The 49346-nt window shown below is 60.6% G+C and carries 48 protein-coding genes and 1 pseudogene; 27 read left to right on the top strand and 22 right to left on the bottom strand.

What is annotated here, in order from left to right; all coding sequences use genetic code 11:
• The coding region (locus tag K8U03_06430) for an amino acid transporter (GenBank protein MCE9604527.1) at nt 1-770 on the top strand (770 nt) is incomplete at its 5' end.
• Between the two features lie 299 nt (nt 771-1069).
• On the opposite strand, the gene K8U03_06425 is transcribed toward K8U03_06430, so the two are convergent.
• The 5 genes from K8U03_06425 to K8U03_06405 form a co-directional block, all read right to left on the bottom strand.
• The gene (locus K8U03_06425; protein MCE9604526.1) at nt 1070-1489 is read right to left on the bottom strand and encodes a hypothetical protein; all 420 of its coding nucleotides are present in this window, start codon (nt 1487-1489) and stop codon (nt 1070-1072) included.
• Nucleotides 1490-1764: 275 nt separating this feature from the next.
• On the bottom strand, nt 1765-1992 hold the full coding sequence (locus K8U03_06420) for a type II toxin-antitoxin system HicA family toxin (protein ID MCE9604525.1): 228 nt from the start codon (nt 1990-1992) through the stop codon (nt 1765-1767).
• Nucleotides 1993-2000: 8 nt separating this feature from the next.
• Nucleotides 2001-2210 carry a type II toxin-antitoxin system HicB family antitoxin gene (locus K8U03_06415; protein MCE9604524.1) on the bottom strand — a complete coding sequence of 70 codons (210 nt, stop codon included), beginning with the start codon at nt 2208-2210 and terminating at the stop codon, nt 2001-2003.
• A 95-nt stretch (nt 2211-2305) separates the two neighbouring features.
• Nucleotides 2306-4087 (bottom strand): DEAD/DEAH box helicase, encoded by a 1782-nt coding sequence (locus K8U03_06410; GenBank protein ID MCE9604523.1) that lies wholly within the window; start codon nt 4085-4087, stop codon nt 2306-2308.
• The gene (locus K8U03_06405) at nt 4084-4641 is read right to left on the bottom strand and encodes a hypothetical protein (GenBank protein ID MCE9604522.1); all 558 of its coding nucleotides are present in this window, start codon (nt 4639-4641) and stop codon (nt 4084-4086) included. Before K8U03_06405 ends, K8U03_06410 begins: the two co-directional genes overlap by 4 nt.
• Before the next feature lie 415 nt (nt 4642-5056).
• Here K8U03_06405 and K8U03_06400 point away from each other — a divergent pair, with 415 nt between their 5' ends.
• Both K8U03_06400 and K8U03_06395 read left to right on the top strand, forming a co-directional pair.
• Complete coding sequence (locus K8U03_06400) at nt 5057-5521, top strand: hypothetical protein (GenBank protein MCE9604521.1); 465 nt, start codon at nt 5057-5059, stop codon at nt 5519-5521.
• A complete protein-coding gene (locus tag K8U03_06395) occupies nt 5521-6420 on the top strand; it encodes an alpha/beta fold hydrolase (protein MCE9604520.1) in 900 nt (299 codons plus the stop codon). The genes K8U03_06400 and K8U03_06395 overlap by 1 nt, the downstream gene beginning before the upstream one ends.
• Here K8U03_06395 and K8U03_06390 read toward each other — a convergent pair.
• Nucleotides 6417-6800, bottom strand: a complete 384-nt coding sequence (locus K8U03_06390) for a type II toxin-antitoxin system HicB family antitoxin (GenBank protein ID MCE9604519.1) — start codon at nt 6798-6800, stop codon at nt 6417-6419. The genes K8U03_06395 and K8U03_06390 overlap by 4 nt on opposite strands.
• Nucleotides 6781-6984 (bottom strand): type II toxin-antitoxin system HicA family toxin, encoded by a 204-nt coding sequence (locus K8U03_06385; GenBank protein ID MCE9604518.1) that lies wholly within the window; start codon nt 6982-6984, stop codon nt 6781-6783. Before K8U03_06385 ends, K8U03_06390 begins: the two co-directional genes overlap by 20 nt.
• A gap of 447 nt (nt 6985-7431) precedes the next feature.
• Between K8U03_06385 and K8U03_06380 the strand changes: the two genes are divergently transcribed.
• From K8U03_06380 to K8U03_06340, 9 genes and pseudogenes are all read left to right on the top strand, one after another.
• Entirely contained in the window at nt 7432-8538 is a 1107-nt protein-coding gene (locus K8U03_06380; protein ID MCE9604517.1) for a hypothetical protein, read from the top strand.
• 2 nt (nt 8539-8540) lie between these two features.
• Nucleotides 8541-8735, top strand: a pseudogene (locus K8U03_06375) (type II toxin-antitoxin system HicA family toxin).
• 23 nt (nt 8736-8758) lie between these two features.
• Nucleotides 8759-9013: a type II toxin-antitoxin system HicB family antitoxin gene (locus K8U03_06370; protein ID MCE9604516.1), complete on the top strand. Its 255-nt coding sequence runs from the start codon at nt 8759-8761 to the stop codon at nt 9011-9013.
• Between the two features lie 50 nt (nt 9014-9063).
• Complete coding sequence (locus K8U03_06365; protein MCE9604515.1) at nt 9064-10512, top strand: aldehyde dehydrogenase family protein; 1449 nt, start codon at nt 9064-9066, stop codon at nt 10510-10512.
• 136 nt (nt 10513-10648) lie between these two features.
• Complete coding sequence (locus K8U03_06360; GenBank protein ID MCE9604514.1) at nt 10649-11800, top strand: iron-containing alcohol dehydrogenase; 1152 nt, start codon at nt 10649-10651, stop codon at nt 11798-11800.
• A 203-nt stretch (nt 11801-12003) separates the two neighbouring features.
• Nucleotides 12004-13113 (top strand): PQQ-binding-like beta-propeller repeat protein, encoded by a 1110-nt coding sequence (locus K8U03_06355; protein MCE9604513.1) that lies wholly within the window; start codon nt 12004-12006, stop codon nt 13111-13113.
• Nucleotides 13114-13132: 19 nt separating this feature from the next.
• Nucleotides 13133-14452 carry a coproporphyrinogen III oxidase family protein gene (locus K8U03_06350; protein ID MCE9604512.1) on the top strand — a complete coding sequence of 440 codons (1320 nt, stop codon included), beginning with the start codon at nt 13133-13135 and terminating at the stop codon, nt 14450-14452.
• Nucleotides 14449-14937, top strand: a complete 489-nt coding sequence (locus K8U03_06345) for a glycine cleavage system protein H (GenBank protein ID MCE9604511.1) — start codon at nt 14449-14451, stop codon at nt 14935-14937. Before K8U03_06350 ends, K8U03_06345 begins: the two co-directional genes overlap by 4 nt.
• 129 nt (nt 14938-15066) lie before the next feature.
• Nucleotides 15067-16131: a ferredoxin family protein gene (locus K8U03_06340; protein ID MCE9604510.1), complete on the top strand. Its 1065-nt coding sequence runs from the start codon at nt 15067-15069 to the stop codon at nt 16129-16131.
• A gap of 26 nt (nt 16132-16157) precedes the next feature.
• Here K8U03_06340 and K8U03_06335 read toward each other — a convergent pair whose 3' ends face one another.
• Together K8U03_06335 and K8U03_06330 are read right to left on the bottom strand one after the other, a co-directional pair.
• Nucleotides 16158-16913 (bottom strand): class I SAM-dependent methyltransferase, encoded by a 756-nt coding sequence (locus K8U03_06335; GenBank protein ID MCE9604509.1) that lies wholly within the window; start codon nt 16911-16913, stop codon nt 16158-16160.
• Nucleotides 16903-18549, bottom strand: a complete 1647-nt coding sequence (locus tag K8U03_06330) for a glycosyltransferase family 39 protein (protein MCE9604508.1) — start codon at nt 18547-18549, stop codon at nt 16903-16905. The genes K8U03_06335 and K8U03_06330 overlap by 11 nt, the downstream gene beginning before the upstream one ends.
• 319 nt (nt 18550-18868) lie before the next feature.
• Between K8U03_06330 and K8U03_06325 the strand changes: the two genes are divergently transcribed.
• The 5 genes from K8U03_06325 to K8U03_06305 all read left to right on the top strand — a co-directional run bounded on the left by K8U03_06325 (nt 18869) and on the right by K8U03_06305 (nt 24477).
• A complete protein-coding gene (locus tag K8U03_06325) occupies nt 18869-20173 on the top strand; it encodes a hypothetical protein (GenBank protein MCE9604507.1) in 1305 nt (434 codons plus the stop codon).
• Nucleotides 20174-20394: 221 nt separating this feature from the next.
• Entirely contained in the window at nt 20395-21954 is a 1560-nt protein-coding gene (gene gltX, locus K8U03_06320; protein ID MCE9604506.1) for a glutamate--tRNA ligase, read from the top strand.
• 79 nt (nt 21955-22033) lie between these two features.
• The gene (locus K8U03_06315; GenBank protein MCE9604505.1) at nt 22034-22282 is read left to right on the top strand and encodes a hypothetical protein; all 249 of its coding nucleotides are present in this window, start codon (nt 22034-22036) and stop codon (nt 22280-22282) included.
• The gene (locus tag K8U03_06310; GenBank protein MCE9604504.1) at nt 22283-22690 is read left to right on the top strand and encodes an HNH endonuclease; all 408 of its coding nucleotides are present in this window, start codon (nt 22283-22285) and stop codon (nt 22688-22690) included.
• 95 nt (nt 22691-22785) lie between these two features.
• Nucleotides 22786-24477 (top strand): glutamine--tRNA ligase/YqeY domain fusion protein, encoded by a 1692-nt coding sequence (locus tag K8U03_06305; GenBank protein ID MCE9604503.1) that lies wholly within the window; start codon nt 22786-22788, stop codon nt 24475-24477.
• 211 nt (nt 24478-24688) lie between these two features.
• On the opposite strand, the gene K8U03_06300 is transcribed toward K8U03_06305, so the two are convergent.
• The 6 genes from K8U03_06300 to K8U03_06275 form a co-directional block, all read right to left on the bottom strand.
• A complete protein-coding gene (locus K8U03_06300; protein ID MCE9604502.1) occupies nt 24689-25390 on the bottom strand; it encodes an NAD(P)H-hydrate epimerase in 702 nt (233 codons plus the stop codon).
• Between the two features lie 195 nt (nt 25391-25585).
• Nucleotides 25586-26617 (bottom strand): hypothetical protein, encoded by a 1032-nt coding sequence (locus K8U03_06295; protein MCE9604501.1) that lies wholly within the window; start codon nt 26615-26617, stop codon nt 25586-25588.
• 13 nt (nt 26618-26630) lie between these two features.
• Nucleotides 26631-28112 carry an IMP dehydrogenase gene (gene guaB / locus K8U03_06290; GenBank protein ID MCE9604500.1) on the bottom strand — a complete coding sequence of 494 codons (1482 nt, stop codon included), beginning with the start codon at nt 28110-28112 and terminating at the stop codon, nt 26631-26633.
• A gap of 347 nt (nt 28113-28459) precedes the next feature.
• On the bottom strand, nt 28460-28777 hold the full coding sequence (gene sugE, locus K8U03_06285; GenBank protein MCE9604499.1) for a quaternary ammonium compound efflux SMR transporter SugE: 318 nt from the start codon (nt 28775-28777) through the stop codon (nt 28460-28462).
• Nucleotides 28778-28885: 108 nt separating this feature from the next.
• On the bottom strand, nt 28886-30121 hold the full coding sequence (gene glgC / locus K8U03_06280; protein MCE9604498.1) for a glucose-1-phosphate adenylyltransferase: 1236 nt from the start codon (nt 30119-30121) through the stop codon (nt 28886-28888).
• A 171-nt stretch (nt 30122-30292) separates the two neighbouring features.
• Nucleotides 30293-31204 (bottom strand): DUF58 domain-containing protein, encoded by a 912-nt coding sequence (locus K8U03_06275; GenBank protein ID MCE9604497.1) that lies wholly within the window; start codon nt 31202-31204, stop codon nt 30293-30295.
• 347 nt (nt 31205-31551) lie between these two features.
• Here K8U03_06275 and K8U03_06270 point away from each other — a divergent pair, with 347 nt between their 5' ends.
• From K8U03_06270 to K8U03_06255, 4 genes are all read left to right on the top strand, one after another.
• Entirely contained in the window at nt 31552-32673 is a 1122-nt protein-coding gene (locus K8U03_06270) for a DNA cytosine methyltransferase (GenBank protein ID MCE9604496.1), read from the top strand.
• 39 nt (nt 32674-32712) lie between these two features.
• Nucleotides 32713-33417: an ABC transporter ATP-binding protein gene (locus K8U03_06265; protein MCE9604495.1), complete on the top strand. Its 705-nt coding sequence runs from the start codon at nt 32713-32715 to the stop codon at nt 33415-33417.
• A 161-nt stretch (nt 33418-33578) separates the two neighbouring features.
• Nucleotides 33579-34826: an ABC transporter permease gene (locus K8U03_06260; GenBank protein MCE9604494.1), complete on the top strand. Its 1248-nt coding sequence runs from the start codon at nt 33579-33581 to the stop codon at nt 34824-34826.
• Between the two features lie 48 nt (nt 34827-34874).
• On the top strand, nt 34875-36215 hold the full coding sequence (locus K8U03_06255) for an ABC transporter permease (protein MCE9604493.1): 1341 nt from the start codon (nt 34875-34877) through the stop codon (nt 36213-36215).
• Between the two features lie 76 nt (nt 36216-36291).
• Here the strand turns inward: K8U03_06255 and K8U03_06250 are convergent, their stop codons facing one another.
• Nucleotides 36292-38358, bottom strand: a complete 2067-nt coding sequence (locus K8U03_06250) for a UvrD-helicase domain-containing protein (GenBank protein ID MCE9604492.1) — start codon at nt 38356-38358, stop codon at nt 36292-36294.
• Nucleotides 38359-38683: 325 nt separating this feature from the next.
• Between K8U03_06250 and K8U03_06245 the strand changes: the two genes are divergently transcribed.
• The 3 genes from K8U03_06245 to K8U03_06235 all read left to right on the top strand — a co-directional run bounded on the left by K8U03_06245 (nt 38684) and on the right by K8U03_06235 (nt 41525).
• On the top strand, nt 38684-39538 hold the full coding sequence (locus K8U03_06245) for a hypothetical protein (GenBank protein ID MCE9604491.1): 855 nt from the start codon (nt 38684-38686) through the stop codon (nt 39536-39538).
• 56 nt (nt 39539-39594) lie between these two features.
• A complete protein-coding gene (locus tag K8U03_06240) occupies nt 39595-40587 on the top strand; it encodes an RluA family pseudouridine synthase (protein MCE9604490.1) in 993 nt (330 codons plus the stop codon).
• Between the two features lie 74 nt (nt 40588-40661).
• Nucleotides 40662-41525, top strand: a complete 864-nt coding sequence (locus tag K8U03_06235) for a fumarylacetoacetate hydrolase family protein (protein MCE9604489.1) — start codon at nt 40662-40664, stop codon at nt 41523-41525.
• Between the two features lie 55 nt (nt 41526-41580).
• Here K8U03_06235 and K8U03_06230 read toward each other — a convergent pair whose 3' ends face one another.
• The 3 genes from K8U03_06230 to epmB form a co-directional block, all read right to left on the bottom strand.
• On the bottom strand, nt 41581-42189 hold the full coding sequence (locus K8U03_06230) for a methionine biosynthesis protein MetW (protein MCE9604488.1): 609 nt from the start codon (nt 42187-42189) through the stop codon (nt 41581-41583).
• A 63-nt stretch (nt 42190-42252) separates the two neighbouring features.
• Entirely contained in the window at nt 42253-43164 is a 912-nt protein-coding gene (locus K8U03_06225; GenBank protein ID MCE9604487.1) for a universal stress protein, read from the bottom strand.
• A gap of 96 nt (nt 43165-43260) precedes the next feature.
• Nucleotides 43261-44373: an EF-P beta-lysylation protein EpmB gene (epmB, locus tag K8U03_06220; protein ID MCE9604486.1), complete on the bottom strand. Its 1113-nt coding sequence runs from the start codon at nt 44371-44373 to the stop codon at nt 43261-43263.
• A 118-nt stretch (nt 44374-44491) separates the two neighbouring features.
• Here epmB and efp point away from each other — a divergent pair, with 118 nt between their 5' ends.
• Nucleotides 44492-45061 (top strand): elongation factor P, encoded by a 570-nt coding sequence (gene efp, locus K8U03_06215; GenBank protein ID MCE9604485.1) that lies wholly within the window; start codon nt 44492-44494, stop codon nt 45059-45061.
• A gap of 215 nt (nt 45062-45276) precedes the next feature.
• Here efp and K8U03_06210 read toward each other — a convergent pair whose 3' ends face one another.
• The gene (locus K8U03_06210) at nt 45277-46770 is read right to left on the bottom strand and encodes a recombinase family protein (protein ID MCE9604484.1); all 1494 of its coding nucleotides are present in this window, start codon (nt 46768-46770) and stop codon (nt 45277-45279) included.
• Nucleotides 46733-46981 carry a hypothetical protein gene (locus tag K8U03_06205; protein ID MCE9604483.1) on the bottom strand — a complete coding sequence of 83 codons (249 nt, stop codon included), beginning with the start codon at nt 46979-46981 and terminating at the stop codon, nt 46733-46735. The genes K8U03_06210 and K8U03_06205 overlap by 38 nt, the downstream gene beginning before the upstream one ends.
• A gap of 559 nt (nt 46982-47540) precedes the next feature.
• Here K8U03_06205 and K8U03_06200 point away from each other — a divergent pair.
• Both K8U03_06200 and K8U03_06195 read left to right on the top strand, forming a co-directional pair.
• Nucleotides 47541-47867, top strand: coding sequence for a hypothetical protein (locus K8U03_06200; GenBank protein ID MCE9604482.1), 327 nt, complete (start codon nt 47541-47543; stop codon nt 47865-47867).
• A gap of 168 nt (nt 47868-48035) precedes the next feature.
• Nucleotides 48036-49181, top strand: coding sequence for a hypothetical protein (locus tag K8U03_06195; protein ID MCE9604481.1), 1146 nt, complete (start codon nt 48036-48038; stop codon nt 49179-49181).
• Between the two features lie 14 nt (nt 49182-49195).
• On the opposite strand, the gene K8U03_06190 is transcribed toward K8U03_06195, so the two are convergent.
• A partial coding sequence (locus K8U03_06190; GenBank protein MCE9604480.1) for a transposase occupies nt 49196-49346 on the bottom strand: 151 nt, incomplete at its 5' end.

Raw genomic sequence — 49346 nt, 5'->3', positions numbered from 1 at the left:
ACGCCGACGTCAGCGCGCAAGGTGGCGCCTACGCGACGGGCGTGCTCGTGTTGATGAGCAGTGCGTGCGTGGCGACGGTGATCGATGTGTACCGCAGCCGCGCAGGCAAATTCATCTTGTTCCGCATTCCGTGGAAGTATTTGGCGATCGGTGTCGTGTTCGTGTACACGACCGGGGCCAACATGCTCGAACGGCCCGACGGCATCAAGATCGCCGCGTGCTTCATCGTGGCGGTGTTGATCTTGTCGTTCGCGTCGCGCCTTTCGCGCAGCACCGAGATGCGCTTCGACGGCTTCGCCTTCGCCGATGCAACTTCGAAGTTCCTCTGGGACAGTCTCAAGCATCTGGAGTTCCCGGTGCTCGTGCCGCATCGGCCGGGCCGGCGCGGACTCGAAGAGAAAGAACAAGCGATTCGCATTCTGCATCGCCTGCCGCCGGAAGTGCCGGTCGTGTTCGTCGAGGCGGAGTTGGGCGACCCGAGCGAGTTCGGACACATTCCTCTGTTGGAAGTGATCGAGACCGAAGGGAAGTTCATTATCCGGATCACGCGCTGCGTCTCGATCGCCCACGCCGTGGCTGCCGCGGCGCTGGAACTCTCGGTGTTCGGCAAGCCGCCGGAGATTCACTTCGGCTGGTCCGACGAAAGCCCGCTGGCCGCAAGCTTCAGCTTCCTACTGTTCGGCGAAGGGAACGTGCCGTGGATGGTGCGGGCCTTGATCAACAAAGCCCAAAACGACCCGGAACGACAACCTCGCGTGGTGATCGGGTAGGGGGCGGAGAGGGGTCAGGGGTCGGAGATCAGGGGTCAGACGAGAAAGCGCGTAGCGAAGTCAATCGCGCGCTATTCTCCGTTCAATAGCCCGGGGTGGATACCCCGGGGAAATCAACAACGAAGCGCGCTGCTTGATTGCCACGCAGCGTAAAGCAGGCTCACGAATGATATGAGCAGGGGCGAAGCGCGGCGCCCCGGGGTATGCACCCCGGGCTATTGAAGGAAGTCGAGAGGAAGATCGAGGCGCAAGCTGGCTTCTTCATTTGAGCCCTGATCACCGACCCCTGATCCCTGCTCTTACTTTTTCCCCGTCTTCTTCAACGTGAAGGTGCCGTGTTCGGTGCCGACACCGAACGATTCGACGACGAAGATTCCTTCGAGGGCGTCGTCGGTCGTGAGGTTGCCGCGGAGGACGACGTCGTCTTGGCCGTCGCCGAAGCGGAAGGTGAGCGTCGAGAGCGGCATCTGGCCGGTGAAGTGAACTTGAGGATCGTCGGTCAGCTTCAACAAGACTTTGCCCCGTTGAATAACGACTTCGACTTCCTCTTCTTCATGGTGCGACGACTCGTCGTCGAACAGGCGGATGCTGAGCACGTAATCGCCGGGAGAAAGCATGCAACTCGGCGGCACCGGCGGAGCCGTGGTTGCACCCCATGCGAGAGATCCCTGCATGGCGAGACCGATGGCCGCAATCCCTGCGGCGATATGTTTGAGCATACCGAACGTTCTCCTCCGAAGAATTACTCCGCGGGCCGAGCCCAGAGATCCGTGCCTAGCCGGGAGCCGGAACTAAGACACCCTTGACAGTACAAGGGATCGATCAGTTACGCAAATTTTCCGAAAAGCCTCCCCTTGCGGTCAATGCCGAAATGCAAATCGCCCAATTGGCGAGCCACGACGGAAAACCCTATCGCGCGTAGGATCGGCTCGATGGTCAAGCGGATAACTTTAACAAAGTTTCCAGCTTGGGCGGCTACGCGAGAGCCGGCGCTCTACTTGCCGGCGCGCAGCAAGTCCTCGACGTTCAGCCCGACATCGCGAGCGATCTTGCGTAAGAGAATCGGAGAAATATCGCGGCCACGATGATAAGGGACCGTAGTGCCTCGGCCGTCGGCGTGTCGGAACTGTTTATGCGAACCCTTTTGCCGCACCTCGATAAAACCCAACGCCGTCAGCAGCGCGACGACTTCGTGAGGCTTTAAGACCGGCACCGGGGGCATCGCAACACCTAGCGAACGCTGACGGTTTGCGTACCGATAAACTCTGCTTCGAGTTTCGGTTCCCCGTCTTCGATGAGCATCGAAATCACTTCCGTCAGGTTTTCGCGCAGTTCTTCCAGGCTTTCGCCTTGCGAATGCGCACCCGGAAAGCCGGGAACGTAGCCGACGTAGAGGCCCGTCTGTCCGCACTTTTCGATGACGGCGGTGTAAGTATGCATCGGAAGAACTCGGAAAGCTGAGAATGTCGCCTACAAGTGATTATATCACGGCGCGTATCGTAAGCGCATCGATTTCGGCCCCGAGCGACCGGAAATCAAGCCGCGAACTTGATCGGGCCTTGAGGGCTGCGGAGCTTGAAGAGGCCGAAGATTTCGTCGTGCGTCAGGCCGGCGTTCACGGCGGTCGGTTCGGCGTCGGAGAAGATCGTGTCGAACAGCTCGCGCTTGTCGCGGAGTAGTTGGTCGATCCGTTGCTCGATCGTATCGGCGGCGATGAAGCGTGTGACGGTCACAGGGCCCGCCGCGCCGATCCGATGGGCCCGATTGATCGCCTGGTCTTCGATCGCCGGATTCCACCAGCGGTCATACAGAAACACGTATTGCGAGAATTGCAGGTTCAGACCGACGCTTCCCGCACCGTAGCTCATCAGCAGGACGTGGCGATCTTTGCTTTGCTTAAACTCCTGAATGACGCCATCGCGCTTCTTGTGCGGAATTTTTCCGTGGTAGTAGAGGGGGTTGAGATGCGCGAGCCGCTCTCCGAGGCGCTCGAGCGTGTCGACCCATTGGCTGAAAATCAGCGCTTTGCGACCGTTGGCGACGACCTCTTCCAGATCCGCTTCGAGCCGTTCGAGCTTGGCACTTTCACCGGTGAAGGAGTCGAAATTGCAGATTTGCTTGAGCCGCATGACGAGCTCGAAGACGTTCTGAATCGTCGCGCCGGGCCCCATGTCGGTGAGCCGAACCGTCCCTTCTTCTTCGGCGATGCGATAGGTCTCGCGTTGATGCGTCGTGAGTTCGATCTCGACGTCGCGAAACATCTTCGGCGGCAGCTCGGTGAGGACTTTGTCTTTCGTACGGCGGATGATGTAGTCGGCGGCGAGTTTTCCCATCGCTCGGGGTTTCATGCCCGGCGTGAGATAGCCCGGCTGCAGAAACTCGAAGATGCCGACTAAGTCGTCCGCGCAGTTTTCGACCGGCGTTCCGGTGAGCGCCCAACTGCGCGTCCGGTGGATCGAGCAGACGACTTCGGCCGTCGTGCCGTTGCGGTTTTTAATCCGTTGCGACTCATCAAGCACGCACAAATCGAACTTCAATTCAGGGTCTTCGATCATCTCGCGATCGCGCACGACGACTTCATAGTTGGCGATCTTGATCGGCGACTCGGTTTGGCTCCATTGCCAGCGCCGCTTCGCCTGGTCTCCTTCGATGATCGTGATCGGGAGCTCCGGTGCCCATGTGGCGAATTCGCGCTGCCAGTTCGTCACCAGCGGCTTCGGGCAGACCATCAACACGCTGCGCACTTCGCCGGCATGCAGCAACAAGCGAATCGTCGTAATCGCCTGCATCGTCTTACCGAGGCCCATCTCGTCGGCCAAGATCGCGGCGAAGCGCGGATAGAGAAACGCGATCCCCTCGAACTGGTACGGGAACGGCGTAAACGGAAAGTCGAGCGTGCCGCCGGTGAAGACCGATTCGAGCGGCGGTTGTAAGACGTAATACAGTCGGTCTTCGAGCTTCACGATATCTTTCGGCGGCGCAATATGCGTCGACGATTTCGGCATTGCGCTCGCGATTTTCTTCGCAGCTTCGGCAGCCGAGGCCTCAGCGCTCGGTTTCCCTTGCAACCCGCCTTGCGCGGCTGCCTGCGCGGCGAGGAACTTCTCGCGCCAGTTACCGCTCTGCGGAAAGTAGAAGCTGCGAACCTTGAGCTTGTCTGCCCGAATCGGCAAAGAGGCGACGCCGATCTTCGGCACGCAGCAAGCAAGCGTCGTTACGGTAGGGACGAGCAGCAGCGACATGCCCGACGAGTCGTTCGACGGCTCGAAGGTCGTCGACCGAACGGCCGGCGTGAGATCCAATCTAGGCTCGCTCATCGGCCTCCTCGCTGCGCTTCTTCGATAGCGCCGCGAATCCGCACGAAGGGTTCCTCGAGATCGAAGTTCTCGGCTAGTTTCGGGAACCGCTCGGTCAGGGTCGCGGCGTCGTCGGCATAGCGGCGAGCGACGGCGGCTGAATGGGGCCCGATATCGAAATGGTATAACCCACGCTCATGCGCGGCATCGACCCGATAGAGCGGCAACGACGTGTCGGCCGTTTGTCCGCGGCGCGAAATCAGCGCGACCGGCGCTTCGCAAAACTCCCGCACGGCCAAAGCCGCCGGCGTTTCGACGCACAAAAAGTCGATCGGACACGAAGCTTTCGACAGGAGCGTGCTCCCGATCGCCTCGCCGTAGAGATACGATTCGAGCGAGGTGCCGTACAGGATTTCCTGGGCCCGATTGGGGCGGATCGGGGCGGTGCAGTGGAATTCGAGGGGGCGACCGGTACGGTTCAGCAGCAGGAAGCCGCCGAACAGCCCATGCTGCTCGTGCGAGACAACCGTGTAGAAACCGATGGCTGAAGCTGCCTTCTTGTCACCCGAACTCATGCGCTGCCCCCCTCCCTTGCGCTAACCACTCGATAGCTGCCGGCATTGCTCGCGATCCTTCGCGAACGGCCTTCGCTGCGGTAGGTATCGGGTCGCGGGTCGAAGGACTTGAAACGACAAACCGCACCGGGCGCAGCGGTGCCGGCAAAGTTTTCCGGCAACCTGCGGTACTCCACGCATTCCGTCTCCTTCCGGAGCCACGAATGCAGATCTCTGGAGAGCCCTCGCCCGATAGGACCTCCGAAGAAAGCCTTAACTTGGGCAAATTGTCAGGATCGTTCCGGCAGATCAAAACAAATACGGCGTAAATGTCGGCCCGATTTTCCTTAGGGCCGTTACAAACTGCTCGACATGTCGCGCGGCCGACGCCTATACTGGCACCCTTAGAGAATAGGATCCGCCAGGGGCAAGCTCGATGTCGCACGAAAGCCATTCCCGTCCGCCGATTTACACGCAGTTGGAAGTTTCGGCGGCGCTCCCCCAACACTTGGGCGAGGCCCAGGCACCGGAAGCTCCGGAGCCGACCTCGCAAGTTCTCAAAGACATTCGCGACTCGCTCGACAAGCAAACCGAGCTCATGGAAGAGTTGGTGAGCCACCTCTGCCACAACCAACGTCAGCGCAACCAAGAACTAGCTCAATGGAAGGCCGCGAACCCGGGCCTAGTTCGTAGCTGCCGCCGCGCCGCCGAGACCCTCTCGCGCGTGCAGACGGAATTCCTGAAGACGATGACCCGCGAAGTGAACACCAACGCCGAGGCCCTGACCGACGGCGACTTCATGCTCAACGAGTTCGTCGACCGCTTCGGCCCGCGCATGGCCCACTTAAACGGCGTGCTGCAAGTCCTGGCGACGTTGAGCAGTAACCCGTCGAACGGCTAGTGGGCCAAGAACTCGTCGACGCCACGGCCGGCGACGGACTTCGCCTCGACGGCGCATTACATCTTCCGCAATCGGAACAAGCTACCGACGGTTCCGGCTTCGGTCTCTCAGGCTTCGATGCCGCGCTCATCATCCACGGCACCGGTAGCAACTTCTACGGCTCCCGGTTCCTTACCTATATCGCGCAGCGGTTCACCGCGCGCGGCCTCGCGGCGCTCGTCGTTAATACGCGCGGCCACGATCAAATCTGCTCGGCCCTGGTTCGCAATCCCGACGGCTCGACCGGCAGCCGGACGATCGGCTCGGCCTACGAGCGCGTCGACGAATGTCGGCTCGATCTCGCGGCTTGGTGCCAACTCTTAGCCGAGCGCGGCTACCGACGTATCGCACTCGTCGGGCACAGCCTGGGAGCGGTGAAGTGCGTGTATGCCGCCGTGCATGGCCCGCTGCCGGGCATTGCAGCCGTGGTCGTCGTGTCGCCGCCGCGGTTGTCGTATTCCCACTTCGCCGCAAGCGTCCGCGCACCGGGCTTCTTGGAAGAACTCGCCACGGCCGAGCGCCACATCGCCGCCGGAGAGCCCGACGCCCTGATGCAGATCCGCTTCCCACTCCCCTACGTCATCACGGCCTCGGGCTACCTCGAAAAATACGGCCCGAGCGAGCAATACAACCTGCTCCGCTACCTCGACCGCCTCGCGCTGCCGACCCTATTCACGTTCGGCTCGCAGGAAGTGATGCAAGGAATCGCCTTTCGTGGATTCCCCGAAGCGCTGCAAGAAGCGAAAGACCAAGGAGCCAAGCTCCACATCGCCGTAATCGCCGGTGGCGACCACCATTACACAGGCGTGCAAGGGGCGCTCCTCGACTCGATCGAGCGGTGGCTCGGCAAGCTCAGCTAAGTCGTCGTCGCCTCGATGGCGGCTGCGCGCACGAACTCGCTGAGACCGCTGAATCCTTTCCGCTTCGCCGAGGCTTCGAGCAAGACTTTCTCCTCGGCCGTGAGGCGAACGTTCACTTGCTCGGTTCGTTGGCCGGTCGTTGCCGCTGCCGGAGGTCGTTGGCCTTGTTCGAGCAAAAACGCGACGGCCCCCTCCAGCGCCTCGCGCGTATTCTCCACGCAAGCCTCGGGCGTCTTGCCGTCGCCGAATACCTGCGGCAACTCCAAGCCGCGACCGTACCATTCGCCGTCTTCAAATTGCAGGATGATTTGATACGAGTCGGCGTAGCGTTTGGCCTCGGCCCGCAAACTTTTCGCGGCCTCAGCCCGGCTCCGGTCCACGTTCCGTGAGTTTCGCGACTTGGCGCACATAAAACGGTTTAACCTTGCCGTGATGAACGGGAATCGAGAACAGCGGTGCCGCGGGCTTCGTGAAAATGTGGTGAGAGCCGTGGATCCGATCGAGTTGATAACCCGCCGCCTCCAGCATGGCCCGCACTTCGCTGAATCTGCGCTCGCCCGCCATTGAGTATATCCCAGGCTATACATTTTCAAACGATTTCTTTAGCCGACTTCATGCATAATTTCAGCTCAAAATCGCTGACGTAATCCACCCGAACGAAGGGCGAATTCTAGTGTGCGAAGAAATCAACTCGCAACGCTCTTAATTTGGCCCGAATGTGCCCGTTTGGATGGGTTATATCGGGCGGTTGCGAGCGGTCGGCGGCTGGGGTAACGTAAAGGCTCCTGGTTTCGGCCCTTCCGCAGTGCTGTACACAGCGGGCGGCCGACCCCCGCCCCTCCGCAATCATCCCACCATCAGCCGATCGTTCGTCGGGCCTTTCCCTCGCGGCATGCGCCGCCGAGCAGGCCGTGAGTCGTCGGTCGTTGAATTCCGCTTGCGCCGGCACCGAACACCGTTTGGTCACCCAATAGAAACTCCGCTCGTCATAGCACCGTCTGAGGAAAACACATGAGCCAGTCGCTTACTCCCGAGATCCAGTCGAAAGCCGATGCCGCTAAGAAACGGCTCGATGCCCACACGCATAAGATCGTGCAGTGGCATTTTCACGAATCGACCGGTTGCCCGTTCTGGCTGGAGTATGCAAAGTCGCTCAAGTTCGACCCGCTCAAGGAAGTGAAGGTCTACGACGACCTGAAGAAGTTCCCGGAGTTTCAAGACGAGTGGCTCCGCGGCGGTCCGGTACGGCGTTGGGTGCCGAAGCAACTGCAAGACAAGCCCCTCTACGTGTTCGAAACCGGCGGCACGACCGGCATTCCTAAGAGCCGCGTCTCGCACGACGACTGGCGCACCGACTACTCGAACTTCAGCGAAACGCTGTCGGACGAATACTTCCCGCGCGGAGCAAACTGGCTGATGCTCGGCCCGAGCGGCCCGCGACGCTTAAGGCTCGCCGTCGAACATCTCGCGCAAGTGCGCGGCGGGATCAGCTTCTGCGTCGACTTAGACCCTCGCTGGGTCATCAAGCTCATCAAGAAGGGGTGGATGGAACACCTCGAAGAATACAAAAAGCACTGCATCGACCAAGCCCTGACGATCCTCAGCGCCGATCACAACGTGCAGTGCATGTTCACGACGCCGAAGCTCTTGGAAAGCCTCTGCCAAGCGCTCGAGAAGCAAGGCAAGACCTTAAAGAGCGTCGGCATTAAGGGCATCTTCTCCGGCGGCACCGAGTTCACGCCGCAGTGGACCCGCTTCGTCACCGAAGAATATCTCGACGGCGTCTACATGACCCCGACCTACGGCAACACGCTGATGGGCCTCGCCTGCTCGAAGCCGGTCACGGCGGCCGACGGATACAAGATTTCCTACTACGCCCCGCAGCCTCGAGCCTGCACGGAAGTCGTCGAGTTCAACGACTACAACACCACGGTCGGCTACGGCAAGACGGGCCGCGTAAAGCTCACGACGCTCACCAAGGAACTCTTCGTGCCGGGCTTCATGGAGCGCGACGAAGGAGAGCGCGAAATGCCGTTCGAGAAGTACCCTTGGGACGGCGTAAGCGGCGTTCGCCCGTTCCACGAATTGGCCGAAGCGACAACCGTGGGTGTGTACTAACGATGCCTGCGAAGGTTCGCGAAATCCTCCGTTTGTTGCATGACGACGGATGATTTTTCGTGCGACAAACCGGCAGTCATCGTCATTATCACCATCCGACGAAAAAAGGGACGGTGACGGTAGCCGGTCGACCAGGCGAAGATATGCATCCACGAACCGTCGCAACTATTCTGAAGCAAGCGGGATTAAAGCCATGAGCCATACTCTCCGTTACGCAGTGATGATTCGTCGGACTCGCACGGGCTTCAGCGTCGATGTGCCGGACGTTCCGGGGTGCGTAGCGACTGCGACAACGATCGATCATGCACGGGAAATGATTTCGCAAGCGCTTGAGGGGCATCTTGAAATTATGGCCGCCGGAGGCGAAGCGATTCCCACGCCGTCGCATCACATCGAGTTTTCGTTCGACGATCAGTCCGATGAAGAATTTTGCACTTGGGTTGAGGTTGAGCTGAATCAATCGGTTGCGTCGTAGCTAAAGTGCTTGTTGCTCTCTTTGACACGTAAATAAGGTAGTTTCCGCCAGTGCTCAACATCCCCGTGCTCCGTTGGGGCAAGCCGTATGAATCGCTCGAAGTCAGCGAAGTCAAGCACTTCCTCACCGGCGAGACGATCGCCAAGGTAAGCCAAGCCAACGGTGGGTTGCTGCAGCGCGATATGCGATTCGCACAGCGCGCACGCGATGTGTTGCGCGAAATTCCTCCTGCCGAGTTGCTGCAGCGCATTAAGAAAGCCGCCGATCTCTATCTCACCGGCACGCTGCCGATGGGCGACGGCGTGCAAACGCCCGACGACTTTGCGAAGCAACAGTCGGCCAGCACCGGCCTGCCCGTCGCGATGGCGAAGGCCAACATGACGAAGAACCATTTCGTTCTCACGAATATGGACAAGATGATCGACGCTCTCACGCGGGGGCTCGATCCCAACATCTTGAGCCGTGGCTTCGGCATGGAGAGCCGCAATGTGATCGTCAGCTACCAAGCGCAATCGCCGGTCGTCGGGCTCGTGCTCCCCTCGAATTCGCCGGGCGTCCACACGCTGTGGCTTCCGATGATTCCGCTCCAGATCGGCTTGGTGCTCAAGCCCGGCGCGCAAGAGCCTTGGACTCCGTATCGTCTTACCTCGGCGTTCTACGAAGCCGGCATTCCCCGCGAAGCGATCTCGATCTATCCCGGCGGCCACGATGTCGGCCCCGCCGTGCTTTCGCATTGCGATCGCAGTATGATCTTCGGCGGCACCGCCACCATCGAGCGCTATAAGGGGAACCCGAAGGTGCAGGCCCACGGGCCGGGCTTCTCGAAGATTCTCCTCGGCGACGACATCGTCGACGATTGGCCGAAGTATCTCGACGTGATGGTCGACAGCGTCTTCGCCAACAGCGGTCGTGGTTGCATCAACGCCTCGGGCATTTGGGCCTCAAGGCACACGAAAGAGATCGCAGCGGCATTGGCCGAGCGTATCGGGCCGATCGAAGCGAAGCCGCCGGAAGATCCGGCTGCCGCGCTCGCAGCATTCACGGTTCCCGGCGCTGCGCAATCGATTTGGAAGCTCATCGAAAGCAAGTTCGCGGAGTCGGGCGTTACGCACGCCACCGAGAAATACGGCCCACGCTTGGTCGAGCTTGAGCGCTGTGCCTACTTGCGGCCGACGGTCGTGCATTGCGACTCATCTTCCGCCGGCATCGCGAAAGACGAGTTCATGTTCCCGTTCACGACGGTCGTGAAATGCGCGCAAGATCAAATGCTCGAACAGATCGGCCCGACCCTCGTTTGCACGGCCATCACCAACGACGAAGCTTGGGCCCGCAAACTAACCGACGCCGTCCACATCGACCGCTTGAACATTGGCCCCGTTCCGACGATCCGCCTCGATTGGCTGCAACCGCACGAAGGCAACATCGTCGAGTTCCTGTTCCGGAATCGTGCCTATCAAACGACGCCGGAACGGCTCAAGAAACTAGAAACCAAAAACTAGAAACCAAAAATAAAATCAGAAACCAGAAGACAGAAACTAGAAAAGGGAAGGTCGAATTTCAATGCCGGAGTCGAGGCATCGTTTCATGATTCGTATTTCTTCTGGTTTCTAGTTTCTGGTTTCTGGTTTTCCCCGCATGGCACCTTTCGACTACCTGCTGCAGACCCGCCTTGTCTTCGGTCCGAATCGGATCGAGCAGCTTGGGGATTTGGCGAAGGAGTTCGGTGGGAGTCGCGTGCTGGTCGTGAGCGATCCCGGCATCATTCGCGCCGGGCACACGGCGCGCGGAGTCGATGCGTTACACAAAGCCGGCCTCGAGACGCTGATCTACTCCGACGTCGGCGAGAACCCAACGACGGAGCATGTCGAACGAGGCACGGCCGTGGCGCGGGAGTTCCGGCCCGACCTGGTCGTCGGCCTCGGCGGCGGCAGCAGCATGGACTGCGCGAAGGGGATCAACTTCGTCTATTCGTGCGGCGGACGGATGCAAGATTATTGGGGAATCGGCAAAGCGACGAAGCCGATGCTGCCGATGATCGCCGTGCCGACGACGGCCGGCACCGGCAGCGAAGCCCAATCGTTTGCGCTGATCAGTGATGCCGAGACGCACGTGAAGATGGCATGCGGCGATAAGAAGGCCGCGTGCAAGGTCGCGCTGTTGGATCCGACGCTCACCGTCACGCAGCCGACACGCGTCACGGCGCTCACCGGCATCGACGCCGTCGCCCATGCGCTCGAGACCTACGTGACGACGAAGCGCAACTTCATGTCGATCTTGCTGAGCCGCGAGGCATGGCGGTTGCTGGAGAAGAATTTCTTGCGAGTGCTGCGCGAGCCGGACGATTTGGATGCGCGCGGCAAGATGCAACTCGGCGCATTTCTCGCGGGCACCGCGATCGAAAACTCGATGCTCGGTGCCACGCACGCGCTGGCGAATCCGCTTACGGCCCACTTCGGCATCCCTCACGGCCAAGCGATCGCCCTCATGTTGCCGCATGTGATTCGCTTCAACGGCGAGCAGCACCGCGATTGGTATTGCGAGCTGTTGGCCTATGTGTCCGGCACGAATGGAGCCCCCTCCGTGGCGTCGGGTCCGGCCGGGCTGGCGGATTTCCTCGCCCAAATGGTCGACACGGCCGGCCTCGCCGGAAAGCTCTCCGCTTGCGACGTCGATGAAGGAATCTTGCCGCAAATGGCGGCCGATGCGGCCAAGCAATGGACCGGAACGTTCAATCCCCGCCCGTTAACGACCGATGATTTTCTCGCCCTGTATCGAGCCGCTTATTAGAATGTAAGGTCGGTCGTCGCACGGTTCGACTTCGTTGACACAGTTCCAACTACACCGTTTCAAACTACACCGCTTCATTCGGGAGAATCAGCGCTATGCAGGTCGCGATTTTATTCTCTCGCATTAGGCGTCGTCTCCGGCTCGTCACTGCGGGGCTCTGTTTCGTTGCGATCTCTCGGGCGCTTGCCGCTGATCCGACTCCCGTGGCGGCGCCCCCTCCAGCCGGCGCCGGAGCTGCTCAGGAACCGTTGCAAGTTACCGCCGACTCTTGGCCGTTGTTCCGGGGTGATGCCCAGGCTCGAGGCGTGGCCGTGTCGCCGCTGCCGGAGAAGCCCGAGGTGCTGTGGAAGAAGACCTTCAAGGATGCCGCGTTCGAAGCCACGGCCGTTATCCAAGATGGAATCATCTACATCGGCACGAACAACAGCGACGCCTCGGGCGACCTGTTGGCTCTCTCGCTCGCCGACGGCGCGGAGAAGTGGAAGTTTCATAGCGATGCCGGATTCAGCTCGGCCGCCGGATTGCGAGGCGGCCGGATCTACGTCGGCAACTTCGAGGGTCGCTGCTATTGTCTCGATGCCGCGGGTAAACCGCTCTGGGGATTCGAAGCCAAGGCCACGATCCACGGCGGCCCAAACTTCTATCGCGACCAAGTTCTGTTTACGTCGGAAGACGGCGCGCTCTACTGCCTCAACGGGGCCGACGGCAAGCTGGTGTGGGAATACAAGATCGACCAGCCGCTTTATTGCGCCCCGACGATCGTCGAGAATCGGGTGTTTCTCGGCGGTTGCGATTCGGCGTTTCACGTCATCGATCTCGATACGGGCAAGGCGGTCGCGGTCGTAGATATCGGCGTGCAGACCGGTAACGCGCCGGCCGTGATCGGCGACCGCGCTTACTTCGGCACGCTCGGCGCCGGCGTGCTCGGAATCGATTGGCGGAAGCCCGAGATCGCTTGGACCTACGTGGCCGGCCGCCGCAAGCAAGAATATAAATCGTCGGCCGCGCTCTCCGAAGGGCTGGTCGTGCTCGGCTGCAACGATCGACAGCTGCGCGGCATCCGGATGGACGACGGCAAAGAAGCGTGGACGTTCGCCGCGAAGGGAAATATCGAATCCTCGCCGGTCGTCGTCGGCTCGCGAGCCTTCGTCGGCTCGAGCGACGGACGCTTATACGCCGTCGATGTGAAAACCGGCGAGCTCGTTTGGGACTACGAGGCGGGCTCCGATATCGTCGCTTCGCCGGCGGTCGCCGCCGGGCGGCTCGTCATCGGCGACATCGACGGACACCTCTACTGCTTCGGCGCGAAATGAAATCAGGGAACACAGGCTCATGACCGTCGAACTCAAGAAAACCGAAGTCGGCAGCTACTTCATCGCCAACTATCCGCCGTTCTCCCAATGGACCGCTGAAGGCGTGGCCGACGTCGAGCAAGCGCTGCATGCGCCGCCCCTCAAGGTGAACGGCGAGTCGACGCCGCTGGGGCTCTATCTGCACATTCCGTTTTGTCGCAAGCGCTGTAAGTTCTGCTACTTCCGCGTCTACACCGACAAGGCCGCGCCGGATGTCGAGCGGTATGTGTCGGCCCTGTCGCGCGAGATCGAGCTCGTCAGCAAGCTCCCCGTCATGGGAGGCCGGCCGTTTCGCTTCGTTTATTTCGGCGGGGGAACGCCGTCGTTCCTCAGTGCCAAGCAACTCACGTCGCTCGTCGATCGGCTCCGCGCCAACATCAATTGGGACAAAGCCGAAGAAGTGACGTTCGAGTGCGAGCCCGGCACGCTGTCGCATAGCAAGCTGCAAACGCTTAAGGAACTCGGCGTGACGCGGTTGAGCCTCGGCGTCGAAAACTTTTCCGATAGCGTGCTCGAAGAAAACGGCCGAGCCCATCTCTCGCCCGAAATCTACAAAGCCTGGGACTGGATCCGCGACGTCGGCTTTCCGAACGTCAACATCGATCTCATTTCCGGCATGGTCGGCGAGACATGGGATCAGTGGCGCGAGACCGTTCGCAAAACGGTCGCACTCGCGCCGGAAAGCGTAACCATCTACCAGATGGAGTTGCCGTTCAACACGACCTACTCGAAAGACATTCTCGGCAACCACGTCGAGACGCCGGTCGCCGATTGGCCGACGAAGCGGGCCTGGGTCACCTACGCTTACGACGAGCTCCTGGCCGCCGGCTACCACGTCTCCAGCGGATATACGCTCGTCAAAGATAAGAACCGCGTCAACTTCAGCTACCGCGACAATCTCTGGCGCGGCTCCGATCTGCTCGCCACCGGTGTCGCGAGCTTCGGGCACGTGTCGGGAGTTCACTATCAGAACTTGCCCGAATGGGAGCAATATCTCACGTCGCTCGAAGCCGGCAAGCTGCCGCTGCATCGCGCGTTGAAGATCACGGAACATCAGAAACTCGTACGCGAAATGATCCTGCAATTGAAGAAGGGTTATCTCGAACTACCGTACTTCCGCAACAAGTTCGGCGTCGACGTCGTCGAACGTTGGCACGATGTTTGGAAAGAATACGAAGGCGAAGGTCTGCTCTCGATCGAGCCCGACCGCGTGAAGCTCACGCGCGATGGGCTGCTCTGCGTCGATGGCTTGCTTCCCGCCTTCTTCGAGCCGGAGATGCAGGGAGTTCGCTACACATGACGGACACGGCGGGAACGACGGGCGATCTCATCTTCATGATGGGAAAGTTCGCAGCGCACGTGCCGACCGATCGCTTGTATGCGAGAAATCACATGTGGGCGCTGCCCCTCGCCAACGAGCAATCCGCCGGCGGGTATCGCTTCGGTTTCTCGGCCTATGCGGTGCGGTTGTTGCAAGATGTGTACTTCTTAGAATGGACGGTCGACGTAGGGACGAACTTACGCGAGAAGCAAGCTTGCGGTGCGATCGAAAGCTCGAAAGCGGAGAGCGAGTTGTATGCTCCGACGACCGGCTGCTTGACCGCGTTCAACGATAAATTATTGAAAGACCCGACCCCGATCAACGTCGACACCTACGGCGACGGTTGGTTGTTCGAAATGACCTGCGAAAGGGCCGGCCTGCTCACTCCCGACAAGTACCTGGAACATCTCGCCGCCGCCTGGCTCATCGCCGAGCGCACGATTAAAGGGCAGATGAACGAGTGACGGCAAATTAGAAACTAAAAACTAGAAACCAGAAGAGAAAGGAAACAGAGACGACGAATCGTGTTCGAGCTTGCGGCCTGCGATCCCTTTTCCCCTTCTAGTTTCTGCCTTCTGGTTTCTGGTTTTTCCATGGCTCGTCCACTCACCGTTGTCGTATCCCAGGGTCAAAGCGCTCAGCCGGCGAAGCGCCGGTTGGAAGAAGAGATCGTCGCGGGGTTGCTGTTCGAGCGCGGCCTGGAAGTCACGGTCGTCCCGCACCTTTACGACCTCACGCCCGACGGCACCGGGATGCTCTGCCTGCAAGGAATCGCGGGGGACATCGTCGTCGTGAGTTGGCTCTTCAGCCGCGGAGCGTTTTGGACCCTCGACCGCAACGGCATCCGAGGTCGTGAAGGCAAGACGCTGCTCGTGAACGAATCGGAAGAGACGGACGACGAAGACGACGCGGAAGCCGATGCGAAGGCGAAGGACGTAAAACCTCGCGTGCTCGAAAGTCGCGATCTGCCGAGTCGCACGATTTGGTGCCTCGATCTCAAAGCACGAGACACGGCCAAGCCGTTCCTCGAAGAGATCGTTCGGATCAAGACCGAGCAAGCGGTGCAGCCGGTCACGCTGTTAGGCATCCTCGGCGGCAACTCCAACACCGCCGCTCCACCAAACGATACCGTCGCATCGCTTGCGGTTTCGCGGACCCTCGAAGCTGCCGAACCGTTACCTCCAGCGCAACCGACGATCGTCGCCGAAGCTCCCGATCGCCGTTGGTATCCGGTGATCGACTACGGCCGCTGCACGAACTGCATGGAGTGCATCGATTTTTGCTTGTTCGGCGTCTACGGCGTCGACAAGGTCGATACGATTCTCGTCGAACAGCCCGACAATTGCCGCAAGGGTTGCCCGGCCTGTAGTCGGGTTTGTCCTGAGAACGCGATCATCTTTCCGCAACACAAGTCGCCGGCGATTGCGGGGAGTCCGGAAGGAGATGCCGGAAGCTTTAAGATCGATCTCTCGAAACTCTTCGGCGCACCGAACGCGCTGGAGCAAGCTGCGCTCGAGCGCGACGTCGAGTTGACGGCGGTAGGCCGCGCGGCCGTCGGTCTGACGGTCGGCATTCCGAAACGTCAACCCGCCAAGTCGGTCGCCCCGAAAGACGATCTCGATAAGCTGATGGACCGCCTCGACGACCTCGATCTCTGATTCAGCTTAGCATCGAAACCGGTTCGTCACTTCGAGTCTTGCAGGCCGACCGCAACCTTCTGCAAAGTCCGCAAGCCGACTTTCGTCGCTGGTTCGGCCATCGAATACGAAGCCATCCATTGCGAGCGGTAGTAACTTTGCTCGCGGCGGCGTTCCCCCTTCGAGCGCAGCCAGCCGGTTAGGCGACTTTTCAGCTTCTTCTGCCACGGCTCGGCCGCTTCCAACGCGCGCAGCCGACTTTGGAACGAGGTCGTGAATCGTCCGATGCCGGTCGCAAACCACTCGGGCACCGGCGCCTTACACGCGACCGCGAAGACCGTGTGCGGAAAACTATCGACTCCTTGCCAGCCGACGAGCGTCGCGGAGAGAGGTGCTAACAGGCTTTGCAGACACGACGGCGTAAGCCGCCAATAATCGTCGGGATGGTTGTGGAGATAGAAGTTGAACGGGGTGCTGATCAGCAGCACGCCTCCCGGCGCGAGAACGCGCATCAGTTCATCGGCCGCACGTCGAACTTCGAACACGTGCTCCAGGGTTTCGACGCAGACGATCGTCGATGCCGAATTGTCGGGCAGCGTGAGGCTCCCCAAGTCTTCGATCCGATCGACCCCCGGCCCCGCGCGCATATCGCAACCGACGTACTTGCGGCCCGGAAACAGGGACCGTAGATCGCCGATTCGCTCTTGGCCCGGCACGATGTACGAGCCGAACTCATAGACCGTTCCGACGGTCGGAAAGCTTTCGGCGGCGGAAGCGACGAACGAGCGAATGTTATCGCGCATGGGACATCTCACGATGAGCGGTAAGTCGGAAACGAGCGTGATCCGAGGCGAGCCGTACCTCGTCGTTGTCTTGAGCGGTGCGATGAAACAGAAGTACATCGTGATCGCAGCGGCCCCGAGCGTCGGGGAAGCAAACGTCTGCGCGGTCGGCCGAGCCGAGCACCGCGCGGAGCGACTCGCCGCGGCGACTCTCGGCTTCTAGATCGATACGATCGACTAAGACGTATCGCAGTTGTCGGTCGACGAGTGCTTTTTCGGCGGCGTCGAACCGATAGGTCGGACGACCGGTGAAGAGCGCGGTCCAGCCATGTTGATCGAGTACGGTCCCTTCGACCGCCGCGCTCGAACGAAGCCAATCGGCTGCGCGGCGATGCGCCGTGTGCGTGCCATGCAGCGGACGCAACGTGACGAGCACGCACGCGCCGGCGAGAGCCGTAGTGAGGCCGCGCGCGATGCCGCGTGTATCGCTATCGGCGAAGAACCGCGTTCGCAATTGCTGCCCGATCGCGACCAGCCCGGCAGAGGCATAAGGAAGCATCGCCAAGACCGGCAACAAGAAATGCCTGCTCGCGATGTAGCCTTGCCGCGCGGCGAAAATAAATGCGACTAGGCAAAAGATCGCCGTAAATAAACCGAGCAACGAGAACGACGGATGCAACTTGCGGTGACGGAGCGCTCCTATGCCGATCACGGCCAACGGCAGCACGAAGTAGCCGCCGGCCTGAAGGAATTCTCCACAGTAAGCAAGGGTGACGGCCCAGATGTTTTGTAGCCGAATGCTTCGCGAGCGATCCTTTCGTCCGAACAATAGCGGCTTCTCGTCTTGATAGAGCGGCGCAGCTTCCGCTGACTCCGTCTCCGAAGAAATCCGGTCATCGCTCACGCTGTTCCGGTTCAACGGTCGTTCTGAGGAAGCCGTCGCACCGCCGCGCAAACGCTCCGCGATCTCCGTCGCTCCGGTAACTCCGCTCGCGACGTAAGGAACTAAGCATACGAGACAACCGCAGGCGAAAGCCGCCGAGTAGCGCCAGCGAGCGCCGAGCACAGGCACCGTAGCGAGCGCCACCGCGCCCGCGATGACCAGCGCCTCGGCACGGCAAAGCAGCGCCGCCCCGACCAGCGCTCCACTCAGCAGCGACCACGCGCAAGCACTCCGGCCGACGCGCTCGCTCGCAACGACGAGAGCCCACAAGCTCCACGCGGCCAAGCAAAGATGCAAGCTATCGCTGATCCCATCGGCCCCCAAACGAGACGACGCGGGAAGCACGCAAAAGAGAATCGCCGCGAGCAGCCCCGCCTCACGACCGACCAGCCGCCACGACAGCAGACCAACCGGGACGACGGCGAGTAGCAACGGCAGCGCCGCAGCGACTTGCGCGGCTCGCCCCCAGGCTGCGTCGTCGAGTAAGCCGACGCCGGTGAGTGCTGCGTGGGTCGCATAGAGCAGGAGGGGAAACAACGGCGCGACGGGCTGACTGCGTATGGTCGCCGCCGCTCCGTCGAACTGGATCTGTTGCGCGATGCCGACGAACTCGACGGCGTCCTGTGCAGGCAGCGGCGCATGCGCAATCAGCCGCCACTGCTGAGCCAAGCTCAGGAGCATGAGCAGCGCAAGGATCGAAGCGCGCGATAGCATGTCTGTCGGACGACGAAAGGAGAAAAGAATGGCGGTGCGGAAGCGTAAACCTCTCCGTCGGCATGGTCAACGTGAGTTGCCGGCGCGTGATGTCTACATAGGTCTTTATGCACGAATGCAAGCAGTGCCGGCGGTATTTTCGAAACCCGGAAGAGCCCGACTGACGTTCGCACCTGGAAAAGCCGAAATGAGCTATACACGGATCAGGGATGGTCCCGGTGATCTAGAAGGACGTCTTCGTTTGCGCATCGCCTGCGTGTGGGGTGAAGATGCGCCTACAGGGAAAGTCGAGCGAGAGCTCGCCTTCGCGTGAACGCGCATGTTGGGAAGCGGCCGATCGTCCGACGACCGTCGTCGTCGTTTATTGACGGATGAAAACATCGCCGGCGGCACGAAGGCCTCAAGCGCCGACGGCCCTGACGATGCCGAGCCGACCCGCGCCGCACGCAATGTCGTCAAATCTTCGAATCGCTACGGAGCTACGGCGCGCATGGAACGGCAAAATCGTGTCACCGATCTCCTGCCGCAATCCTACGGCATGCTCGCGCTCGCGTTTTTCGTCGGCGTGCTGTTCATCGCAGGGCTGGAAGCCGGTTATTACTATTTGCCGTTGCTATCTGCACACTCCGCCTCCGGACGGATCGACGCGCTGAACCTGTCGGGCGAAGGAAGCCTCGCGGCGTGGTTCTCGACGACGACCCTCTCGCTCGCGGCCTTCGCGGCGTGGGTCGTTTATTCCGTTCGCAAACATCGGGCCGACGACTACCACGGCCGCTACCGAGTGTGGCTCGGTGCGGCGTTGGCGTGGTTGTTTCTCGGCGTCGATGAATCGGCGAGCCTGCACGAAGCGTTTCGCGATCTGATGATCGGCACGACGGGCCAACACGGCTTCGGCGACGGTTCCATCTGGTGGATCGGCGCGTATGGCCTGGTGCTCACGGTCGTCGGCGTCCGGTTGCTGCTCGATATGCGCGAATGCCGTACGTCGACCGTGGCGCTCGGCCTGACGGCGGTTTGCTACGTGGCGACGACGGTCGTCGTGTTGAACGTCGAACGAGGCTGGCTGCCGCACTTGCCGAACACGTATACCGTGATGCTTAAAGAAGGCATGGAGATGGTCGGCAATCTGTTCTTGCTTACGTCGATGCTCGTGCATGCTCGCTACGTGATCCTCGAAGCGCAAGGCGAGATTACGCCGCGGGCCGTGAAGCCGAAGAAAGAGAAGCCGAAGACCGTCGTCAAAGCCGAAGCCGGCAAAGCGGAAAAAGTCGAGACTGCCAAAGCGACCGCCGAAGCGAAACCCTCGGGCGGCCTCGGCGGTTGGTTCCGCCGCGCGAAGATCGATCCGCCGCATAAGACCCCCACTGCGCCGGCGCGCAAAACCAGCGATTTAGACACCGCGCCGAAAGCGGAGAAGGTTGCGTCGTCGTCGGCATTTCGCTCGCGCGACGAAGCCGCGGCCGAAGCTTCCGTCAATCGGTTTAAGAAAGTGAAGACCGACTTCGCCGCCGATCTCGACGAGGACGACGATGAAGAACGGGGCGACAATCGCAAGCTCAGCAAGGCCGATCGCAAGGCGCTGCGCCGGCAGAAGGAATCGGAACGTCGCGGCTACGGCGACTAAAGTTGTAGGCACGCTCCGCGTGCCGTAACCACACGCGCCAATGGAGCGCATGCTGGGAGCCGATCCGCGCTCTTCGCTGCAGTGCGACGGGTGGCGGACGGCACGTGGAACGTGCCTGCTACTTTGGGCTTCACGGCACCCCGCTCGCCAAGTTTCCGGTTGCGCATTAAGCTAAGCATTCGGATTGCCCTGCTATTCGCTTCGCTTAGGTCTCGCACGTTATGACGGTACGCACTCGCTTCGCTCCCAGCCCGACCGGTTATTTGCACATCGGCGGCGTCCGCACGGCGCTGTTCAACTGGCTCTTCGCGCGCCGCCACGGCGGGCAGTTCTTGCTGCGCATCGACGACACGGACCAAGAGCGTAACGTCGAAGCGGCCCTGGCGCCGATCTTACACGGCTTCCGCTGGCTCGGGCTCGATTGGGACGAAGGACCGGAAGTCGGCGGCAAGCACGCACCGTATTATCAATCGCAACGTTTGCCGCGCTACCAAGACGCCGCGAAGAAGCTGCTCGCCTCGGGCCACGCCTATCGCGACTTCGCCACGCCCGACGAGCTGAAAGCGGAACGCGACGCGGCCGAAGCCGAGAAGCGGCCGTATACCTACAGTCGCCGGTGGATGGCCGAAACCGAGGCCCAAGCGAAGGCGTATGAGGCGGAAGGCCGGCTCGGCGTCGTCCGGTTGAAGATGCCCCGCGAAGGTTCGCTGCTGATCCCCGATCTCGTGCGCGGCGATGTGACGTTCGAGTGGTCGCGCGAACAAGACCACGTCGTCCAACGGGCCGACGGCACGTGCCTTTATCACTTAGCAAGTGTCGTCGACGATTTCGATTTCGAGATCTCGCACGTCATTCGGGCCGAAGAACACCTCTCGAACACGCCACGCCAAATTTTTATTGCGCAGTCGCTCGGATACCCGCTGCCGCAGTACGCGCATCTGCCGTACGTGGCCGAGCCGGGGAGCAAGAACAAGCTGAGCAAGCGGAAGATCGCGCAGTATCTCAAGAACCCCGACTTCAAGAAGGTGAACGAACACGGCAACGTCATCGCGCAAGCGATGGGGCTCACGACGAACGCCGATACGTTCAATCCGGTGATCGTCGACTTTTACGAGCAGGTCGGGTATCTGCCCGACGCGATCTTGAACTACTTAGTGCTGCTCGGCTGGTCGCTCGACGATAAGACCGAGTTTTTCACGCGCGATGAGATGATCGCGAACTTCACGCTCGAGCGCGTCACAAAAGCGCCGGCGAGCTTCGACCCGAAAAAGCTGTGGTCGTTCCAAGACCATTATATGCAGCAGTTTCCGATCAAGCAGAAGGTGGCGAAGGTGCTGCCGTACCTGCAACGAGCCGGCTTCATCACCACGCCGCCGTCCTGCGACACCGCGCCGATCTTGACGAAGATCCTCGAAGCGGCCGGCAACCGCGTGAAAACATTCGGCGACATTTTGGATTACACCAATTTCTTCACCGCCGACGAGCAACTCACGTACGACGAGCCGGCCTTCGACAAGAGCATCCGTGCGCCGGGGGCCGTCGAACTGCTGACGAAATACAGCTCGCAGCTCGCCACGGTCGAACCGTACGAAGTCGCCCCACTGGAAGCATTCACGCAAGCGTTTATCGCGGCGGAAGGAAAAAAAATCGGCGAGCTGATCCACCCGTTACGCGTGGCACTGACGGGCAAAGGAGTCGGCCTTGGGCTATTCGACACGCTAGTGATCTTGGGGCGCGAGCGGTCGCAAAAACGGATTGAGTTGGCGATTAAACGGATCTAGAGTTGGCGCAGACGGGCTTTCGCTGTGGCAAGCGAGAGAAACAGCGGATAAAATAGAGACGGAAAGGGGACATGAGCCCATGACTCTCACGGAAGCCTATCTTCAGCCGTTGGCAGCTTGCTTTACACCCGACGTCGCGCGGCGGATCATAGATTTCCGTCCGGACGTTTCCGCGGAGTCTCGCTTGACGGAACTGCGCGTCAAGGCGAACGAAGGGACTCTTACGAATAACGAACTAGCGGAATACGAGGAGTTCGTCGACACGCTCGACTTCGTCGCTGCGCTGAAAGTGCAAGCGAGGCGCACGTTAGATTCGAAAGTCGATTGAATGGATGCCGCTGCACGCAGCTCGGTTCGCGAACGTGCCGGCGGCCGTTGTGAATACTGCTTGCTGCCTGAGTCGGCCCTCGAGCAGACTTTCCACATCGAACATATCACGGCGAAGCAGCATGGCGGCGACGACCAACTCACGAATCTTGCGCTAGCCTGTGATCGATGTAACCTCTACAAGGGACCGAACCTTTCGGCCGTTGATCCCCAGAGTCTTCAAGTCGTTCTGCTGTTCCATCCTCGAAGAGAAGAGTGGACCGAGCATTTTCGCCTGAATGGCGCTTTCATCGAGGGGCTGTCGCCCGTCGGTAGAGCGACGGTGCATTTACTACGAATGAATGCGCCCATCCGATTGCGAATGCGCGAACAATGGAATGCCATTGCGCCCCCCGACGCTCAAGCATGAATGAGACCCTGGTCGGTTTGGCGTTCGCGAATCGTTCGTTTGCGTTTACAATGCGGGCCGTTTTAATGCCGTAAACCGCTGGTTTTGTAATTGCTATGTCGAACGAAGAACCACGTCCGATTTCGACCGATTTTATTCGGACGATCATCAACGAAGACAACGCCTCGGGAAAGCATGCCGGGCGGGTGCAGACTCGGTTTCCTCCGGAGCCGAACGGCTACCTCCATATCGGGCATGCGAAGAGCATCTGCCTGAATTTCGGCATCGCCCGCGATTACAACGGCAAGTGCAACCTGCGGTTCGACGATACGAACCCGGCGAAGGAAGAGCAGGAATACGTCGACTCGATCATGGAAGACGTCCGCTGGCTCGGCTTCGAGTGGGACGAGCTTCACTTCGCTTCCGACTACTTCCAGCAGCTCTACGATTGGGCCGTGCAGATGATCCGCGACGGCAAGGCCTACGTCTGCGATCTCACGGGCGATCAAGTGCGCGAGACGCGCGGCACGCTCAGTGAGCCGGGCAAGAACAGCCCATATCGCGATCGGACTCCGGCCGAGAACCTCGACTTGTTCGAGCGGATGAAAGCCGGCGAGTTCGCCGACGGCGCGCGCACGCTCCGCGCGAAGATCGACATGAATTCGCCGAACTTCAACCTGCGCGATCCGGTGATGTACCGCATCCTGCACGCCGAGCATCATCGAACCGGCGATGCTTGGTGCATCTATCCGATGTACGACTATACGCACGGCGAGAGCGACTCGATCGAGCGCATTACGCACTCGATCTGCACGCTCGAGTTCGAGAACCATCGCCCGCTCTATGAGTGGTACATCGACGCGATCGGCATCTTCAAGCCGCAGCAAATCGAGTTTGCGCGTTTGAACCTGACGTATATGGTGATGAGCAAGCGGAAGCTCTTGGAGCTCGTACGCGACGGCCATGTAAGCGGTTGGAACGATCCGCGCATGCCGACGCTCGCGGGCATTCGACGCCGCGGCTATACGCCCGAGGCGATGCGTGCGTTCTGCGTGCAGATCGGCGTGTCGAAGTACGACGGCGTGATCGAGATCAATGTGTTGGAGAATGCGGTTCGCGAGCATTTGAACAAGACCGCGCCGCGCGTCATGGCGGTGCTGCATCCGTTGAAGGTCGTGATTACGAACTATCCGGAAGGCCAGACGGAGATGCTCAGCGCGGTGAACAACCCGGACGATCCTGCGGCCGGGACGCGCGAAGTGCCGTTTTCGCGGGAGCTGTATGTCGAACAAGACGACTTCCGCGAAGTGGCGCCGAAGAAATACTATCGCCTCACGCCGGGCCAAGAAGTTCGGCTCCGGTGGGGCTATTTGGTCCGCTGCACCGACGTCGTGAAAGATCCCGCGACGGGCGAAGTCACCGAGATCCATTGCACGTATGACCCCGCGACGCGCGGCGGCAACGCACCCGACGGCCGGAAGGTGCAAGGAACGATCCATTGGGTCTCGGCCGCGCACGCGCTGAGCGCCGAAGTGCGGTTGTACGATCACCTCTTCAAGGTTCCGGCACCCGAGGATGTGAAGCCGGGCGTCGATTACAAGACGAACCTCAATCCCGACTCACTCGTCACGCTCCCCGATTGCAAACTCGAACCGAGCTTGGCGACCGCCGTGCCGGGCACACGCGTGCAGTTCGAGCGCGTCGGCTACTTCTGCGTCGACACGGTCGACTCGCAGCCGGGCAAGCCGGTGTTCAACCGAACGGTAGCGCTCCGCGATTCGTGGGGGAAGATCGAGAAGAAAGGGTAGACGAATTCCAGTCGTCCGTTCAATAGCCCCAGGTGCATACCTGGGGGCTCTCCGCGCGATCGCGCTTCACGACTCCTTCGTCTTCGCGATGTCGAATTACGCAGCGTCGTTTTGCCGGGGGTATCCACCCCCGGCTATGGATCGGAGCGTTGTGCGTTGCGAAGTTGGTTCGCGCATCGATGCGAAGAGAGTGACGGCACGCGGAGCGTGCCTACAACGATAATTCGCGAAGTAGTTTGCGGGGCACGCCGATATCGACAATGTGGACTTGGCCGAGATACTCTTGCGCCGTTGCTTCGCGGAACCCTATCTTGCGGGCGACGAACGTCAGCGTGTGTGTCGCGCGAACCGTATGCGCAGATGGTCGGCCGGTGTCGCAGTCGAGGCCGCTGGGGATGTCGAGTGCGATCTTCGGCGCGGTGTGGGAATTGAGCGTGTCGATGACGTGATCGAGTGGCGGGCGAGGGTCGCCGTGCGAGCCGGTGCCGAGCAGCGCATCGACGAGGATCCCGGTACCGGAAAGCGAGGCTTGGAGTCGCGCGATATCGAACGTCCTATCCGCAACGGCGGCGAAGACTTCGATCGGCAGCCCTGCGCGACGGGCGATCTCGTAGTTCGCGGCGGCGTCCCCCGTGAGCTTGGCGGGATCGCAGAACAGCAGCACGCTTACGGGAATCTCGCGATTGTTCAAGTGCCGCGCGATCACGAAGCCGTCGCCGCCGTTGTTTCCCTTGCCGCAGCAGATCGCGATCGGGCCCGAGGTGCGGAGTTCGTTCGCGTATAAGTCACGAATGATTTCGGCTGCTCCGCGGCCGGCGTTCTCCATCAGTACGAGCCCGGTCATTCCGTAGCGTTCGATCGCGAGCACGTCGACTTGGCGTGCTTGTTCGCGCGTGAGGATGAGTTCGGGCATGATTGCAGTTTGTCGGGCGATGTTGCGGGCTCGCGAACTCGCAAGCGAGGAACGGTCTGTTGCGGCTGCTCGAACCTCTGGCGACGATTGCCTTCATTGCAAAAGAATACGCGTGGCAGTTCAACGAAAAAAGGGGCGTCGATCTTTGCGATCGACGCCCCTCGAAAGTCGTTTAGGCAGGCCTTGCTATTCCGCTTACGGGAAGAGGAAGATCGCACCCGACACGGCAGCCGCTTCGGCCGCGATGGCTCGTCCGCTGATCGGAATCGGCGGCACGATATAAGGAGCACAACTCCCCGGGCGATAGTAGCCGAGGGCGTATTTGCATTCCCACGGCGGGTTCAGGCCCATCTTGTACGGCAGGAGCGGAAGCGTGGCGAAAAAGTGGGCACCGCTGACGATCGGCTGCGAGATCGGGCCGGTCGAATGGCCGTAGCGTTCGAGCGCCACTTCTTCAAAGTAGAGCGGCTTGTGACACAGTCCGGAGGCTTTCCATGTATAGGTCGTCGCCAGCCAATTGCGATTCATCGGCCCGATCACGGTCTCGTCGAAGTAGCACTCGCGAGGCAAGTCGCCTTGCGAGGCGGCGATGACGTTCGAGATCTTAGAGATCGGTTTCAGGTCGCTCAGCTTCGGGCACTCTTCTTGTTGAAAGCCGCCGTTGATGATCGCCAATTGGTCGGCTCTCGGCAGGGGCGGAACCGTCGCGTTGCTATTCAGCGGCGACTTCGGCTCAGTGGTGAGCAGGCGCGGCGCCGGGGCTGTCGGTTTGGCATCGCCGAACGGGTCGGCAAGCGGATTCGCGAGCGGGTTCGTCGCTTGCGTCAGCCGGATCTGGTTGTCGCGACGTAATTCGGGCGCACGTTTGGCTTCGGGCTCGCTCGATTTGGCAGTGATCGGCTTCGCATCGGCAGCGGCTTCGAGTTGCTTCGGTTCGGCCGGCGTCGCTTCCACCGCAGCGGCTTCGTCGACCGTCGGGCTGGATGCCGAAGCTCGACTGCCGGCGGCGCGCCACTTGAGCGACGATCCGTTCGGCGACTTGCCGGAAGGGCGGCTCGTCGAGCGGGTCGGTTCCGCTCCGTCGGCCGTCGAGGTGAAGTAATAAAGCAGCGGGATCAGCCCGATGACGATGGCAAACGCGAGAGTCGCGGTGCGTCGATATTCCTGGTTCCGCTCGAGGGACTGTTCGATGTCGGCCGAAGGGAAACGTTCGGGTACGACATCCAACGGCGGACGGCCGTTAGGCTCCGTCGCCCGTGGCGCGCTCCGTACTATAGTTCGGCGACTCTTGTGTAATCGCGATGTCATGTGGGTGGCTCTCCCGAACGCTGGCTGCTGAGACTTGAATGAACCGCGCGTTGGTGCGCAGCTCGTCGATATTCCTCGTTCCGCAATAGCCCATTCCGGCCCTGAGGCCGCCGACGAGCTGATAGACGAAACCGCTCAAATTGCCTTTGAACGGGACACGACCTTCGACCCCTTCGGGAACGAATTTGTTCGTGCCTCGCTCACTACTTCCTTGTCTGTAGCGCTCGCTGGAGCCTTTAACCATCGCTCCGAGCGAACCCATTCCTCGATACTGTTTGAATGTTCGGCCTTGGAAGAGAATCGTGTCGCCGGGACTTTCATCCAAGCCTGCGAAGAGCCCGCCGATCATGCAACAACTGGCACCGGCGGCGATGGCTTTCGTGATGTCTCCCGAGTAGCGAATTCCTCCGTCGGCGATGACCGGCACTCCCGCGGCCTTGGCGGCTTGCGTAGCGCGGAAGATCGCCGTGATTTGCGGCACGCCGACACCGGAGATGACGCGCGTCGTACAGATCGAACCGGGACCGATTCCGACTTTCACGGCATCGGCACCTGCGCGGATCAGATCGAGCGCACCTTCTTCGGTAGCGACATTGCCGGCAACGACGTCAATGTCCCATTGCTTCTTGATCGAGCGGATCGTTTCCAACACGTTCGAGGAGTGCCCGTGGGCACTATCGACGATCAGGACATCGACCCCCTTGGCGATCAGACCGGCGACTCGCTCCGTTTCGTAAACACCGACGGCGGCTCCGACGCGAAGTCTTCCCAGCTTATCTTTGCAAGCATTCGGGAAACGGCGGAGCTTATCGATGTCTTTGATCGTAATAAGGCCGGTCAGTTTGTAGTTTTCGTCAACCAGTAAAAGTTTCTCGACCTTATTTACCATCAAAATCTTTTCAGCTTGCTCAAGCGTTACGGTCCCCGTAGCCGTTACGAGCTGATTTTTGCTCATTACCTCAAGAATCGGGGTGTCGTCGTTCTCGAGAAAACGAAGGTCGCGGCGCGTAAGAATTCCGACGAGCCGGCCGCCGGCTTCGGTGATCGGCACGCCCGAAACGTTAAACTGCGCCATGGTTTCGCGCGCCTTGCGCACCGTATCGGTCGGCGGCAGCGTCACCGGGTCGACGATGATGCCGTTGGCGGAACGCTTCACCTTGTCGACTTCGTCGGTCTGGCGCTCGATCGACATATTCTTGTGAATGACGCCGAGGCCCCCTTCCTGAGCCAAGGCGATCGCCATCTCGCTCTCGGTAACGGTGTCCATCGGCGAGCTGACGAGCGGGATATTGAGCTCGATCCGCTTCGTCAGTCGGGTCTTCACGCTGCAATCCGCCGGCACGACTTCGCTATAAGCCGGCTCCAGCAGAACGTCGTCGAAAGTGATGCCTTGGTACTTGATGAGCTCTTGCATGGTTCGACAAACTCGCAAACGGCGGTTTTGGGTAATCCCGTATTATCGGGAAGAAAGCAGGATTGGCAAATGGGTTGAAGGAAGGGTCGGGGGTCAGGGGTCGGGGGTCAGATAGGAAGTCTCTCGCGGCGTGATACTTCAACGCCTGTCGAAGCGCAAACGCTCGGAGCGCAAAGAGATATCACTACGAAGCACGCTCCCATCGATAGCCGCGGATGAATATCCGCGGATGGGCGACTTCTCGAGGGCCACGATGTCGGGGTGCCGGGGATATTCATCCCCGGCTATTGAAGGAGGCACGCTTTGCGAGCGAACGCTTGGCGATCGCACTCTGCGCGAGGCGCCGCTTAGTGCGATGTCGCCTTGAGGCCCACGAGCGCGACGATCATGAGCGCCAGGAACGCCAATCGCGCGGTGCCGGCTGGTTCGTTGAGCAGCACGATCCCGAGGATCGCCGTGCCGACCGCTCCGATGCCGACCCAGACGGCGTAGGCGGTGCCGATGGGAAGCGTTCGCGCGGCGACCGAGAGCAGGAACATGCTCAGGCCGATGCCGAGGATCGTGAGAAGCGACGGTATCGGCTTCGTGAAGCCCTCGGTGTACTTGAGCCCGATCGCCCACCCGACTTCGAGGAGGCCGGCGATGATCAGGAGGAACCAAGCCATGGGGGAAAGTCAGAAGTTAAAATGCAGAATGCAAAAGTGAGAAATGGAGATCGTAACAGGCAAAGCAGCTCCGTCGTTTTGCCTTTTGCATTCTGACTTTTGACTTTCCTAAGTAAAGTGCTCCACCCCGTCCGCCTTCGCGATCACGACGATGCCCCCCTCGCTGAAGGTGAAGCCTCGGGCTCGGTCTTGTTCGACGTCGTAGCCGATCTCGATTCCGGCCGGGATATGCACGCCCTTATCGATGATCGCGCGGCGCACTTTCGCGTGGCGACCGACGTTGACCCCTTCGAACAGAATCGAATCTTGCACGAGCGCATAGCTATTGATGCGACAATTGGAGCCGACGATCGAGCCGGCGACCGTTCCGCCGGAAACGATCGAGCCCATGCAGACGATGCTGTCGAGCGCTTGCCCGCGGCGGGCGTCGTGTCCTTCGCCGGCGAAGACGAACTTCGGCGGCGGATAGTTCGGATGATAGGTTCGGAGCGGCCAATGTTCGTCGTACACATTCAGCAGCGGATCGACCGAAACGAGGTCCATGTTCGCTTCATAATAAGCGTCGAGCGTGCCGACGTCGCGCCAATAGGCATCGCTCTTGAGGTTTTCGTCCTTAAACGGAAACGCGAAGACCCGATGGCTATCGATGATCGACGGGATGATATTGCGCCCGAAGTCGTGCTGGCTTTCGTCGACCGTGGCGTCGCGGCAAAGCTGATCGAACATGAACTTCGCGGTGAAGACGTAGACCCCCATCGACGCCAAGCAATGCTCGGGATCGCCGGGAATGGTCTTCGGGTTTTGCTTCTTCTCCTCGAACCCGACGACGCGGTTCTGCTCGTCGACCGCCATCACGCCGAACTCGCGCGCCTCGGCCTTCGTCACGCGAAGCGAAGCGACTGTCATGTCGGCTTGGTTGGCGATGTGCGCCTCGACCAACTTCTCGTAGTTCATCTTATAGATGTGGTCGCCGGCGAGAATGACGATGTACTGCGGGCGTTCTTTCTCGATCGTGTAGATGTTCTGATACACGGCGTCGGCAGTGCCGAGATACCAGTTCTCGTCGATGCGCTGCTGCGGCGGCACGACGTCGATAAACTCGCCGAGTTCGCGACAGAAGAGATGCCGCCAGCCGATGTTGATGTGCCGATCGAGACTGGCCGCCTTGTATTGCGTAAGCACGAGAATCTTGCGGATTCGGCTGTGCAAGCAGTTGGAAAGCGTGAAGTCGATGATGCGGTAACTGCCGCCGAACGGCACGGCGGGCTTGGCCCGATCGCGCGTCAAAGGCTCGAGCCGCGAACCCTTGCCGCCGGCCAACACGACTGCCAACACGTTTTCCATATCGCAAGACTCCCTAGCCCGGAACCATCCATGTTCTCCAACTTAACGGCCGGGAATGGCCGCCGCTCATCTGCCGATATTAGACGGCGACCACCGACGATTGCAAGCGGCTAAAAGACTACGACTTCGGAAGGTCGCCGCAGGGAGCCGGCGCCAAGCGGATTGCGGCGGTTAAAACTTCGCGCTCCGCACCCGGCTTCGCTCGTTGAGATAGTCGAGCAGCACGTCGCCGACCGTGCGGCTCGTGTCGACCGGCACCCGTTCGATGTGGTTGCGGCGGCATAGGTCGTCGAACTTCGTATTGAATTCGCCGAGAGCTTGCAGGTAGAGCGCGCGAAGTTCTTCGGGCTGCGTCGTGAGTTCTTCGAGCGCTTCGAGGCCGCGGAACTTCACTTGCCCTTCGAACTGAAACGTCAGCTCGTCGTGATGCAGCACATGAAACAACACGACTTCGTGGCGCTGATAGCGCAGCCGTTGCAAGGCCGGCTCCAGCGCTTCGAGGTCGACCAGGAAATCGCTGAAGATCATCACGATCTCGCGCCGGCCCATCCGTCCTACGAGCTCGTTGATGCCGTCTTCGAGCTTCGTCTTCTTCCGCGGCTCGAGCTTGTGCATCTCTTCGACGAAGCGAATCACCTGCGCTCCGGAATTGCCCGGCGGCACGGCGGCGGTGAGCCCTTCATCGATCGCGGCCAGCGACACCCGATCGCTTTGCGCGGTGATAAGCTTGGCGAGAATCGTGACCATGCGCTGGGCGTAGAGGAGCTTTTGTTCGTCGTCTTCGCCGTAGCGCATGCTCTCGCTATGGTCGAGCACGAGATGGCACGTGAGGTTCGTTTCCATCTCGTATTGCTTGATGAAAAACTTCTCGTGCCGATAGTAGACCCGCCAATCGAGATGGCGCAGATCGTCGCCGGCGACATACTCGCGGTGCCCTGCAAACTCGACGGCGAAGCCGGCCAGCGGCGACTTGTGGCTCCCGGCCAAGTGCCCGAGCACGAGTCCGCGCGGATCGACGGTGCGCTGAGAAAGCCGGCCGAGCGTCGTCGGGTCGAGGTAACGATTGAGAATGCTATGCGACATCGGCAGGCCGGCGGAGAGGCGGGAAATATCGGGGAGAACACATAGTCGCATACGGCCGAGCGACAAGCAACGCAAGAAAATACAGCAGGCACGTTCCACGTGCCGTAGCAACTTGCGTCGTTCGCCGATGGGGTCGTGCCGCGCTGCCCGAAATCGTTCGTGGCGGACGGCACGTGGAACGTGCCTGCTACTTTCGGCAATTCCTTCGTTCAGTAGCCCGTTCAATAGCCCCACGTGCAACCCTGGGGGGAGCGCTCCAAGCAGCCGCGCGGAACCCTAGGTATTCACCGGAGGCCTTGGAAGGTTACACTGTATCGTCGCAAATTCCGGCAACCGAAAGGATTCGCATGCCTCGGCCCTACAACCTCGTCGATCTCTTCGCCGGCGCCGGAGGCATGACGCTCGGCTTCACGCGGGCCGGGTTTAGGCCGACCCTGGCCGTCGAGAAAGAACCCGACTTCGCCGCCACCTACGCCGCCAACTTCGGGCCGCACGTCCTGGCCGAAGACATCGCATCGATCGTCGACCGCGGCGGCATCCAAACGAAGGCCGACGTCGTCATCGGCGGCCCCCCATGCCAAGGGTTCTCGAACCTGACGGGCAACCGAGCCAACGACCCGCGCCGGGCCATGTGGCGATTCTACATGGACGTCGTCGAGTCGACCGAGTGTAAGGTATTTGTCGTCGAAAACGTGCGCAATCTGCTCACCGCGCCGGAAGGAAACGCGATCCTGCGCCGCGCGAAACAGCTCGGGTTCCACACGGCGAGCGCCGTCCTCCTCGCGAGCGACTACGGCGTGCCGCAGAACCGGCGCCGAGCAATCATCATCGGCTCGCGGCTCGGTCCGATCACGTTGCCCGAGCCGACCGGCGTGCGACGAACGGTGCGCGAAGCACTCGCCGGCGTTCCCTTGAAGCCGACGCATAACGACCTACACAGCCAACCCGCTACCGGGCCCGATCTGCACATCGCGCGCAGCCCGACGCCGGTCTCGTACGCGCGCTACCAGCTCATTCCTCCTGGAGGCAATCGCTTCGACTTGCAGCGCCTCGCGCCGGAGCTCACGCCTGGTTGCTGGCTACGCAAAACGGAGGGGGGGACCGACCTCTTCGGGCGTCTCGATTGGGATCAGCCGGCGCGCTGCACGATTCGTTGCGAGTTTTATAAGCCCGAGAAGGGACGCTATCTCCATCCGTCGGAGCATCGTCCGATCACGCATTGGGAAGCGGCCCGCATTCAGAGTTTTCCCGACGACTTTCTCTGGTGCGGCACGAAGATTCGGATCGCGATGCAAATCGGCAATGCCGTGCCGCCGGTCTTTGCCGAAGCCATCGCCCGCCATGTACGCAAGCATTTGGAATCGTATGCGACGAAGCCGCGCGCTGCGAAGGCGCTCGCAAAACCACGAGCGACGAAGACCGACTTAAAGGCCACGGCCGGTCGACGCAAGCGGGCCGGCGTGTCATAATTCGCCCACTTCCACTTCGCCGCCCGGATTCTCGACGTCATGCCGGAATCTTCTCCGCTCGTTCGCGTCAGCCACATTCATAAGTACTTCACGCGCGGCAGCGAACGTGTCGATGTGTTGCAAGACCTTTCGCTCGACGTGCCGGCGGCGGACTTTCTCGCCCTGATGGGCCCGAGCGGTTCCGGTAAAACGACGCTGCTGAATCTCATCGCCGGGCTCGATCAGCCGAGCGAGGGAGAGATTTGGATCGGCGATCAGTGTATCTCCGAAATGAGCGAGGCGCAGCTTGCGCGCTGGCGCACGCGCAGCGTCGGTTTCGTGTTTCAGTTTTATCATCTCATGCCGGTGTTGAGCGCGTATCGCAACGTCGAGTTGCCGCTCCTGTTGCTTTCGATGTCGGCGGCGCAGCGCAAGAAGCAAGTCCTCACGGCACTCGATATCGTCGGGCTCTCCGACCGCATTCATCACAAGCCGGGCCAGCTTTCCGGCGGACAACAACAACGGGTCGGCATCGCTCGGGCCATAGTGACCGATCCGATGCTGATCGTCGCCGACGAGCCGACTGGCGATCTCGACTCGCATAGCGCGGAAGAAATCCTGGCGCTGATGAACGAGCTGCGCACGGCCATGGGAAAGACGATCATCATGGTCACCCACGACCCCCGAGCAGCCGCCCACGCGAACCGAATCTTACATCTTGAAAAGGGAAGACTGGTGAGCGACACGGCGGCGAGTATGCATTAGCAGGGGTCGGAGGTCAGGGGTCGGGGGTCAGTTGGGATGCGGAATGACGAATGTCGAATTTCTAATGACGAAAGAATGACGAAGCACGAATGACGAAAATCGAAGCAAGCGACCTCTTCTACTGACCCCCGACCCCTGACCTCCGACCCCTTCCTCTCCCCATGCTCCAACTCACTCTCCTCGTCTTTCAGAACCTCGGGCGCAATCCGTTGCGCACGGTGCTGACGATGCTCGGTACGATGATGTTGGTGATGGTCGTGACGTTGATCTGGTCGATCTTGTCTTATCTCGACGACCAGATGGCGGAGAAGAGCAACAACTTCAAGGCGATCATCAGCGAGAAGTGGCGCGCTCCGAGTCAGATGCCGTTCGCATATTCTCAAGGCTTGCGCGAAGCCGGCGCGCGCGAGCCGGGCGATATCCGTCCGCTCGACTCGATGAGTTGGTCGTTCTACGGCGGCTCGCTCGACCCGAAGCGGAGCCGCGAGAACATGCTCTTCGCTTTCTGCATGGAGCCGGAAAAACTGCTGACGATGATGGACGAACTCGACGACCTCCCGCCGGCCGAGCAAGCCGCATTCACGGCCGTGGTCGAGAAGCTCAAGCGGAACCGGCAAGGAATCATCTTGGGGCTCGACCGCTTGAAGGCGATCAAAAAACAAGTCGGGGAGCGGATCGTGCTCTACGGTTTGAATTATAAAGACATCGATCTCGAGTTGGAGATCGTCGGCACGTTTCCCGACGGTCGCTATAACAACAACGCGGTCGTCGATATCGACTACTTGATGACGTCGCTCGATGCCTACAAGCGCAATCATCGCAACACGCCCCATCCGCTCGAAAGCAAATCGCTGAATCTCGTCTGGCTCCGGCTGCCCGACATGGCAGCGTTTCAAAAAGCGAGCGAGCAGATCACGCGTAATCCTTCGTTCAGCAATCCGACGGTCAAAGTCGAAACGCTCGCCTCCGGCATCGGCGCGGCGCTCGAAGGGTATCGCGATCTGATCTGGGGCATGCGCGTCGTCCTCGCGCCGGCCATCATGGCGACGCTCGCGATGGTGATCGCCAACGCGATCAGTATCAGCGTCCGCGAGCGGCAGCGCGAGTTCGCCGTGATGAAGGTGCTCGGGTTCCAGCCGAACCATTTACTGTTGATGGTACTCGGCGAATCAATCGTGCTCGGCAGCCTCGCCGGTTTCAGCAGCGCAGGACTGACCTATCTCGTCGTGAACAAACTCTTCGGCGGCGTCCCCTTTCCGATCGCCTTCTTCGGCCGCTTCTTCATCCCGGCGGCGGCGCTCGCGTGGGGTCCGGCAATCGGCACGGCGACCGCGTTTCTCGGCAGCTTCGTTCCGGCCTGGTCGGCCCGCAGCGTACGAGTATCGGACGTGTTCGCTCGCGTCACTTAATTTCAACACATCACCTCGCCTGAACTGACCTCGGATCCCTCAACTTTCTTGTCCCAATCCCTCCTTATCTCAGGCTCCCTCTACACACCCGTCGCAATCGGCGCGGCGCTGGTCGCGTTGCTGTTGCTCGCCGGGCGAGTTCCCCTTTCCTACAACTACTACAACTTAATCGCCCGCTGGCGAACGACGTTTCTCACCGTGTTGGCGTTTACGCTCGTGACCACGCTGCTCGTGGCGATGCAGGCGGTCGTCAACGGCATGGAGGCCTTGCTGCTCGGGAGCGGTCGGCCGGGCAACATCGTGATCATGGCGGAAGGCTCGACCGATGAAGCCTTCAGCAACCTCGGGTATTCCGACGTCGGCGAGTTGGAAAACCAAGCGGGGATCCTGCGCGACGGCGCGCGGCCGCTGGTCAGCCGCGAAACCTACATCATCGTCACGCAACCGATCGAGAACGCACTTCCCGGCCGGCCGAAACGTCGTTTTCTTTCGATGCGCGGCGTCGACGATCCCGAGATCAGCGGACGCGTGCATGGGCTGCAACTGTATGAAGGGGGGCGCTGGTTTTCCGCGGCGGGGGTGAGCGACGGCGCGAAGGGGCAAGCGGGAGCTGCGAATATCGAGGTCGTCGTCGGCGAAGGGCTCGCGCGCGAACTGGCCCGAGATCAAACGATGCGTGATGCCGGCAAAACGGCGCTCACGGTCGGCGACACGTTTCATCTAAACGATCGGACCTGGATCGTCGTCGGCATCATGAAATCGGAAGGGCTGACGTTCGACTCCGAGCTTTGGGCTAAGCGAACGTTGATCGGTCCGATGTTCGGCAAGGAGAGTTATTCGTCGCTCGTCGCGCAAACGGCCGGCGTCGACGAAGCGGCGAAGCTCAAGATCTTCTTCAACAACGACTACAAGAAAGCGGCCGTCAACGCGCTGATCGAAACCGACTACTATGCCGGGCTCTCGCAAACGAACAAACAGTTTCTCATTTCGTTGATCTTTCTTACCGTCTTCATGGGGATCGGTGGGGTGTTCGGAGTGATGAACACGATGTACGCCGCCGTCGCCCAGCGGACGCGCGACATCGGCGTGCTCCGACTATTAGGCTTCAACCGACCGCAAGTGCTGATCTCGTTTCTCCTGGAGTCGATCATGATCGCACTCATCGGCGGAGCGCTGGGGTGCGCGCTCGGACAACTCACCGACGGCTTGACCGCCAACAGCGTCGTCAGCGGCGGGCAAGGAGGAGGCAAACTGGTCGTGCTGCGACTCACCGTGAACGCCGACACGCTCGCCAAAGCGATGCTGCTCGCCCTGGCGATGGGAATCCTCGGCGGCGTGCTCCCGGCGTTTCAAGCGGTCCGGTTGAGGATCCTCAACGCGTTGCGTTGAGCAAGAGGTCATGGGTCGAAAACCCGCGCCGGCATCAGACCTCTGACCCCCGACCCCTGACCTCCGACCCCTACTCCTATCTCTTCCCCTTCTTCATCGCCGCGTCCTTGGCAAGTTTCTTCTTCGCGTCTTCCGGCAAGAACTCTTGTCGTGCGGCTTGCAGCGCCTTTTTCGCTTGGGGGTTGTCGGCCTTGCCGTTGAGCTCGAAGAGGAATCGGCTTGGGATCGTCGGCTTCTTGCGGCCCCACTTGAATCGCGAGAGGGCGAGCGTGAGCGTCAGCCGATCTTGGGCGCGCGTCACGCCGACGTAGCACAGCCGCCGCTCTTCGTCGATCGCCGTCCCATCGACCGCGACGCTCCTGCGATGCGGCAGCAGACCCTCTTCCATGCCGACGAGATAGACATGCGGAAACTCCAAGCCTTTCGCGCTGTGCATCGTCATCAGCACGACCGCGTTCCGGCCGACTTTCGTCTCTTTGTCTTCTTCCTGATCGCGGGCATTCAGCGCCACTTCGTCGAGAAAGCCGGCGAGCGACTTCTGCTTCGAGCCGCGTCCTTCATAGATGCCGATCGCGTTGACCAGTTCCTCGACCGTGTTCCAACGCGCATCCCGGTCGGCGGGCTCTTTGTAGTTGCGATCGATCTCGGCTCGATAGCGAATGTCTTCGAGCAGCTCGCGCACGACATCGACCAGCGGATCTTCTTTCTTCTGCAATCGCTTTTGGCATTGGACGATCAAATCGCGTAGCTCCATCGCGCCGTCGACGGACGCTTGCGAGAGCTCCGGAATGCTTCGCCCTTGCGGCAAGATTTCCCACAGCGGCACGCCGTCGGTCGTGGCCCGTTTCACCATCGCTTCGATCGCGCCGCGCCCCAAGCCTCGGGCCGGCGTGTTGATGATTCTCAGCAGCGAGACTTCATCTTTCGGATTGGCGATGATCTTCAAATAGCTCAAGACATCGCGCACTTCCTTGCGGTCGTAGAACGACATCCCGCCGATGAGCGTATAAGGGACCTTCGCGCGACGCAGCTCGGCCTCGAACGCGCGCGGTTGCTCGTTCGTGCGAAACAAGATGGCGACGCTTTTCGGCGGAAGCCCTTGCTTGATCAGGCCGTCGATCTCGTCGACCACGTTCGTCGCTTCGGCTTCTTCATCCTCGAACTGCAAGATCCGCGGCTTCTCGCCCCCTTCGCGCGACGAGCGAAGTACCTTGTCGTAGCGGTTTTTATTGTGCGCGATCAAGCGGTTCGAGAGTTCGAGAATCGGCGCGGTCGAACGGTAGTTGTCTTCGAGCCGTACGATCTTCGCCTCGGGCCAGTCGCGGCGGAACCCGAGGATGTGGGTTACCTCGGCACCGCGCCAGCCGTAGATCGATTGATCGTCGTCGCCGACGACGCACAGATTGCGGTGCTCTTCGGCGAGCGCTTTGATAATGCGATACTGCGAGCCGTTCGTGTCTTGATATTCGTCGACGAGCAGATGATCGAACCGCTTCGCTTCGACGGCCCGCACTTCCTTGAAGCCGGTAAAGAGTTCTTCCGTGCAAAGAAGCAAGTCGTCGAAGTCGACCGCGCCCGAGGCTTTGAGCTGCGCTTGATAGCGCCGATAGGCCATTGCGGCGAGATGCTCCTTATCGGTCTCGGCGACGTTCTCGGCTTGGTGCGGTCGAATACATTTCGTTTTCCAATTGCCGATGATGCTCAGCAAGTCGCTCGGCCGCAACACTTCGTTCGGCACATGAATCTCGCGCAGTACGCTGCGCGCCGTGCTTTCTTGATCGCCGCGATCGTAGATGGCGAACTGTTGCGGATAGCCGAGCTTTTCGATATGCCGCCGGAGCACGCGCACGCAGAGCGAATGAAACGTCGAGATCTCGGGCTTGTCCGGCTTTCCGCCGGAGCCCGGCTTGGCGGGCCCCGCCTTGCCGAGGATGGCGCCGGCCCTTTCCTGCATTTCGCCGGCGGCTTTGTTCGTGAAGGTGACGGCGAGGATCCGGCTCGGCCGCGTGCCGTTTTTAATGAGCCGAGCGATGCGGAACGTGACGACGCGCGTCTTCCCGGTGCCGGCGCCGGCGAGCACCAAAAGGGGGCCCGAAAGCGTGTTAACCGCTTCCCGTTGCGGGGGATTGAGCCCGTCGTCCATCGAGGCCACAGCGGAGTGCTCCGTCACTTACGATCTGCGGAAGAAGAGTAGCCCGTCGATTATGGAGGTCGGCCGAATTCGTCACAAGGGAGCGATGGGGGCGTAAACGTGCGATAGCATGACCGCTCGCCGTAACTTGCTTGGGTTGACGTAGTTCGGCGACGGGGCATATACTTCCGGCTTCCCTTTTTCGCCGCAAGACCGGGAAGAGGAGCCGAGCGGCTACGCGATGCCGCCCGCGCGCCGCTGCCGCGCGTTGCTCACTGACCGATCGCACGATTTTTCGATTACATCCTTTTAGCCTCCTCGCATTAGCGCCCCTTATATGAAGACGGAACGACGCCACGAGCTCGAAAAGAATCAATTGGCCGATTGGCTAGGTCACTCGCTTCAATGGTGTGAAGAGAACGCGAGACTGCTCGCGGGCAGTGTCGTCGGCGTGTTGATCGTCGCCGTCGTCTTCTTGGTGCTCAGCAATCGTAAGGAAGAACGGGCCGCTTCGGCCTGGAATTCATTCTTCAGCGCGACGGCGAGCGACAACACCACCGGGCTGGAAACACTCGCCAAAGCCGACTCCGATCTGCTCGCCGGCCAGATGGCGGATATGGTGCTGGCCGATATCGCACTCAACGAAGGAATCGATCTGCTCTCGTCCGATCGCGAAGCCGGAGAAAAGCGGCTCGCCGAAGCGAAGAAGTTCTACACCGATCTGAAGGGATATAAGAGCGACGATCGACTGCAAGAGCGAGCCGCCTTGGGACTGGCCCGCTACTACGAATCGATGGGTTTGATCGACGACGCGAAGGCGCAATACACGACTCTGAAGGATTGGAAGGGAGGCCTGTATCACGACGTCGCCGCCCAGAAGCTTGCGTATCTGGAAAAGCCCGCGACCTTGGCGTTTGCGAAATGGTATCGGGATCAAAAGCCGAAACCGAAGCCGAGCGGCACGGCACTCTTCGATCCTCACAACTTGAGTACGCTGCCGAACACCGAAGCAAGCTTCCCGCCGGCGACGACATCCGGCGCAACACCGACAGGTACTCCTGCGGCTACGCCTACCGCCACGGCAGCGACGACCGCTGCGGTCGCGACTCCGAGCGCCACGCCGGCACTGAGCCCCTCGGCTTCCCCGACTGTTACCCCTACGGCGACCCCTTCGGCCACGCCGCCGAAGTAAAAAGTTGCGTGTGATGGAAACGCCCATTCGGCATTGAGAATCGAGCGTTTCTTATCATGTCGTCTCCCGATCCGTCGAAGGGCCCGGTCGATATCGTGGTTCCGGAGCAATACTCCGGCGCGCGGCTCGATTGGTTCATTGCGCAGACGTTTCCGTCGTATAGCCGGACCCACATTCGCAAGTCGATCAATTCGCAAGGGGTGCGCCTCAACGGCCGACACTCGAAGGCCGCGCAGCATGTCGCCACCGGCGATGTCGTGAACGTCTCGCTGCCGGAACTGGCGAAGGAAGGTCCGCTCCCGGCTGCCATTCCGCTCGATGTCGTCTATGAAGACGAAGCGATCGCCGTCATCAATAAGCCGCCGGGCATGGTCGTGCATCCGGGCCGCGGCCATTGGGAGGGAACACTCGCTTCCGCTCTGCGACACCACTTCGACGAGCTCAGCGAATACGGCGGCCCCACACGGCCCGGCATCGTGCATCGCTTGGATCGCGATACGAGCGGCGTGATCCTGATCGCTAAGACCGACGCGGCGCATAAGCGCGTGGCCGAGCAATTCGAGGGGCGCACGGTGAGCAAGGAATACTTCGCGATCACGGTCGGCGCCCCCGACTGCGACCGCGACCTGATCGATCAGCCGATCGGACCGCATCCGTATCAGCGCGAAAAAATGGCGATCCGTCGCGATCATCCGTTGGCCCGACCGGCGCAAAGTTTCTATGAGATCGAGCGACACTTCGACGGCTACGGCGCGGTGCGCATCCTCCCGAAGACCGGTCGGACGCATCAGATTCGGCTGCATTTGGCGAGCGTCGGCGCTCCGGTGTTGTGCGATCGACTGTACGGCAGCCGCGCGCGATTGACGCTCGGCGAGATTCGTCGCGATCCGAAAGACGAGACGCCGTTGCTCGAGCGCCAAGCGTTGCATGCGCGGCGGCTTACGATCCGGCACCCGACGGACGACCGCGAGTTGACGTTCGAGGCGGCCTTGCCCGACGATATGCAGCGGACGCTCGACGCTTTGATCCAATTTCGCGCCTTGCGTTAAGCGGCGATGTTCCGGAAAATCGGACCCATCTCCTCTGACCCCCGACTCCTGACCTCTGACCCCTTCCGCCGCTCATGAACCTCGCTAAATTTCTCGCTCCCAACGGTAAGACGATGCTCGGCGTCGTCGAAGGGGACGTCGTTCGACCGCTCGCGCTTGCGGCCGGCCAGTATCAATCGTTGACGGAAATCCTTGAGTCGAACGACCCTGCCGAGACGGTTCGATTTCTCATCGATCCTACGGCGGCCTCCTTCGCACGAACCGCGGTGACGTTCTTACCGCCGATCGACAACCAAGAGATCTGGGCCGCAGGCGTAACCTACAAGCGCAGCCGTTCGGCGCGGATGGAAGAGTCGGTCTCATCGGCCACGGTATACGATCTCGTCTACAAGGCCGATCGGCCGGAGTTGTTCTTCAAGGCCAGCGCGCCGAAGGTCGTCGGCCATGAGAAGCCGGTCCGCATTCGCAAAGACTCGACATGGAACGTGCCGGAGCCGGAACTCGCGCTCGTGATCGATCGTCGCGGGCAGATCGTCGGCTACACGATCGGCAACGATATGAGCTCGCGCGACATCGAAGGGGAGAATCCGCTCTATCTGCCGCAAGCGAAAGTCTACGACGAATCCTGTTCGCTCGGCCCTTGGATCACGTTGCAGGGCTCGCTGCCGTCGCTCGAAGAGACGGTGATCGGCATCGACATCACGCGCGGCGGCAAGAGCGTGTTCTCCGGCCAAACGACGGCCGCCGAAATCGCACGGCCGCTGCCGTCGCTCGTCGAATGGCTCTGCCGCGAGAACACGTTTCCTCACGGCGCGGTTCTGCTCACCGGCACCGGCGTGGTGCCCGACAAAGACTTCACGCTGCTCGCCGGCGATGTGGTGAGCATTACGATCGCCGGGATCGGCACGCTGACGAATCCGGTCGTGCAACGAAAATAGTCGTGCAGCGGAAATAACGGGACGCCGAGCCTTCGACGTTGCGTTGCATCGCGACTTATCGCGAACTTGCAACCTTCTCGCCGACGAAGATCGGGTGTTCGATCGCCCAGTTCATCCGGCCCATATCCAGGTCTTCGCGCTCGCGATGGATCGCGAGGCCGGACTCGGCGAACATCTTCTGCCATCCACCGCGACGAGGGTAGTTGAACGTGCAGGGGATGCCCCAAGTCGCATTGAGGATGAAGTCGCCGAATCCGATTCGCCAATAGGCGAGCGTCCCGCCGACTTGGTGGTCCTTCACGACGACCCAGCGCCGCGACACGCGCGTCATCTCTCGCAGCATCATTGGGATGTCGCGCGTATGATGCAGCACGTCGACGGCCATGACCGCATCGAACGAATCGTCGGGAAACGGCAAGGTTTTGCCGTCGTACAGCGTGCGAGGAACCAGGCACGGCCGTAAGTCTTGGATGTCGCAGCCGCGAACGTCGAGCTCCGGACGTAGCGCGCGAACGCCGGAGCCGACCTTACCGTCGTCGCAGCCGACGTCGAGCAACGTAGCCGCCGGAGGAATCGTTTCCGCGAGATACGGAATCAAGCGCCGGCGATAATCTTCGCCGATCGCCAGCACCGCCGGTCGGAAAGGAGTAAGAACCGTCGACATGAAAGAACTAAGAATACTCATGAGAATGCTTGATCACTTGATGAATGCGTGATGAATGCGCGATTATTTGCCGCGCGCGAGTAATACCGAGCAAGGGGAGCCTGCGAGCACCTTGCTGCTCGTGCTGCCGATGAGCAGGCGTTCGATCATTCCCTTGCCGTGCGAGCCGAGCACGACGAGGTCGATACGTCGTTCATGCACGACGCGAAGAATTTGCTCCGCCGCGTGCCCTTCGGCGACGATCGACTCGGCACTCGAAAACGGCGCCGGTTGTTTCGCCATGTGCTCGGCGAGTTGATCGTGCGCCTGACGCTTGTCGTCTTCGTGTTCACGCCCCCAAGCGTCGGCCATCGCCGTCGCATCGGCATGCCGCGCCTTTTGCATAAGCCATGCCGGAACGGAACCGCAAGCGATCGATTCGACGACCGCCAGCGCGAAGACTTGCGTCCCTGTCGGAAAGGTCAGGCGCTCGGCCGTTGCCAGAGCGGCGGCCGAGCCCGTGGAGCCGTCGTAGGCAAACAGCACGCGTAGCGGCTCGGCCTGTCGATCGGCAGGCCTTGGGCGAACGATGCAAACCGGAAGCGTTGAGTTGTGTGCGACCGCTTGCGACACGCTGCCGAGCAGGAGTTGTTCCCAGGCCGACATCCCTTGCGCGCCGAGGACGATCAGCTCGGCGTTCCATTTTCGGGCTTCGATCAGGATGCCTTCGGCGGCCGTGTGCTCGGCTAGGATCTCGGTGCTTGTGGCGGCGAGCAACGGCGGCAATGAAGTGCGCCCCTCGTCGAACACGGCATCGGCGATCGCCTTTCGGGCCCGTTCGCGTGTTTCTTCGGCAGCGGCTGCGTGGCGGACGATGATCTCCGGCGGCGCGAAATAAAACGCAACTGTATCGTTTTGCGGCGAAAGGAGTTCGCCGACCTGACGGACTGCCGCCGTCGAACCATGGGAGCCATCCACGGCGAAGAAGACCTTCATAGATGCCTCCGAATCATGGGTGCCGGACCGAATGCCTATTTTGGGTAAGTCTATTCTACCCCGCGATTCACAACTTGCATCGCTAAGTCGGACGTATTAAAGGCCCAACGGCGTTTTGGAGCCGGCGCCGGGAACCTCGCGCACATAGCGCGGCACCGCATACCCGGGCAATCGGGCTCGCAACGCTTCCACCAGCCTCAAGCCATCCGCCTCGGGCACCTCGAAATGCGCGGCGCCGGCGACACGGTCAAGCTGATGCAGATAGTAAGGGACCACACCCAGATCGACGAGCCGGCGGCAGAGCCCGTCGAGCGCGGCAATGGAGTCGTTCACGCCGCGCAGCAGCACCGTCTGATTGAGCAACATGACGCCGGCTTGCTGCAAGCGAGCCAAGGCCGCGGCAACCTCATCATCAAGCTCCGCGGCATGATTGGCATGGATGACGCAGATCGGCGTGAGTTGCGACCCTGTCTTCGAGAGCGCGGCTTTCGAGAACCATTCCAAGAGCGAGTCGCAAACACGCTCCGGGATGAAGATCGGCAAGCGCGTATGAACGCGCAGCCGGCGCACATGCGGAATGTCGGCGATGCGCGCCGCGAGCGGCGCGAGCAAATCATCGACCAGCGTCCAAGGATCGCCGCCGCTGAGAATAACTTCGTCGATCGCAGGATCGGCCGCGATGGCCGCAAGCGCTCGTTCCCATTGCGCGAGCGATTTCGGCGCGGTGTCGTAGGGGTAGTGTCGGCGAAAGCAGTAGCGGCAATGGACCGCACATGCGCCGGTGGCGATGAGCAGCGCGCGCGATTCGTATTTTTGCAGCAGGCCCGGCACAAGCTCGGCCGGTCGATCGCCGACGGGATCGGTGGTGAAGCCGGCGACGTCGACGAGTTCTTCGCCGAGTGGTAAGACTTGGCGCAGCAACGGATCGGCCGGATCGCCGCGCCGCATCCGGTTCACATAGCCGCGCGGCACGAAGAGCCCGAACTGCTCCGCGGCGCGGCGTGCGGCGGGCACTAGCGACGAGGGCAAGTCGAGCAAGCGGCAAAGCTCTTCGGGGTCGCGAATCGCCTCCTTCAGCGTACGCCGCCAAGAGCTGGTTGGGGCAGCGACGAAATCGGCGCTTCGATCGTCGTTCGACCCGCCGATTTCCGCTCCGTCAGGCGGAAATTTGGGGCTGACAAGCGGGGCTGGTTTCGTGGATAATGCCATATTCGTTCAATCTAAACCAAACCAGAGGGAGCGGACAGACCCACGCCCGGTCTGCGCTGCCGCCCGAGTGCGGTGAGCGACACGCCCCCATTTTTTCTTTACGACAGGATCGACGCCCGTGGGAACTTATAACACCAGCGACTTCAAAAAAGGCATCAAGATTCAGATCGACGGCGAGCCGTATTTGATGGTCGAGTGCAACTTCGTGAAGCCGGGTAAGGGGAACGCCCTCTACAAATGCCGGATGAAGAACTTGATCCGCGGCACCACGCTGGAACGAACCTTGAAGGGGGGCGACTCGCTCGAGAGCGCCGACGTTTCGGAAATCGAAGCGCAATATCTCTACCGCCAAGGGGACAAATTCGTGTTCATGGACAACAAGTCCTACGAGCAATACGAAATGTCGCCTGAGCAAGTCGACGAAGCGTGGAAGTATCTGAAGGAAGGGATGGTCTGCTCGGTGATCCTGTTCAACGAGAACCCGATCACGATCTCGCCGCCGAACCACGTCGTCTTGAAGATCGAATACGCCGAGCCGGCCGTGCGCGGCAACACGGCGACGAACTTGTCGAAGCCGGTGAAGCTCGAAACCGGCGCGGAAATGGTCGTGCCTGCTTTCTGCGAACAAGGCGAAATGATCCGCATCGACACCCGCACCGGCGAATACGTCGAACGCGTTCGCGAGTAAAACAGACGGGATAACTGACAATTATACCGCGTGGTGTGGGACATAGTTTTTGGCCTTTGAGACAAAGTGCCTGGCCGGCTAAGACAAAGTTTTTGGCCACGAAATAAGCAGGCATCGCTACGCGCCGTTGTTGTCGATTTTTCCATCGGAGGAGCACCGCTTCAGCCGCGTACGTAAGCAAAACGCGCTTGGATGGGGTCCAAGAGGTCGCGGTTTCAAATCCTGTCGCCCCGACTGTTGTTAGAAACAAGCCCTTCGACGAGCACGTCGAAGGGCTTTCTCATTTCGGCAACGAGAGTTACGTCGACGAGAGAAAAGTTCAAACAGACGATTTCGAGTAATCGACGTTTGGCACGAACATCCGCATTAAGCCACTTCTCGGTAAGGCTTTGCGAAAGTTCAAACACTTTCTCGGCCAAGTCGCCGTATTCGGCGCGATCACGATCGCAGGCGTCGATCTGCAGACTGAGCTGCGCCGTGCGATCACGAAGCTCCGTGCTCTTTCGCGAGTAGGTCGAGCTATCGATCTCTTCCAGCAGGCGCAGGTTGAGCAGTCGCTCTTCTTGGTCGCGCAGGCTCGTGATCTGTCGCGTCAGCTCGGCGATCCGATCCTTGTTCGTTTGCAAGCTCGACTTATTCTTCGCGCGGAGCACCTGGGCGAACCAATCGCGGACCGCTTGATCCTTTATCCGAATCCGCTCGAACATCTCTAAGACCTGGCGCTCGATGTCCGCTTCCTGTACGCGAACCCGAGGGTGGTCCGGGGTGTTGTACCGGCTGCAGCGATAGTAGATATAATCCTTAGGCCCGTTCTTCGTCGGCTTTGTCTTGCGCTCGCCGGTGATGGGATAGCCGCAGTGATCACATTTGATGAGCTCCCCGGCATACGTCAGCTCGTGGCTTTGATAAACCTTGTTTCCGAGGAGAACCTGCACGCGATCGAACGTACCACGATCGATCAGCGGTTCGTGCGTGCCACGGTGCCATTGACCTTGATGGAAAACTTCGCCGATGTAGGCGCGATCGCGCAGAATCGTGTGGAGTTTACTGCGGGCGAACCGCGGCGCACTAGGCGTATAAAAGATCCCTTCCGCGAAGAGCTTGCGGCCGAGCCCGTCGACCGAGAAGCCGTGATAGGCGTAAAGGTCGAAGATGCGCCGGATGTTGGCGGCACGCTCGGCATAGACCTCGATCAAGCCGCGTCCGTCTCGTCGCACGTTCGCGTAGCCGTAGGGTGCCTTACCGACGAACAGTCCATCTTGAACGCGCCGCTCTAAGCCGTCCTTGACGTCGAGCGATTGCTGCTCCGTGTAGAAGCTCGCCATGTTGGCGAGCGTGCGGCGCATCATGCGCCCGGCCGGCGTGTTCTCGGTCGTCTGCGTGACATAGATGACTTCGAGCTTGTGCTCAAACTCCAGACGCTCCAGCTCGACGTAGTCGAAGAGATTACGGGCCGCGCGGTCGACTTTGAAGAACAACACACCGTCGAGCTCGCTGGAATGCTTCTTCGCGTAGACGAGCAAGTCTTTGAAGGCCTGCCGCTCTTGCGGCTTGCTAGCGGTTTCGGCGATGCGGAACAGCTTGACGATCTTGCCGTCGTGCTGCTCGGCATAACGCTCTAGCGCGGATTCTTGCACTTCGAGGCTGAATCCCTCGCGTTCCTGCTCGCGACTACTGACCCGTGCGAGGGCGAGGTACTTCCTGCGCATCTTCATCAACGTCTCCCAAAGCAGCGAACAGGCGACCGACCCCCAGCACCAGATCCAGCGCGGTTTGGTCGGACAACGGTTCCGAGTAATACGGTTGCCACACGGCGATCGTGTTCGCCAACAGCTCCGTCGTGACCCACGCGGGCGCGCCCGGAGGGAGCGACGCGGTAGGTACCGTAGCGGAACGTTCGGCTTGCGAGCCCCTCGGCATTGCCAGGCCTATGAGACGTCGATGGCGCCGAGAGCAGAGTACGAAGGCGCATCAGGAACCGCTCTCAACGACTAGGCATTTGCGCGCGGAGGCTTTCTTGGAGGATGACGCGTTTTGTCGAAATTTTTAGCGGCAACCGTCGAGTTGCGGTCTTAAGTCCTCACGGCCGCTTAATTAACGCGATTTTCGCGGCATATCGAATGAGCATCCGAGTTGCTATCAAACGATCCGGCATGCGTGCGGCCGACTCGTCGTCTCGCCGAGTCTCGATTTCACAGCCCACGGAGGTACCATGAAGCGGGCCGTCTACGCCCAAGATTCTTTTCTCGAGCTACTGCCCGAAATTGAAGTTCGACTTCATCGGGCCTTCCGTGACTTACGCCCCGCCGATCGGGAAGACGCGATTTGCGAAGCGACCGCACATTGCTATCTAGCTTTTCGAAGACTGTGCGAACGCCGCCTTCGGCCGTTAGCGCAGCCTGTCACCTTGGTTCGTTACGCCGTACGACAATTCCATGCCGGTCGTCGTATCGGTTGTCGGTTCACCTTATGTGACGTCATGTCGCCGGCGGCACAGCGCCGCCGACGCATTCAAGTCCGGCGATTGATCGACTTCGCCGATGACGGAGGGCGCCGAAGCGATGCCGCTCTCGTCGACCATTCGCCTGCCGTTACCGATCAAGTCGGCTTCCGCTGCGACTTCGACGCTTGGCTACGAACTCTTCCTCAACGTGAGCGCAAAATCGTGGCGTCGCTTCGCGATGGCGAGTCTGTCGGCACGGTAGCCCAACGACACCGTCTGAGTTCCGGACGAATCAGTCAGATCCGTCGCGAGCTCCATAACCACTGGAGCAACTACTGCGGGGGCGCATACGACACGAATTGAAAAATCCGATGTCATTTTCGCATCAGCGCGAAACCTTCTCGCTCCGGCGCTCAACACTAAAACGAATCGGCCGCGAATATTCGTATTGCTCGCATTTGTTGGATATGGCTGAATGCGACCATTGGGACCGAGCGAAGCTATCATTCAAGCGCCGGGGAGGAGACAGACATGCCTACGAAGACCGTCGAGAAGATCGTTATTCTGGAGCTTCAGCCGGATGCGCCGACCGGTCCGGAACCAAAGCAGCCGATGTTGCAGCTTCAGACGTTCTCATTCGAACTGTATCACAAGACAACTCGTCTCTCCGAAACCGTCATCGACCAGTTTTGGATGGATACGCGGAGTCTGTACGGCGGTCGCGATGGAGCGCGCCGCCGTGAAACGATCGTCGAGTTCTTTCGAGCGCTGTGTCGGCTCGGTGGAACGAATCACGAGCCGGAAGTGCAAGAGAGCTATCTCATGGCGAAACTGCTGCCGATTACGCGCCGCAACGGCGCCGGCCGGACGTTTCAGGACGCAATTCCGAAGCGTTCGCCACGCGGTGGCGTACAAGAACGCGCGATGCTGGAAAAACTTCTGGTCGAGTCAGCGTCTCAAGAAATGACCCCGGCGCAATTCCACCGCTTTACCGAGAAGGTGTTGGGCTGTCCCGATTGGGGGCCGAAAACGGGTGCGGCCTACGATGACTTTCATTCGCAGCTGATGGATGCCGGTCGCAGCGCGATGAATACATCGGGCCGAGATGCGTTGGAGGCGGCCGGAACTGTTTGGGCCGACCTGACTCGCTCCGTCGGACGGCGTCGGGGGTGCGAGGACGAGAAGATCGCCCTTGATCTGCTCTCCTACGAATGCCGCGCCGCGTTGCATCGCTGCTACTCCGCTGCCTGGGGTGTGCTCCTTGGGCATCTCGAAAAGAAGTACGGCCTGAGTCGAGAATCGAGCCGATTTCATCGGATGTGGAACTTAGAGCTCCAGGTTCCTTCAAACGATCGCAATCGCCCGTGCCACCTACTGCATGGCCATATCTTGGCATTGCACCCGATCGGTGGCCTACTGATCCGCACTGAGACCGGCAAGAAGCTGCTCGCCGACTATCTCGGTGAGGACGCTCGCCGGGCGTTTCCCCGTCTATTGCATGCGTTGGGGGTCACGGCCGATTTTTACCGCGAGTCTTTAGAAACGGAGCGCCTCGGTCGGCGAAGTGATCTTGATGTGACGACCCTGCAGCTCGACGAACAGGGTCAGCGCCACCGCACCGGCCGCCGCTTGCTGAAAGCCGGTTTTGCGGCGGAGTTGACCTGCCCCCACGCGTGATACCAAGTGTTGCGTTAGTTTCTACAAGAATCAAGCTTGGTCTTTTCGCGGAGCGCAGCGTAGCGAAAAGACCAAGCTTGAACGGCCTCGGGAGCCGGGGGTCGATAGCCCAACGAGCTATGCGGACGGATCGTGTTGTATTCAACCTTCCAACGCTCGACGAGC

It is taken from the genome of Planctomycetia bacterium (assembly GCA_021413845.1).
Taxonomy (GTDB): Bacteria; Planctomycetota; Planctomycetia; order Pirellulales; family PNKZ01; genus PNKZ01.
The sequence above is the reverse complement of the archived record's forward strand: the minus strand, read 5'-3'. Positions and strand labels throughout refer to the sequence as shown.

What these genes read in the sequence shown, in the direction of transcription:
- K8U03_06240 (MCE9604490.1), top strand. Translation starts at nt 39,595, where the DNA reads ATGTCGTCTCCCGATCCGTCGAAGGGCCCGGTCGATATCGTGGTTCCG.
- K8U03_06385 (MCE9604518.1), bottom strand. Translation starts at nt 6,984, where the DNA reads ATGGCGGGCGAGCGCAGATTCAGCGAAGTGCGGGCCATGCTGGAGGCG.
- K8U03_06425 (MCE9604526.1), bottom strand. Translation starts at nt 1,489, where the DNA reads ATGCTCAAACATATCGCCGCAGGGATTGCGGCCATCGGTCTCGCCATG.
- K8U03_06410 (MCE9604523.1), bottom strand. Translation starts at nt 4,087, where the DNA reads ATGAGCGAGCCTAGATTGGATCTCACGCCGGCCGTTCGGTCGACGACC.
- K8U03_06310 (MCE9604504.1), top strand. Translation starts at nt 22,283, where the DNA reads ATGGATGCCGCTGCACGCAGCTCGGTTCGCGAACGTGCCGGCGGCCGT.
- K8U03_06230 (MCE9604488.1), bottom strand. Translation starts at nt 42,189, where the DNA reads ATGTCGACGGTTCTTACTCCTTTCCGACCGGCGGTGCTGGCGATCGGC.
- K8U03_06405 (MCE9604522.1), bottom strand. Translation starts at nt 4,641, where the DNA reads ATGAGTTCGGGTGACAAGAAGGCAGCTTCAGCCATCGGTTTCTACACG.
- K8U03_06305 (MCE9604503.1), top strand. Translation starts at nt 22,786, where the DNA reads ATGTCGAACGAAGAACCACGTCCGATTTCGACCGATTTTATTCGGACG.
- K8U03_06265 (MCE9604495.1), top strand. Translation starts at nt 32,713, where the DNA reads ATGCCGGAATCTTCTCCGCTCGTTCGCGTCAGCCACATTCATAAGTAC.
- K8U03_06380 (MCE9604517.1), top strand. Translation starts at nt 7,432, where the DNA reads ATGAGCCAGTCGCTTACTCCCGAGATCCAGTCGAAAGCCGATGCCGCT.
- K8U03_06345 (MCE9604511.1), top strand. Translation starts at nt 14,449, where the DNA reads ATGACGGACACGGCGGGAACGACGGGCGATCTCATCTTCATGATGGGA.
- K8U03_06420 (MCE9604525.1), bottom strand. Translation starts at nt 1,992, where the DNA reads ATGCCCCCGGTGCCGGTCTTAAAGCCTCACGAAGTCGTCGCGCTGCTG.
- K8U03_06335 (MCE9604509.1), bottom strand. Translation starts at nt 16,913, where the DNA reads ATGCGCGATAACATTCGCTCGTTCGTCGCTTCCGCCGCCGAAAGCTTT.
- sugE (MCE9604499.1), bottom strand. Translation starts at nt 28,777, where the DNA reads ATGGCTTGGTTCCTCCTGATCATCGCCGGCCTCCTCGAAGTCGGGTGG.
- K8U03_06195 (MCE9604481.1), top strand. Translation starts at nt 48,036, where the DNA reads ATGCCTACGAAGACCGTCGAGAAGATCGTTATTCTGGAGCTTCAGCCG.
- epmB (MCE9604486.1), bottom strand. Translation starts at nt 44,373, where the DNA reads ATGGCATTATCCACGAAACCAGCCCCGCTTGTCAGCCCCAAATTTCCG.
- K8U03_06400 (MCE9604521.1), top strand. Translation starts at nt 5,057, where the DNA reads ATGTCGCACGAAAGCCATTCCCGTCCGCCGATTTACACGCAGTTGGAA.
- K8U03_06225 (MCE9604487.1), bottom strand. Translation starts at nt 43,164, where the DNA reads ATGAAGGTCTTCTTCGCCGTGGATGGCTCCCATGGTTCGACGGCGGCA.
- K8U03_06350 (MCE9604512.1), top strand. Translation starts at nt 13,133, where the DNA reads ATGACCGTCGAACTCAAGAAAACCGAAGTCGGCAGCTACTTCATCGCC.
- K8U03_06370 (MCE9604516.1), top strand. Translation starts at nt 8,759, where the DNA reads ATGATTCGTCGGACTCGCACGGGCTTCAGCGTCGATGTGCCGGACGTT.
- K8U03_06235 (MCE9604489.1), top strand. Translation starts at nt 40,662, where the DNA reads ATGAACCTCGCTAAATTTCTCGCTCCCAACGGTAAGACGATGCTCGGC.
- K8U03_06275 (MCE9604497.1), bottom strand. Translation starts at nt 31,204, where the DNA reads ATGTCGCATAGCATTCTCAATCGTTACCTCGACCCGACGACGCTCGGC.
- K8U03_06315 (MCE9604505.1), top strand. Translation starts at nt 22,034, where the DNA reads ATGACTCTCACGGAAGCCTATCTTCAGCCGTTGGCAGCTTGCTTTACA.
- K8U03_06330 (MCE9604508.1), bottom strand. Translation starts at nt 18,549, where the DNA reads ATGCTATCGCGCGCTTCGATCCTTGCGCTGCTCATGCTCCTGAGCTTG.
- K8U03_06300 (MCE9604502.1), bottom strand. Translation starts at nt 25,390, where the DNA reads ATGCCCGAACTCATCCTCACGCGCGAACAAGCACGCCAAGTCGACGTG.
- K8U03_06340 (MCE9604510.1), top strand. Translation starts at nt 15,067, where the DNA reads ATGGCTCGTCCACTCACCGTTGTCGTATCCCAGGGTCAAAGCGCTCAG.
- guaB (MCE9604500.1), bottom strand. Translation starts at nt 28,112, where the DNA reads ATGCAAGAGCTCATCAAGTACCAAGGCATCACTTTCGACGACGTTCTG.
- K8U03_06325 (MCE9604507.1), top strand. Translation starts at nt 18,869, where the DNA reads ATGTTGGGAAGCGGCCGATCGTCCGACGACCGTCGTCGTCGTTTATTG.
- K8U03_06200 (MCE9604482.1), top strand. Translation starts at nt 47,541, where the DNA reads ATGTCGCCGGCGGCACAGCGCCGCCGACGCATTCAAGTCCGGCGATTG.
- K8U03_06210 (MCE9604484.1), bottom strand. Translation starts at nt 46,770, where the DNA reads ATGCGCAGGAAGTACCTCGCCCTCGCACGGGTCAGTAGTCGCGAGCAG.
- glgC (MCE9604498.1), bottom strand. Translation starts at nt 30,121, where the DNA reads ATGGAAAACGTGTTGGCAGTCGTGTTGGCCGGCGGCAAGGGTTCGCGG.
- K8U03_06245 (MCE9604491.1), top strand. Translation starts at nt 38,684, where the DNA reads ATGAAGACGGAACGACGCCACGAGCTCGAAAAGAATCAATTGGCCGAT.
- K8U03_06415 (MCE9604524.1), bottom strand. Translation starts at nt 2,210, where the DNA reads ATGCATACTTACACCGCCGTCATCGAAAAGTGCGGACAGACGGGCCTC.
- K8U03_06270 (MCE9604496.1), top strand. Translation starts at nt 31,552, where the DNA reads ATGCCTCGGCCCTACAACCTCGTCGATCTCTTCGCCGGCGCCGGAGGC.
- K8U03_06360 (MCE9604514.1), top strand. Translation starts at nt 10,649, where the DNA reads ATGGCACCTTTCGACTACCTGCTGCAGACCCGCCTTGTCTTCGGTCCG.
- gltX (MCE9604506.1), top strand. Translation starts at nt 20,395, where the DNA reads ATGACGGTACGCACTCGCTTCGCTCCCAGCCCGACCGGTTATTTGCAC.
- K8U03_06205 (MCE9604483.1), bottom strand. Translation starts at nt 46,981, where the DNA reads ATGCCGAGGGGCTCGCAAGCCGAACGTTCCGCTACGGTACCTACCGCG.
- K8U03_06260 (MCE9604494.1), top strand. Translation starts at nt 33,579, where the DNA reads ATGCTCCAACTCACTCTCCTCGTCTTTCAGAACCTCGGGCGCAATCCG.
- K8U03_06250 (MCE9604492.1), bottom strand. Translation starts at nt 38,358, where the DNA reads ATGGACGACGGGCTCAATCCCCCGCAACGGGAAGCGGTTAACACGCTT.